The organism is Streptomyces ipomoeae 91-03 (assembly GCF_000317595.1).
Lineage (GTDB): Bacteria > Actinomycetota > Actinomycetes > Streptomycetales > Streptomycetaceae > Streptomyces > Streptomyces ipomoeae.
Window position 1 is genome coordinate 1 of sequence record NZ_AEJC01000638.1, and the last position, 57,671, is coordinate 57,671.

Annotated in this window: 45 protein-coding genes and 6 pseudogenes (1 of these 51 running past the window's edge); 31 read left to right on the plus strand and 20 right to left on the minus strand. The window is 67.9% G+C overall.

The features are described 5' to 3' along the window. Positions 1-117: 117 nt before the first annotated feature. Positions 118-2,274 (minus strand): helix-turn-helix transcriptional regulator, encoded by a 2,157-nt coding sequence (locus STRIP9103_RS41925; protein WP_009339691.1) that lies wholly within the window; start codon positions 2,272-2,274, stop codon positions 118-120. Positions 2,275-2,443: 169 nt separating this feature from the next. Between STRIP9103_RS41925 and STRIP9103_RS41930 the strand changes: the two genes are divergently transcribed. Next, a complete protein-coding gene (locus STRIP9103_RS41930) occupies positions 2,444-3,130 on the plus strand; it encodes an esterase/lipase family protein (RefSeq protein WP_009339700.1) in 687 nt (228 codons plus the stop codon). A gap of 126 nt (positions 3,131-3,256) precedes the next feature. Continuing rightward, positions 3,257-3,916: a class I SAM-dependent methyltransferase gene (locus STRIP9103_RS41935; protein WP_009339740.1), complete on the plus strand. Its 660-nt coding sequence runs from the start codon at positions 3,257-3,259 to the stop codon at positions 3,914-3,916. A 37-nt stretch (positions 3,917-3,953) separates the two neighbouring features. Here the strand turns inward: STRIP9103_RS41935 and STRIP9103_RS41940 are convergent, their stop codons facing one another. Both STRIP9103_RS41940 and STRIP9103_RS41945 read right to left on the minus strand, forming a co-directional pair. After that, a complete protein-coding gene (locus STRIP9103_RS41940) occupies positions 3,954-4,328 on the minus strand; it encodes a hypothetical protein (RefSeq protein WP_009339693.1) in 375 nt (124 codons plus the stop codon). 4 nt (positions 4,329-4,332) lie between these two features. Beyond that, entirely contained in the window at positions 4,333-4,572 is a 240-nt protein-coding gene (locus tag STRIP9103_RS41945) for a toxin-antitoxin system HicB family antitoxin (protein ID WP_009339648.1), read from the minus strand. Positions 4,573-4,790: 218 nt separating this feature from the next. Between STRIP9103_RS41945 and STRIP9103_RS41950 the strand changes: the two genes are divergently transcribed. The 3 genes from STRIP9103_RS41950 (at position 4,791) to STRIP9103_RS41960 (ending at position 9,949) form a co-directional block, all read left to right on the plus strand. Continuing rightward, positions 4,791-5,750, plus strand: a complete 960-nt coding sequence (locus STRIP9103_RS41950; RefSeq protein ID WP_009339680.1) for an ABC transporter ATP-binding protein — start codon at positions 4,791-4,793, stop codon at positions 5,748-5,750. A gap of 4 nt (positions 5,751-5,754) precedes the next feature. Then, positions 5,755-8,325, plus strand: a complete 2,571-nt coding sequence (locus STRIP9103_RS41955; protein WP_009339696.1) for an ABC transporter permease — start codon at positions 5,755-5,757, stop codon at positions 8,323-8,325. Between the two features lie 706 nt (positions 8,326-9,031). Beyond that, positions 9,032-9,949, plus strand: a complete 918-nt coding sequence (locus tag STRIP9103_RS41960; protein WP_009339695.1) for an LLM class F420-dependent oxidoreductase — start codon at positions 9,032-9,034, stop codon at positions 9,947-9,949. Between the two features lie 37 nt (positions 9,950-9,986). On the opposite strand, the pseudogene STRIP9103_RS41965 reads toward STRIP9103_RS41960, so the two are convergent. The 6 genes and pseudogenes from STRIP9103_RS41965 to pabB form a co-directional block, all read right to left on the minus strand. Next, positions 9,987-10,787: pseudogene (locus tag STRIP9103_RS41965) on the minus strand (transposase). A gap of 122 nt (positions 10,788-10,909) precedes the next feature. Continuing rightward, a complete protein-coding gene (locus STRIP9103_RS51000) occupies positions 10,910-11,347 on the minus strand; it encodes a hypothetical protein (RefSeq protein WP_009339726.1) in 438 nt (145 codons plus the stop codon). A 177-nt stretch (positions 11,348-11,524) separates the two neighbouring features. Continuing rightward, positions 11,525-12,949: a class II 3-deoxy-7-phosphoheptulonate synthase gene (locus STRIP9103_RS41975; protein WP_009339728.1), complete on the minus strand. Its 1,425-nt coding sequence runs from the start codon at positions 12,947-12,949 to the stop codon at positions 11,525-11,527. Between the two features lie 37 nt (positions 12,950-12,986). Continuing rightward, a complete protein-coding gene (locus STRIP9103_RS41980; protein WP_009339688.1) occupies positions 12,987-13,916 on the minus strand; it encodes an AurF N-oxygenase family protein in 930 nt (309 codons plus the stop codon). A gap of 13 nt (positions 13,917-13,929) precedes the next feature. After that, entirely contained in the window at positions 13,930-14,745 is an 816-nt protein-coding gene (locus tag STRIP9103_RS41985) for an aminotransferase class IV (protein ID WP_009339692.1), read from the minus strand. An 8-nt stretch (positions 14,746-14,753) separates the two neighbouring features. Beyond that, entirely contained in the window at positions 14,754-16,892 is a 2,139-nt protein-coding gene (pabB, locus tag STRIP9103_RS41990; RefSeq protein ID WP_009339687.1) for an aminodeoxychorismate synthase component I, read from the minus strand. Here pabB and STRIP9103_RS41995 point away from each other — a divergent pair. Then, on the plus strand, positions 16,891-18,126 hold the full coding sequence (locus tag STRIP9103_RS41995; RefSeq protein ID WP_009339639.1) for an IS701 family transposase: 1,236 nt from the start codon (positions 16,891-16,893) through the stop codon (positions 18,124-18,126). The two genes, pabB and STRIP9103_RS41995, sit on opposite strands and share 2 nt — an antisense overlap. Before the next feature lie 146 nt (positions 18,127-18,272). On the opposite strand, the gene STRIP9103_RS42000 is transcribed toward STRIP9103_RS41995, so the two are convergent. The 4 genes and pseudogenes from STRIP9103_RS42000 to STRIP9103_RS53695 all read right to left on the minus strand — a co-directional run bounded on the left by STRIP9103_RS42000 (position 18,273) and on the right by STRIP9103_RS53695 (position 22,326). Beyond that, a complete protein-coding gene (locus STRIP9103_RS42000) occupies positions 18,273-19,103 on the minus strand; it encodes an arylamine N-acetyltransferase family protein (protein WP_009339754.1) in 831 nt (276 codons plus the stop codon). A gap of 14 nt (positions 19,104-19,117) precedes the next feature. Continuing rightward, positions 19,118-20,014 carry a UbiA family prenyltransferase gene (locus STRIP9103_RS42005; RefSeq protein WP_009339652.1) on the minus strand — a complete coding sequence of 299 codons (897 nt, stop codon included), beginning with the start codon at positions 20,012-20,014 and terminating at the stop codon, positions 19,118-19,120. A 10-nt stretch (positions 20,015-20,024) separates the two neighbouring features. Then, positions 20,025-21,179, minus strand: a complete 1,155-nt coding sequence (locus STRIP9103_RS42010) for a cytochrome P450 (protein WP_234022430.1) — start codon at positions 21,177-21,179, stop codon at positions 20,025-20,027. A gap of 317 nt (positions 21,180-21,496) precedes the next feature. After that, positions 21,497-22,326 (minus strand): annotated as a pseudogene (locus STRIP9103_RS53695) (polyprenyl synthetase family protein). 908 nt (positions 22,327-23,234) lie between these two features. Between STRIP9103_RS53695 and STRIP9103_RS42020 the strand changes: the two are divergent. The 5 genes and pseudogenes from STRIP9103_RS42020 (at position 23,235) to ispG (ending at position 28,023) form a co-directional block, all read left to right on the plus strand. After that, positions 23,235-23,984 (plus strand): IS5/IS1182 family transposase, encoded by a 750-nt coding sequence (locus STRIP9103_RS42020; RefSeq protein WP_048822023.1) that lies wholly within the window; start codon positions 23,235-23,237, stop codon positions 23,982-23,984. A gap of 177 nt (positions 23,985-24,161) precedes the next feature. Beyond that, positions 24,162-24,248: pseudogene (locus tag STRIP9103_RS52560) on the plus strand (hypothetical protein); the annotation flags it as partial. A gap of 40 nt (positions 24,249-24,288) precedes the next feature. Further along, complete coding sequence (locus tag STRIP9103_RS52565; protein WP_234022431.1) at positions 24,289-24,798, plus strand: hypothetical protein; 510 nt, start codon at positions 24,289-24,291, stop codon at positions 24,796-24,798. A gap of 262 nt (positions 24,799-25,060) precedes the next feature. After that, the gene (locus STRIP9103_RS42030) at positions 25,061-26,884 is read left to right on the plus strand and encodes a 1-deoxy-D-xylulose-5-phosphate synthase (protein WP_009339756.1); all 1,824 of its coding nucleotides are present in this window, start codon (positions 25,061-25,063) and stop codon (positions 26,882-26,884) included. Next, positions 26,881-28,023: a flavodoxin-dependent (E)-4-hydroxy-3-methylbut-2-enyl-diphosphate synthase gene (ispG, locus tag STRIP9103_RS42035; RefSeq protein WP_009339658.1), complete on the plus strand. Its 1,143-nt coding sequence runs from the start codon at positions 26,881-26,883 to the stop codon at positions 28,021-28,023. The genes STRIP9103_RS42030 and ispG overlap by 4 nt, the downstream gene beginning before the upstream one ends. Positions 28,024-28,288: 265 nt before the next feature. On the opposite strand, the gene STRIP9103_RS53700 is transcribed toward ispG, so the two are convergent. Further along, positions 28,289-28,582, minus strand: coding sequence for a LuxR C-terminal-related transcriptional regulator (locus STRIP9103_RS53700; protein WP_048822026.1), 294 nt, complete (start codon positions 28,580-28,582; stop codon positions 28,289-28,291). 705 nt (positions 28,583-29,287) lie between these two features. Between STRIP9103_RS53700 and STRIP9103_RS42045 the strand changes: the two genes are divergently transcribed. Continuing rightward, the gene (locus STRIP9103_RS42045) at positions 29,288-29,458 is read left to right on the plus strand and encodes a hypothetical protein (RefSeq protein WP_234022434.1); all 171 of its coding nucleotides are present in this window, start codon (positions 29,288-29,290) and stop codon (positions 29,456-29,458) included. 727 nt (positions 29,459-30,185) lie between these two features. Here STRIP9103_RS42045 and STRIP9103_RS42050 read toward each other — a convergent pair. After that, positions 30,186-31,106 carry a PucR family transcriptional regulator gene (locus STRIP9103_RS42050; protein ID WP_009339716.1) on the minus strand — a complete coding sequence of 307 codons (921 nt, stop codon included), beginning with the start codon at positions 31,104-31,106 and terminating at the stop codon, positions 30,186-30,188. A 1,502-nt stretch (positions 31,107-32,608) separates the two neighbouring features. Here STRIP9103_RS42050 and STRIP9103_RS42060 point away from each other — a divergent pair. From STRIP9103_RS42060 to mug, 13 genes and pseudogenes are all read left to right on the plus strand, one after another. Continuing rightward, positions 32,609-33,925 carry a hypothetical protein gene (locus STRIP9103_RS42060; RefSeq protein WP_158696956.1) on the plus strand — a complete coding sequence of 439 codons (1,317 nt, stop codon included), beginning with the start codon at positions 32,609-32,611 and terminating at the stop codon, positions 33,923-33,925. Beyond that, entirely contained in the window at positions 33,912-34,502 is a 591-nt protein-coding gene (locus tag STRIP9103_RS42065; protein ID WP_009339736.1) for a hypothetical protein, read from the plus strand. Before STRIP9103_RS42060 ends, STRIP9103_RS42065 begins: the two co-directional genes overlap by 14 nt. Beyond that, on the plus strand, positions 34,495-35,151 hold the full coding sequence (locus tag STRIP9103_RS42070; protein ID WP_009339706.1) for a hypothetical protein: 657 nt from the start codon (positions 34,495-34,497) through the stop codon (positions 35,149-35,151). The genes STRIP9103_RS42065 and STRIP9103_RS42070 overlap by 8 nt, the downstream gene beginning before the upstream one ends. Before the next feature lie 47 nt (positions 35,152-35,198). Further along, entirely contained in the window at positions 35,199-38,261 is a 3,063-nt protein-coding gene (locus tag STRIP9103_RS42075; RefSeq protein ID WP_009339668.1) for a coiled-coil domain-containing protein, read from the plus strand. A gap of 276 nt (positions 38,262-38,537) precedes the next feature. Further along, positions 38,538-39,071, plus strand: a complete 534-nt coding sequence (locus STRIP9103_RS42080) for a nucleoside-triphosphatase (protein ID WP_063747371.1) — start codon at positions 38,538-38,540, stop codon at positions 39,069-39,071. Positions 39,072-39,257: 186 nt separating this feature from the next. Then, positions 39,258-39,677, plus strand: a complete 420-nt coding sequence (locus STRIP9103_RS42085; protein WP_009339694.1) for a GNAT family N-acetyltransferase — start codon at positions 39,258-39,260, stop codon at positions 39,675-39,677. 57 nt (positions 39,678-39,734) lie between these two features. Further along, positions 39,735-39,893: pseudogene (locus tag STRIP9103_RS52570) on the plus strand (GNAT family N-acetyltransferase); the annotation flags it as partial. Between the two features lie 218 nt (positions 39,894-40,111). Further along, positions 40,112-41,443, plus strand: coding sequence for a hemolysin family protein (locus STRIP9103_RS42090; protein ID WP_009339698.1), 1,332 nt, complete (start codon positions 40,112-40,114; stop codon positions 41,441-41,443). Continuing rightward, positions 41,440-42,465, plus strand: coding sequence for a hemolysin family protein (locus STRIP9103_RS42095; RefSeq protein ID WP_009339720.1), 1,026 nt, complete (start codon positions 41,440-41,442; stop codon positions 42,463-42,465). Before STRIP9103_RS42090 ends, STRIP9103_RS42095 begins: the two co-directional genes overlap by 4 nt. 81 nt (positions 42,466-42,546) lie before the next feature. Continuing rightward, positions 42,547-43,359, plus strand: a complete 813-nt coding sequence (locus STRIP9103_RS42100; protein WP_009339742.1) for an SGNH/GDSL hydrolase family protein — start codon at positions 42,547-42,549, stop codon at positions 43,357-43,359. A 43-nt stretch (positions 43,360-43,402) separates the two neighbouring features. After that, complete coding sequence (locus STRIP9103_RS42105; RefSeq protein ID WP_009339672.1) at positions 43,403-43,753, plus strand: DUF4326 domain-containing protein; 351 nt, start codon at positions 43,403-43,405, stop codon at positions 43,751-43,753. Between the two features lie 59 nt (positions 43,754-43,812). Beyond that, a complete protein-coding gene (gene purB / locus STRIP9103_RS42110) occupies positions 43,813-45,255 on the plus strand; it encodes an adenylosuccinate lyase (RefSeq protein ID WP_009339641.1) in 1,443 nt (480 codons plus the stop codon). A 44-nt stretch (positions 45,256-45,299) separates the two neighbouring features. Continuing rightward, positions 45,300-45,758 carry a G/U mismatch-specific DNA glycosylase gene (gene mug / locus STRIP9103_RS42115; protein WP_009339708.1) on the plus strand — a complete coding sequence of 153 codons (459 nt, stop codon included), beginning with the start codon at positions 45,300-45,302 and terminating at the stop codon, positions 45,756-45,758. 336 nt (positions 45,759-46,094) lie between these two features. Here the strand turns inward: mug and STRIP9103_RS50420 are convergent, their stop codons facing one another. Both STRIP9103_RS50420 and STRIP9103_RS47940 read right to left on the minus strand, forming a co-directional pair. Continuing rightward, the gene (locus STRIP9103_RS50420) at positions 46,095-50,033 is read right to left on the minus strand and encodes an NACHT domain-containing protein (RefSeq protein ID WP_408995617.1); all 3,939 of its coding nucleotides are present in this window, start codon (positions 50,031-50,033) and stop codon (positions 46,095-46,097) included. A gap of 436 nt (positions 50,034-50,469) precedes the next feature. Next, positions 50,470-50,866, minus strand: a pseudogene (locus tag STRIP9103_RS47940) (transposase); the annotation flags it as partial. Positions 50,867-51,264: 398 nt separating this feature from the next. Here STRIP9103_RS47940 and STRIP9103_RS42125 point away from each other — a divergent pair. Then, on the plus strand, positions 51,265-52,500 hold the full coding sequence (locus STRIP9103_RS42125; RefSeq protein WP_009313242.1) for an IS110 family RNA-guided transposase: 1,236 nt from the start codon (positions 51,265-51,267) through the stop codon (positions 52,498-52,500). A gap of 33 nt (positions 52,501-52,533) precedes the next feature. Here the strand turns inward: STRIP9103_RS42125 and STRIP9103_RS42130 are convergent. The 3 genes and pseudogenes from STRIP9103_RS42130 to STRIP9103_RS42140 all read right to left on the minus strand — a co-directional run. Continuing rightward, a pseudogene (locus STRIP9103_RS42130) lies at positions 52,534-52,905 on the minus strand (helix-turn-helix domain-containing protein); the annotation flags it as partial. A 311-nt stretch (positions 52,906-53,216) separates the two neighbouring features. Beyond that, a complete protein-coding gene (locus tag STRIP9103_RS42135) occupies positions 53,217-53,945 on the minus strand; it encodes a 5-formyltetrahydrofolate cyclo-ligase (protein ID WP_009339664.1) in 729 nt (242 codons plus the stop codon). 17 nt (positions 53,946-53,962) lie between these two features. Further along, complete coding sequence (locus tag STRIP9103_RS42140; RefSeq protein WP_048822043.1) at positions 53,963-55,129, minus strand: helix-turn-helix transcriptional regulator; 1,167 nt, start codon at positions 55,127-55,129, stop codon at positions 53,963-53,965. Positions 55,130-55,347: 218 nt separating this feature from the next. On the opposite strand from STRIP9103_RS42140, the gene STRIP9103_RS42145 reads away from it, so the two are divergent. The 5 genes from STRIP9103_RS42145 to STRIP9103_RS42165 form a co-directional block, all read left to right on the plus strand. Further along, on the plus strand, positions 55,348-55,677 hold the full coding sequence (locus STRIP9103_RS42145) for a recombinase family protein (protein WP_009339689.1): 330 nt from the start codon (positions 55,348-55,350) through the stop codon (positions 55,675-55,677). Further along, positions 55,674-56,048 (plus strand): hypothetical protein, encoded by a 375-nt coding sequence (locus STRIP9103_RS42150; protein ID WP_048822029.1) that lies wholly within the window; start codon positions 55,674-55,676, stop codon positions 56,046-56,048. The genes STRIP9103_RS42145 and STRIP9103_RS42150 overlap by 4 nt, the downstream gene beginning before the upstream one ends. Beyond that, positions 56,045-56,632, plus strand: a complete 588-nt coding sequence (locus STRIP9103_RS42155; RefSeq protein WP_048822030.1) for an ATP-binding protein — start codon at positions 56,045-56,047, stop codon at positions 56,630-56,632. Before STRIP9103_RS42150 ends, STRIP9103_RS42155 begins: the two co-directional genes overlap by 4 nt. A 48-nt stretch (positions 56,633-56,680) precedes the next feature. Further along, positions 56,681-57,016 carry a hypothetical protein gene (locus STRIP9103_RS42160; protein WP_009339646.1) on the plus strand — a complete coding sequence of 112 codons (336 nt, stop codon included), beginning with the start codon at positions 56,681-56,683 and terminating at the stop codon, positions 57,014-57,016. Positions 57,017-57,546: 530 nt separating this feature from the next. Continuing rightward, positions 57,547-57,671 carry the 5' end (the start) of a hypothetical protein gene (locus STRIP9103_RS42165; protein WP_048822032.1) on the plus strand. 937 nt of this gene lie beyond the right edge of the window, so the window shows 125 of its 1,062 coding nt (coding positions 1-125); its start codon is at positions 57,547-57,549; its stop codon lies off the right edge, out of view.

Below are 57,671 nucleotides of genomic sequence, written 5' to 3' on the forward strand. Positions count from 1 at the left end.
CCACCCACCCCGCGACACCCGAGCGTGATCGGGCGCAGCGGCACCTCGCACGCGCCGGTGAGCGACAGCCCACCCCCGCCCGGCCCCACCCACCGGGCGTCCATGACCCCGGCCCGCTCAGCCGGCCCCGCCCTCCCCCAGCAACCGCACCAACTCGATCCGCGACCTGATCCCCAACCGAGCGAAAACCCCCCGCAAATGGTGATCGATCGTGCGCGGGCTGAGCAGCAGCCGGGCGGCGATCTCCCGGTTCGTGGCGCCCTCGGCCGCCATGCGGGCTACCATCAGCTGCTGGGCCGTGAGCCGGTTGGCGAGATCCGCCACGTCGCGTGCCGCTGGGGCCCGCTCCCCCAACGCGCGTAGCTCCCCCCGAGCCTGAGCCGCACAGTGCGGCGACCCGAAGTGCTCGAAAGCCTCCAGCGCACTGTGCAACCGGTCACGCGCCTCGGTGCGGTTGCGGAGCCGACGCAACGCGCTGCCGAACAGCAGCTCCGTGCGGGCCCGTTCGAAGTCACGGGTGCCGCCGGCGTGGAGGTCGAGGGCGGCACGGTAGTGCTCGACGGCCCCCTCCCCGGTGGCGAGCAGCGCCCGGCAGCGGGCGCTGAGGGCGAGGTCGTCGGCGCTGCGGACGGTACGGGCCCAGCGGTCGTAGTCGGCGTGCGCGGCTCGGGCCACGCGGGTGTCACCGGTGCGGACGGCGGCCTCGACGTAGTGCGGGGTGGCGATGTGACGGATGGCCCGGTGGCCGTGCCCGGGACCGAAACCGGCGAGCGCGCGCAGCCGGGCGGCCGAGGCGGCGTACCGCCCGGTGCTCAGGTCGAGGAAGGCGAGGGCGAACATGGCGAGAGCGGCCGGCAGCCCCAGTCCGCGTCCGAGGGCGTAGGCGCGGGCGGACTCGGCGCGTTCCCGGCAGACCTCCTCGTCGCCGGTGACGGCGGCGAACATCGCGAGGGCGGCCTGGAGATGGCAGGCCCCGTTGTCCTGTCCGGTCGAGTACGCCTGGTGCAGGGCGTCGAGGGCGGCGGCCTCGGCGGTCTTGGGGCGCCCGGTCCAGAACTCGGCGTAGGCCCGGAACTCCATGGCCTGCGGCACGGTGGCCGCCTCGCCCCGGGCCCGGGCGGAGGCGGCGGCCCGGGCGGTGGCGGTGGCGGCGAGGGTGTGGTCGCCGAGGAGGAGGGCGGCGATCCCGGAGTGGATGAGCAGGGTGGGGTCGCCGCCGGGTCCGCAGCGTCCGGCGGCGGCTTCGAGGGCGTCACGGGCGTCGTCGTACCGTCCCTCGAACGCGGCGGTGAGCGCGCCGAGCGTGCTGGGCGGCAGGATGCCGAGCGCGGCGGCGACGGCGGAGGCCTCGCGGCAGCGGCGCAGGTCGCCGGTGTAGATGGCGGCTTCGGTGGCTCGTGCCAGCAGATGGGCGGCGGTGTCGGAGGAGTGCTCGCGGGCGTGGCGAACCGTGGCGGTGAGCAGGGCGTCGAAGGCCTCGGAGGCGTTGCCGGCGCGCAGGGCGAGGAGTCCGCCGAGGGCGTCGTGGTCGGTGGCCGCGACCAGTCGGCGGGCCCGGTCGCCGTCGCCCGACTGCCAGGCCTCGGCCGCCGCCTGGGCGAGCAGGTGCGGGCGTTCGGCCGGTTCGGGGGTGAGGGCGGCGGCGCGTTCGGCGAGGGCGGAGGCCAGCGCGGGTTCGCCGATGGCACGTGCCACCCGCGCCGACAGACGGAGTTCGGCGGCGAGCCGGCGGCTGGGGCCGAGGGCGGCGGCGGCCCGGTGCCAGGAACGCCGGGGTCTCTCGCCCTCGCCGCTCAGCACCCCGGCGAGCAGCCGGTGGGCCGCACGCCGGTCGTCCATGGCGGCGGACTCGTAGACGGCGATGCGTGTCCAGGCGTCCCGGAAGACGATGCCCTGGGCGGTGGCGTGGGCGAGGCCCGCCGCCTCCGCCGCGTCGACGGGACCGGTGTCGAGGCGGGCGGCGGTCACGGCACGCGCGTAGGCGTGGGTCGGGAACGGGTGTTGGTCGGCCGCGGCGAGCAGCAGCAGGAACCGGGTGTCGTCGGGCAGGGCCCGTACGTCGCGCCGGTGGTCCCGCAGCAAGGCGGGGACGAGTGCCAACGGCTCGGCGGGGAGCGGGTCGAGGCCGCAGGCCTGGCGTTCGGTCAGGGCGGCGGCCAGTTCCGCGGCAGCGCGGGGGTCGCCGTGCGCGGCGTGCAGCAGGCGTACGCGTACGCCTTCGGAGAGCGCGGCCTTCGCGGCCGGCTCGGCCTCCGGGCTCGGCCACTCGTTCATGGGGGGCGGTGGCGAGCGATGCGGAAGTTGTGGGGGGTTCACCGGAGTCACCACACTCATCACGTTACTGGCGAGTTAACCGGCCAGTAAAGACCGGCGACTTCACCGATGCGGCGCGCGTAGACCCCACCCGACACTCCTGTCGACCCCACCCGCTTCAGGAGGCACCATGCATCGCCGCATGCGCCGTATCGCCACGGCCCTAGCGACCGTGACCACCACGTTCCTGCTTTCCCTGTCATTCGCCGCCGTCCCCGCTCAGGCCGCGACCCACAACCCGATCGTCTTCGTGCACGGGCTCAGCAGTTCGTCCAGCAGTTGGGACGACTGGGTGGCGTACTTCAAGCAGGACGGCTACACGTCCTCCGAGTTGTACGCCTGGTCCTACGACTGGGGCCAGTCCAACGTCACGACGGCACAGCAGCTGAAGAGCAAGATCCAGAGCGTGCTCGCCGCGACGGGCGCCTCCAAGGTCGACGTGGTCGTCCACTCGATGGGCGCGCTGAGCTCCCGCTACTACCTCAAGAACCTCGGCGGGACGTCGTACGTGGACGACTTCGTCTCCACGGCCGGTGTGAACCACGGGACGACCGTGGCCGGTTGGTGCCGGTGGCTGTACACCTCCTGCGGGGAGATGTACACGGGCAGTTCGTTCCTCACCGCGCTCAACTCCGGTGACGAGACCCCGGGCAGCGTGTCGTACGCCAGCTACTGGTCGAACTGCGACGACGCGCTCACCCCGGACACCACCGCGATCCTCAGCGGCGCCACGAATGTCGAGGTGGGCTGCATCTCGCACAACGAGATGAACAACGACCACGGCGTCTACGAGCAGGTGCGGAACTTCATCGCCTGACGCATCCGGCTCGTCGTACGCCCCCCCTCACCCGTCGCGCAACCACTCCCCAGGGTCGCGCGACGGGTGAGCCGGTGCTTCCCTGGGGACAATCGCGGTATCTGTCGTCCTCTCGGGAGGTACGCCATGGCCCGCACCGCCAAGGACGCCGTGCACCACCCCCTGTTCGCCCGGTTCTACGCCCGGCTGAGCGTGTCGGCGGAGCCGAGGATCGGCCCTCTGCGCGACGAACTGCTCGCCGGGATCTCGGGGCGCGTCATCGAGATCGGCGCCGGGAACGGCCTGAACTTCGCCCACTACCCGCGTACGGTCTCGGAGGTCGTGGCGATCGAACCGGAGCGCTCTCTGCGGCAGTTGGCCCTGGAGTCCGCCCTGCGTGCCGATGTGCCCGTGGACGTGGCGCCGGGCGCGGCGGAGGCGCTGCCGGTCAAGAGCGAGGCGTTCGACGCCGCCGTCGTGTCTCTGGTGCTGTGCAGCGTGCGGGATGTGCGGCGTTCACTGAGCGAGGTGCGGCGGGTACTGCGGCCCGGCGGTGAGCTGCGGTTCTTCGAGCACGGCCGGGGCGGCGGCAGCGTGATGCGGACGGCCCAGCGGGCACTGGACGGCACGGTGTGGCCGCTGCTGTTCGGCGGCTGCCATGTGGCCCGCGACCCGCTCGGCGAGGTCCGGGCCGCCGGGTTCGAGATCGCGTCGCACCGGGAGATGCTCGTCCCCGAGAAGGGGCCGCGCATGCCCACCTCCTACTGCGTGGTCGGCAGGGCGCGGCGGCCCGAACTCGGCGACTAGGACGACCGGTCCGAAGACACAGGCGGCCGGGGGTCGTTCACAGGCCCCACTGGCGCAGCTCCCGGGTGATGTCGTGCACGGTGGCCTCGCCGCTCTTGACCAGCTTGGCCAGTTCGCGCACCTGCTCGGCGGAGGTGACGACCTTGACGCCGCTGGCGACGAGATAGCCGTAGGCGACGGCGCAGGCGAACAGCGCGTTGGAGCGCTCAAGCGCCGGGATGTGCATCAGGAGCTGAAGGAGGGACGCGGCTCGGGCGTGCGGGGTGTCGTAGACGGGGACGTCGAAGATCTCGGCCTCGTGCCGGGCGACGGCCGCGACGAGGGCGCCCCAGTCGGTGATCTGGGGATCTCCGGGCGTCTTCTGTTCGGCGACCATCAGAAGCCAGGCGAGGTCGATGCGGAGCTGACTCAAGGGATCAGTGACGTCCTTCGCGCCGGCCTTCGAGTTCCCTGCCGAACTCCTCGACGAAGACCGTCTCGTACTGCTTCATGAAATCGGCGGCGGACTCCACGAAGGTGTTCCCCACTTCTCCGGTGTCCTGCCGGACCAGTTCCTCGATGTACCGGTTCACACTCATCCCGCGCTCCAGGGCTCGCTCCCGGGCTGCCCGGGCCGTGTCCTCGTCCACCCGTACGTTCAGCTGGGTCTTGGCCATGACTCGACGCTAGCGCCGGAGCGCTAGCGCGGCAAGGGCGCCCTCGCGATGTGCGCCCCTTAAGGGCAGGACATGGGTGCCCCTTACATCGGTACCGGAGACCCGACCTGCGACGGAGACGGCCTCGGACTTCGGGGGGATACCGGATGTGCGGTGGATCACATTAGGCTCGTCCGGGAACGCCCGGAATTCGAACTGGTTCGAGCCTGGAGGCCGTTTTGTCCACTGTTGCCGCTGAGCACCCCTTCGGCCGCGCGGAAGCCGACGGCGTCGCCGCCCGCGCCCGGGGTCTGACGAAGGCGTACGGCTCGGGTGAGACGACGGTGCTCGCCCTCGACTCGGTCGACGTGGACATCGCGCGCGGCCGGTTCACCGCGGTGATGGGTCCCTCGGGTTCGGGGAAATCCACGCTGATGCACTGTCTGGCGGGGCTCGACACCGTGTCGGCGGGGCAGGTGTGGCTCGGGGACACCGAGATCACCCGGCTCAGGGAACGCGATCTGACCCGGCTGCGCCGGGACCGGATCGGCTTCATGTTCCAGTCCTTCAATCTGATCCCGACGCTGAACGCGGCCGAGAACATCACCCTGCCCATGGACATCGCGGGCAAGAAGCCCGACGAGAAGTGGCTGGACCAGGTCATCGACACACTGGGCCTGCGGGACCGGCTGGGGCACCGGCCGTCGCAGCTGTCCGGCGGCCAGCAGCAGCGGGTGGCCTGCGCCCGGGCGCTCGCCTCCCGGCCGGAGCTGATCTTCGCGGACGAGCCGACCGGCAACCTCGACTCCCGGGCCGGCCTCGAAGTGCTGGGCTTCCTGCGCGAGGCCGTCGACGAGCTGGGCCAGACCGTCGTCATGGTCACCCACGACCCCGGGGCCGCCGCCCACTCCGACCTGGTGCTCTTCCTCGCCGACGGACGGATCGTGGACCGCATGGAGCGCCCGACGGCCGAGGCCGTGCTGGAACGGATGCGCCTCTTCACCAGCGGAAACCCGCCGGCCTCCGGCACGGGCCGGGCGGCCTTCGACGCAGCGGGCACCCCCGCCGACGTACGCGCGACCGGGCGCACCGGCCTCGGCAAGGACACGACCGGACCCACCGACCTGGGCAAGCACACGACCGGACCCACCAATCTCGACAAGGACACGACCGGACCCGTCGACCGCGACAAGGACTGAGACCGTGCTCAAGGCGACCCTGCGGAGTTTCCTGGCGCACAAGGGGCGGCTGGTGCTCTCGGCGCTGGCCGTCATCCTGTCGGTGGCGTTCGTCGCGGGCAGTCTGATCTTCTCGGACACGGTCACCCGCACCTTCGACCGGCTCTTCGCCTCGACCTCGGCCGACGTCACCGTGGGCCCGAAGGACGACGACCTGGGGGGACAGATGCCGACCGGGGCGGTGGAGACCGTACCCGCGTCCCTCGCGGAGCGCGTCGCGGGGATCGACGGCGTCGCGGACACGCATGTCGACGCGGCCGTGGAGAACATCACGGTCGTCAACAGCGAGAACGAGTCGGTGGGGCCGACGACCGGCGCCCCCACCATCGCCACCAACTGGTACCTCACCGACCGCAGCCCCGTGGAGCTGACCAGCGGACACGCCCCGGAAGGCCCCGGCCAGGCGCTGCTCGACGCGGACACCGCGAAGCAGAAGGACGTGAAGATCGGCGACACGCTCACCGTGCTCGCCCGGCCCGGCTCCTTCGAGGTGAAGGTCGTCGGCATCGCCACCTTCACCACCACCAACCCCGGAGCCGCCCTCGTCTTCCTCGACACCCCGACCGCGCAGGCCAAGCTCCTGGGCGACCCCGACGCCGCCACCAGCATCTCGGTGACCGCGGCTCCGGGCGTCAGCGACGACCGGCTCAAGCAGCGGATCGCCGACGAGCTGGGGCCGCGCGCGTACGAGTACCAGACCGCCGACGAGCAGGCCGAGTCGGCGGCGGCCTCGCTCGGCGGGTTCCTCGACGTCATCAAGTACGTGATGTTGGGATTCGCCGGGATCGCGACGCTCGTGGGTGTCTTCCTCATCGTCAACACCTTCTCCATGCTGATCGCCCAACGCACTCGTGAGCTGGGACTGTTGCGCGCCCTGGGCGCCGACCGACGGCAGGTGCGCCGGTCCGTGCTCACCGAGGCGGCGCTGCTGGGCCTCGTCGGATCGACGCTCGGCCTCGCGGCCGGCATCGGGCTGGCGTTCGGGCTGATCGAGCTCATGGGTGTCTTCGGGATGAACCTGAAGTCCACCGAGATGGTCATCGGCGTGGGGACCCCGATCGCGGCGTACGTCGTCGGCCTCGGCGTCACCTTCGTCGCGGCCTATCTCCCGGCACGGCGGGCGGCGGCCGTGTCGCCGATGGCGGCGCTCACGGACGCCGAGATCGCCGGGGTCGGCCGGCCGCTACGGGTGCGCGCGGTGGTCGGCGGGATCGTGGGGGCGGCCGGTGCCGCCGCGCTCGTGGGGTGCGCGGTGTCGACGGACACGGGCTCGGCGGCCTCGCTGCTCGGCCTCGGGGTGGTCCTCACCCTGGTCGCGACCGTCGTGGCGGGCCCGCTCCTCGTACGGCCGGTGATCCGGGTGCTCGGCGGCGCGTTCCCCGCGTTGTTCGGCTCGGTCGGGCGGATGAGCCAGCGCAACGCCCTGCGCAACCCGCGCCGGACCGGGGCCACCGCCGCCGCGCTGATGGTGGGGCTCGCGCTGGTCGCCGGGATGTCCGTGGCGAGCGCGTCGATGACCAAGTCGTTCGACGACGAGATCGACCGGACCCTGGGCGCCGACTTCGTCGTCCAGAACCAGAACTTCATGCCGTTCCCGCAGGAGATCACCGACAAGGTCCGCGCCACCGACGGCGCCGGACTCGTCGTACGACAGCGGTTCTCCCCCGTCGCGGTACGGCTGCCGGACGGGAAGCGGATCGAGACGACCGCCGCGGCCTACGACTCACGGCTCGACGAGGTCGCCGACGTCACCTATGCCGAGGGCGACAGCGCCGCCGCGCTGGCGGACGGCGCCATCGCCATGGACGTGGACTTCGCCAAGGACCACGACGTGACGATCGGCAGCACGATCCCGGTACGGTTCCCGGCCGGGAAGAACGCCGAGCTGAAGGTCACCGCGCTCACCGACCAGGACGCCGCCGAGGGCTTCGGGATGCAGGGCGGGCTGTACTTCGGGATGCCGACCATCGAAAAATACGTGCCCGACGGTCAGGACTCGGCGCTGTACGTGAACGCCGGTTCCGGAGTGAGCGCCGACGAGCTGCGCGCGAACCTGGAGCGGACGCTGGAGGAGTATCCGCAGGTGCAGGTCCGTGACCAGGCCGACTACAAGGAGCTGATCCGCGGCCAGATCGCCGTACTGCTGTACCTCGTCTACGCGTTGCTCGGGCTCGCGATCGTCATCGCCGTCCTCGGGGTGGTCAACACCCTCGCCCTGTCGGTGGTCGAGCGCACCCGGGAGATCGGCCTGCTGCGCGCGATCGGACTCGCCCGGCGGCAGCTGCGGCGGATGATCCGGCTGGAGTCCGTGGTCATCGCCGTGTTCGGCGCGGTCCTCGGGCTCGCGCTGGGGCTGGTCTGGGGCGTGTGCGTACAGCAGGTGCTGGCGTTGCAGGGCATGCGGGCGCTGGCGATCCCCTGGGGCACGGTCGTCGCCGTGGTCGTGGGCTCGGCGGTGGTGGGCGTGGTGGCCGCGCTGCTCCCCGCGCTGCGCGCGTCCCGCATGAACGTGCTGGCGGCGATCGCGCACGAGTGAGAACTCGCTTCGGCGGGTGGGGCGTATGAGTGAACGCCTGCTCGGCGGTCGGCACGTATGAGTGAGCCGTGCTCGGCGGTCGGCACGTATGAGTAAGCCGTGCTCGGCGGTCGGCACGTATGAGTGAGCCCTGCTCGGCGGCCGACGCGCGCGAGTCGTGTTCGGCGTCCGGCTGCTGTAAGCGAGTCGCGTTCGCCGGCCGACTGCTGCGAGCGAGTCATGCTCGGCGGTCGGCCGCTGCGAGCGAGTCGTGCTCGGCGGCCCGTGTGTGTGCGAGCAGGCGTTCGATGGCCCGGCACGCACGGTCGAGCTCCGCCGACAGCCTGGCACACGACTGAGCCCCGCCGACGGTCGGCACGCATGAGTGAGCCGTGCTCGCCGGTCGACTGCTGCGAGCGAGTCATGCTCGGCGGTCGGCCGCTGCGAGCGAGTCGTGTTCGGCGGCCCGTGTGTGTGCGAGCGGGTGTTCGGCGGCCCGGCGTGCACGGTTGAAGTACGGCGGCAGCTGGGCATATGGGCTTCGCCGACAGCCTGGGCACGCGGCTGAGCCCCGCCGGCGGTCGGGGCCTCGGATGCGCCCCGGCGGCGACCGGCGCGCACACGCGCGGTTGTGCGTCCGTCGGCGTGAATGTGCTGGCGGCACCCGCGCACGAGTGATGTACTCGCCGGTATCACGGCTCAAGTCCCCTTCAGATGAGGAGAGTTCATGCCGCGCCCGTTCCGCTTCGGAGTCAGTCTGCTCAATCCCACGTCCGCCGAGGAGTGGCGAGCGAAGTGCCGCCGCGCCGAACAGCTCGGTTACGACGTGATCCTCGTCCCGGACCATCTGGGCATGCCGGCGCCCTTCCCGTCCCTGGTGGCCGCGGCGGAGGCGACCGAGCGACCACGGCTCGGCACCTTCGTGCTCAACGCGGGCTTCTGGAACCCCACGCTGCTGGCGCGCGAGGTGGCCACCACGGACGCGCTGACCGGCGGGCGCCTGGAGCTGGGGCTGGGCACCGGCTACGTCCAGGCCGAGCACGACAAGGCCGGGCTGCCCTGGGGGTCGCCCGGTGAGCGCATCGACCACCTTCTGCGCACGATCGAGGAGTTGGACCGTCTCCTCGCCTCCGACGAACTCCCCCACTCTCGACCGCGCTCGAGCGGGGGGACCCCCACGCCGCGCCCCGCGCAACACCGCCGGGTGCCGCTGCTCATCGGCGCCAACGGCGACCGGATGCTGAGGATCACCGCCGAGCACGCGGACATCGCGGCGTTCACGGGCGCCCGCCCGGCGGGGGACGGCCGGCTGGAAGCGCTCACGGCGGAGGAGCTCGACGACCGGGTCGCCCGCTACCAGGAGTTCGCCGCCGACCGCAAGGAACCGGCCGAGCTCAACCTGCTGATCCAGATCGTCGAGATCACCGACGACCGCTCAGCCGCCGTCCAGCCGTGGCTCAGCCACGTGCCGCATCTGACCGAGGAGCAGGTCCTCCAGCTGCCGCTGATCCTCGTGGGCACGCTGGACGAGATCGTCGCCCAGGTGCTGGCACAGCGGGAGCGGTACGGCTTCTCGTATCTGACGGTCCTGGAACCCAACATGGAGGTGTTCGGACGGGTCATGGAGGCCCTGCGCGGCCGATGACCTCTGACCTCCAAGGCCGACTCCAGCATCCGTTCGGTCAGCGGCTGGGGCAGCCAGTCCTCGCCGGCCAGCTGCAGGCCCCCGGGCCGGGCCCGCTCACAACCCGTCGATCAGTTGCTCGTCCACGGCTTCGATTCGGGCTGCATCGGGAGCTGCGGAAGATCCGCCACGCCTTCAGTCGCGCGACGCCGCGCTCGACCGGTGCCCGAGCCGCAGACAGCGCGCGGTTGACGGTGTGCTGGGCCGGCGTGTACTCGCCGCCCGGCGGGGGTCTGAGGGGTGCTGTCACCCACGAGCCGGCTCCCATGTAGGCGCGATCGGCGAGGAGCGGAACGCCCTGGCGTTCGCAGATCCGGATGATCCGGTGCGTGCGGGCCGCGGTGAGATCCGCGCGCGGCCGGGCAGTGCCGGCGAGATCCACAGCAGCCGCCCCCCTCCCCCGCGGGGTCGGTCACCACCTGCACGTTCACTCCGTGTCGGCGGTGCTTGTGGAATAGTCGGCCCGGCTGTCGCCGATCCGGTCGCACTCCGTGAGAGTGCCGTCGAGCAGGACGTGGTCGGGGGCGGCCCCGCGTGGCGCCTTGAGCAGGCCCGGCGCGCGGTCGGCGAGCAGGCCGATCACCGCGCTGGTGCAGGCGTGGGCGGTGCCGACAAAGATGCCGAAACCCGCCGCGATCTGCGCGAAGGTGACGTGCCGGGGCAGGTACACCAGCCCGACCAGGGCACGCTGGTGCGGCGGGAGCTTGCAGCGGCGGTCACCCTCCCTGGTGACGATGAGCATCGTGACCCGCTCGACCAGGACGTGAGGCAGGTCGAGCGCGGCAGAATACGGAACCAACGCGGCTCCTGTGCCTGGGGGTTGAGACGTCGAACACCTCCCCCAACGGCATGGGAGCCTCGTGCGTCGCGCACACCACCAGCGTCACCCGATCAGTGGCCGTACTGAAAACGCTCAGTCATTCAGCTGACCGGCCGCCGCTTCCGGTGATGATGGCGACCCCTGTCAAAGCACGAGGCGGTCCGACTTCGGGCGTCAGCCCCTCGAAAGAACGGCCACGGGCACTGGGAGTCCTCTGGGACTCCGGCCGCGTCAACGGACATGCCCGCGAAACAGCCGCAAGGCCATTTGCGCAGGGCGGCTTCGATGCGGACGAGCCAGTCACGGTAGCCCGCGATCCGCTCGATACCGTGGCCGTCCTCGATGAGCCACTCCACGAACGTGTCGAGTGAGACGCCGTCATCGTGCGGGTTCACCAGGCTGAAGGTCCGGTAGAAGGAATTCGGGGTCACGCCCGTCGCGAGGAGCCTGAACAGCAGTCGGCTGAACATGTCGTGCACGTTCGGCTGCCCGGTGTACCGGCTGTGCGCGAGGATCATATTGGAGCGGAACACCGTCACCGGCAGGTCGCACAGGTCGTGCGCCTCCCGCAGGCAGCACTTCCCCTGCCCACTTGCTCGTCGTGTACCCGCTGGCGTACCCGTCGTAGCGAGTAAGGGTCCTGCCCGAACGCGTCGTCGAGTTCCAGAGGGGTGGAATCCTGCCTCATGGGCGCATCCTCGAAAACGTTGTTGGCTTCACGCGCCGAACGGGGCGGGAGAATTACCGTGACTTGCGCCCCAGGCCGCGGCATTCACCGCTGCGTCCGGCGCCACGCCGCCGGTTGCCCCAGGGTTGAACATCTCGGCGACCAGGAAGGCCAGGTCAAGCGCCTGGCCTCCGTTCAGGCGCGGGTCGCACGCCGACTCGTACCTGCGGTGCAGGTCGTCGAAACCCAGTTCGGCGCCGCCGCCGACGCACTCGGTCACGTCCTCGCCGGTCAGCTCCACGTGCAGTCCGCCGACGTGGGTGCCGAGCGCCTCGTGCACCTCGAAGAAGCCTGCGACCTCGGCGAGGATGTCGTCGAACCGCCTGGTCTTGTGCCCGCTGGGCGCCTCGAAGGTGTTGCCGTGCATCGGATCGCACACCCACACCACCGGCGCGCCGGAAGCCGTGACCTTCTCCACGAGCTCCGGCAGCAGGTACCGCACGCGGTGCGCCCCCATGCGCACGACGAACGTCAGCCGGCCCGGCCGCCGGTCGGGGTCGAGGCGGTCGATCAGGGCCAGCGCCTGCTCGGGCGTGGCGGCAGGGCCCAGCTTCACCGCGATCGGATTGTCGATGCTCGCGAAGTAGGCGACGTGGGCGCCGTCGAGCTGTCTGGTGCGGTCGCCGATCCACAGCATGTGGCCACTGCCCGCATACCTTCGGCCGGAACGCGGGTTGTAGCGGGTCAGCGCGGCCTCGTAGTCGAGCAGCAGTCCCTCGTGGCTGGCGAACAACTCCGTGGTGCTGGGCGGATCGCCGCTGCCGCACGCGTCTTTGCAGGACAGTGCCTGGCCGATTCGACTGGCGAGTCCGCCGTAGCGTTCACCGGCAGGCGAGCGTGAGACGAAGTCCTGGATCTCCCTGTGCAGTTGGCGTAGGTCGGTGCCGCCACGAGCGCATGCGCGCATGACGTCCAGGGTGTAGCGCGAAGCGTCGTACATCCGAAGCAGCCGGGCCGGGTCCGGCCGTCGTTCGGCCTGGCTGAAGCCGATGCCGTTCACCGCGTCGCCCCGGTAGACCGGCAGCGTGCGCCCGTCGACGGTCTCGGTCGGCCGGGATCGGGGCTTCGCGTACTGCCCGGCCATCCGGCCCACCTTGACCACCGGCAGCGCCGACGCGTACGTCAGGATCACGGCCATCTGCTGCAGGAGGCGCAGTTTGCTGTGAATCGCCTGTGCCGAGAGGCGGTCGAAACGTTCGGCGCAGTCGCCACCCTGCAGCAGGAACGCCTTGCCCTCTGCCGCCTGGGCGAGTCGTGCGGTGAGCGTGTCGCACTCCTGTGGCGTGACCAACGGGAGCAGGGCCGCCAGGTGATCCGCCACATCGCCGAGCTCGGCCGGGCTGGGCCACTCCGGCCGCTGGTGGGCGACGAGTGTCCGCCAGTGCGCGGCGGCTTCGCCGGTGGGGCTCAACATGATCTCCGTCCGCTTCTCATGGCTCAACGGTGCGGGGTCAGCGCTGGACCATCTCGACGAGGTCGTGGCTGATGCCCAGGTCGTCGAGCAGCAGCTGCAACGGTCCGGTGTCCCGCGCGGGCACGGGACGGGACGCGGCCCACTCGCTCAGCTGACCGGTGTCGATCTCGAAGCCTCCCTGGGCCGCCACGGTCACCCAGGGTTCCAGGTCCGCGGAGCGGAACGCGGTCAGCCCGGTGACGAGCGCTTCGCGGAACGTCCGCTGCTGTGCGCCGTCCAGGTTCCGGTAGAGCGAGCCGCACAACTCGCGGAACACCACCGCGTGTCCGCTCTCGTCCCGCCGGTGCAGATCGGTGGTGATCCGGTTCATCGGCTGGATCTCCTGGGCGGTGGCGAGTGCGGAGAGGAATCCGCTGATCGTCGTCTCGGCGGCCAGGGAGAACGCGATGTCGACGATGTCGCGGTCGAACCCGGACAGCCCGGCGCGGACCGCGTTCAGTCCCTGGACGACCGACCAGACGCCCGGCGCGAACCGCACGTCCTCCAGGCCGCGCCGCCTGCGGGTGACGCCGACGGCGTTGTGGCACATCAGGATGTGGTAATGCTCATCGATGATCGTCTGGTGCAGCGCGTCGACGGCGACGTCGTCGCGGCGGACGGGGATCCGTTCCTGGAGCATCAACCGGCAGGCCGGCAGGATGATCTCGTTCTCGATGGCCGCGGTCTTGGCGTTGTAGGCGATCCACGCCGCGGACAGGATGCGCTCGCGAGCGTCCCGGTCGAGCCGGTCGGCACCCGGCAGGCCCAGCACCGGGACGAGGTGTTCGGGGAAGTCCGGCAGCGCCGCGTCGAAGTGACCGTCGAGGTCGAGCTCGTCCTTCTTGACGGCCACCCGCTTCCCCCAGCGGAGCGTCAACTGCACCAGCAAGTCACGCTCGTACTCGGGCACTTCACGTGCCGCGGTCATCGGGAAACCTCCTTCATGGGTTCACCACAGGAATCAGGGAGGCGTCGGCCGGAACGGCGAGCGCGGCCAGGCGCGACTGCCAGCGCTCGGCCACTGCGGCGTCCGTGTCCTGGAACCGGCCCAGCGCCTCGGTTACCGGCCGGATGCCGTGCAGGGCGTTCAGCGTCCAGACGGGCACGCCGACGAGATCCGGCGCGGTGGCCTGCTCGGTGACGACCCGGTGCCCTGCCGTACCGGCGAGCTCGCCGAGCAGGGCGCGGGTGATCCCGGGGAGCAGGCCGGGGCCGGGTGGTGGCCCGCACAGCATGTCGCCCCGCCACCAGACGATGCTCGTGGACGCCCCTTCGACCACGTGCCCTTCCGTCGAGACCAGCAGCGCCTCGTCAGCTCCCGCCGTAGCCGCGGCAGCGCGCAGGGAAGCCAGGTGGTCCAGGTCGGCGCCCTTGACGGCCGGCAGCCGACGACGGTCGGGTCCCGCCGCGGTCCACAAGCGGACGGTCGCGGTGCGCGGTGGCGCGGGGCGCAGCCACATCCGCAGCCGCGTTTTCGACCCGATCTCCACGAGTTCGACGCGAGGAAACCATCGGCCTCGCGCGGGCAACGACTCGGCGACCGCCCGCAGGAACCGGTTCGTCTGTTCCGCTCCCGGTTCGGAGAACCGGTCGCAGGCCCGACCGAAGCGTTCGGCGTGCCGGTCGAGTCCCCGCACCCGCCCCTCGTCCACGAGCCAGGAGTCGATGACCCGCACCGTCCCTGCGGCGTCGGCCGGCGACCATCCGCCATCGGCGTCCCACCACCGGCGGACGCCCTGGGCGGTCGCTGTGCTCATCGCTGTGTTCATCGCTGGGAGCCGCCCACGTCCGACGCCGCCGGCGCACGCCAGGCGCGGAGCGACGCTGCCGCCTTGAGCAGCATCTCCTCGTACTCTTCATGCGGGTCGGAGTCGAGCACGATCGCCCCGCCGGCTCCGATGGTCAACCGGTCACCGACGCGAACCGCGGTGCGGATCACGATGTTCAGGTCCGTGCCGCCGGAGAGGCCGAAGTAGCCGAGGGCGCCGGAGTAGACACCCCGGGCCTCCGTCTCCAAGCGGTCGATGATCTCCATGGTGCGCAGCTTCGGCGCCCCGGTCATCGACCCGCCCGGGAAGCACTGCCGGGCGCAGTCCATCGCGCTGACCCCGTCTTTGAGCCGTCCACGAACAGTGGAGACCAGTTGGTGCACGGTCTCGTAGCTCTCGACAGCCAGGTACGGGTCGACCTCGATGCTGCCCACCTCACACACCCGGCCCAGGTCGTTGCGCAACAGGTCGACGATCATCAGGTTCTCGGCCTGCGTCTTGGCGCTCGAAGCGAGGGTGGCAGCCAGTTCGGCGTCGCGCACCGGGTCGGCGTCGCGAGGGGCTGTGCCCTTGATCGGCTTGCTGGTGACCGTGCGGTCTCTCTCGATGCGCAGGAACCGCTCCGGCGAGGAGCTGAAGACCGTGACGTCGCCGAGGCGTAAGAGCGCGGCGTACGGTGCCGGGTTCGCCCGGCGCAGCCTCAGGTAGAAGGAGGTGTCGTCGTCATGGAACGGCATGTGCAACTTGTTGGTCAGGCAGATCTCGTAGCTCTCGCCCAGGTTCAGCTGCCGTTGGCACTCCGTGATGTCCGCCAGGTACTGGCTCCGGCCGCGACCGAGGTACTCCTCGGGATTCGGGGGCTGGTCGGCGGCAGGGTCGCCCGGCGGCTCGGTGTCGGCCGGGTTCAGGCCCATCAGGAGCGCGGACGTTCGTTCCACCCACTCCTGCGCGTCGCGCCGGGTCTTCTCGTCGTGGACGGCCACCAGGTAGGTCAGTCCCTCCTGGTGGTCGACCGCGATGACGCGATCGGCGAACATCCAGACGGCGTCCAGCGTTTCGGCGGTGTGGCGGGCCGTGGCCCCGCATTCGGCCTTGAGTTCGTAGCCGAAGTAGCCGACGTAGCCGCCGGTCAGGTCGAAGGGCAGGTCCGAGTCGGGGATACGCCGTTCGCGCAGCCGCTGCTCAAGGACGTCGAACACGCTGCCGGTGACGAGGCGGACGCCGTTCGCGTCGCGCACTTCCACTGTCCCGCTGCCGGTGCGGTAGGTCAGGACCTCGCTGAGCGGACCTGACGTGTCGCCGAGGAACGAGAACCGGGACAGGCCTTCCTCCACCCGGCTGCTGTCCAGCCAGAAGCAGTACGGGATGTTGTCGAAGAGCTTGAGAAAAATGGCCTCGGAGTCGGCAGCGGTCGACACGACCGTGCTGATGATTCCCAGTCCCTCGACCGCGCTGGGCGTGTCGTCGGACAGTGCGGTGACGGTGTCGGTGACGGTGACGGACGGCCGTTGTCCGTGCTGCGTCCGGCGGGTCAGTTCGGCGAAGTTCTGCAGGATCTCACGCCCGTACTGGGAAGCGATCGACTCTGGGTGGAACTGCACGCCCCACTGCGGCAGTTCGCGGTGACGCAGCGACATGAGCACACCGTCGTCTGCCCACGCGGTGGCGACGAGTTCCTCGGGCAGGGGCTCCTGCACGCACAGCGAGTGGTAGCGAACCGCGACGAATTCACGCGGAATTCCGGCGAACAGCGGATCTCCCTCGTGGGAGACCTTGGCGAGGTGCCCGTGTTTCGGTTCGGGCGCGGCGACCACCGACGCTCCGGCCAGGTGCGCGATCATCTGATGGCCGAAGCAGACGCCCAGCACGGGCAGCGTGGTGCGGCGCAGCAGGTCGCCGAGGAGGCCGACGTCGCGGGGGTTCTGCGGCCGTCCAGGGCCGGGTGAGACCACGATGTTGTCGAAGTTCTCCAGCCGCAGGCTGGACAACATCGGATCGTCGTTGACCATGACGACCGGCTCCTGGCCGTTGATGTCGGCGATCAACTGGTACAGGTTGAAGGTGTACGAGTCATAGTAGGGCTTGGTTATCTTGGATGGGGAATAGCGTGTCGGCCTCGCGGGGGTGAGGGCCATGACCCCGCAGGAGCTGGTGGAGGCCCAGGACCGGCTGGCGGCGTTCGCGGCCGAGGTGTTCGCCCCGCTGGGGCGGGTTGACCAGCGGCGGTGGGGCGAGCGGTATGTGCGGGGGCTGCTCGGCGAGGGGCGGCGCAAGTCGATGGAGCCGATGGCGGCCCGGCTGGGGGTGGACCGGCAGGGGCTGCAGCAGTTCCTGGCCGACTCCCCGTGGTCGCACCAGATGGTGCTGGCCGAGGTGGCCTGGAGGATGGAGCCGGTCATCCGCCCGGATGCCTGGGTGGTCGATGACGTGTCCTTCCCCAAGGACGGGCACGCCTCCCCGGGCGTGGCCGCGCAGTACTGCGGGGCGTTGGGCAAAACCGCGAACTGCCAGGTCGCGCCGAGCGTGCACCTGGTCACCGATGCCGCCTCCTGCCCGGTGAACCGGCGGCTGTTCCTGCCGGCCGCGTGGGATGCGGCCGCCGCGCCCGCCGAGGAGGCCGGCCGGGCGGAGCACAGGCGGCGCCGGGCCCGGATCCCCGCCGGCGTGGGGCATGCCGAGAAGTGGCAGCTGGCCGTCGACATGGTCGACGAGCTGCGCTGCTGGGGCCTGGAGCCGCCGCTGGTGGTGGCCGACGAGGGCTACGGGCAGGACGGGGCCTTCCGCGAGGCGCTGACCGAGCGCGGCATCGCCTACGTGGTCGGGGCGCGCTCGGACACCGCGGTCCTGCCCGAGACCGCCACGCGCACCGCCCCTGCCTGGTCGGGCACCGGCCGCAAGCCCGTTGTGCGCTACCGGGACCAGCCCGTCGCGGTGCGCGAGCTGGTCCTGGGCATCGGGCGCGGCGCCCTGCACCGGGTGACCTGGCGCCAGGGCTCCAAGGGGCCGCTGCGCTCGCGGTTCGCCGCACTGCGGGTGCGCCCGGCCGGGGTCCGCCTGCGCCGGGCGCACCGGGGCGCGGACCTTCCGGTGTGCTGGCTGCTGGCCGAGTGGCCCGCCGGGGAGGAACAGCCGGTGAAGTACTGGCTGTCCACCCTGCCGGCTGACACCCCGCTGCGGCACCTGGTGCGTGCGGCGAAGATCCGCTGGCGGGTGGAGCACGACTACCGGGAACTGAAGACCGCCCTGGGACTGGGCCACTTCGAAGGCCGCACCTTCAACGGCTTCCTGCGGCACGTCACCCTGGCCTCGGTGGCGCAGGCGTTCTGCACCCTGGAGCGGCTGTGCCCGCCAGCAGCGGCCACGGCCTGACGACCTACCAGGTTGTGGCCGAGCTCCAAGTCCTCCTCGTCTGCTGGGCAGGAACATGCCCCACCTGCCGAAGACCCTGGACCCGATACGACACGCCGGTCCCAACCTAACCAAGCCCTAATAGTTGTCCAGCAGCAAAGTACGCATCATGGACCGTCCAAGAATTTCCAGAGCGCCTGGACGTCGCCCGGTTCCAAGGTGATCCCGAAGATCTCCTCGGGAGCGGAAAGCATCTCGTCCACATCGAGTTCCCGGGAGGTCGCCGGCTCTGCGGGACGTATTTCCGTGAGAGTGCTGCCGGCGAGGAGGTGCCTCACTTCGGGCTGTGTGCGCTGGAGGACCATCCGGTGGTTGAACGGCGAGCGCGGATGCGTGAGGCAGAAGTGGTTGAGGAGCTCGAAGTCCGACGGATAGCGCACGTCCGTGGTGAAGCCGTAGAGCTCCGCCGGCCCCTCCGGCCGCAGGAACCGCAGCACGTGTTCACCGGTCGGCTCTCGCACGAGATCGAACGACCAGTCGCCGTCCAGCCGCGCGTTCTCCGCGAGCCGGATCGGCTCGTGCGGCCCGTAGGCACCGAAACTCACGTCGTGGAGCCAGCGTTCGCCGTCGAGCTCCACGCACAGGGCCACGTGCAGGGCCGGCCCGAACTTGCTCCCGGTGCGGATCCGCGTCCTGCCGGCGAACGCCGTGAACGTGAACCCGATACGGTCCAGCACGGCCGCCATCAGCACGACCTGTTCCAGACACCAGCCGCCGCGGCCCTGCCGCACGATCTTCTCCTGGACGCTGTCCAGGTCCAGCGGCACCGTCGTGCGCCCGAGCAGCGCGTCGAGGTTGTCGAAGGCGATCGCGTCGACGTGGGCGGCGTGCAGGCCCCGCAGCGTGGAGAGGTCCGGAGCCACGTCGCCCTGGTAGCCCACGCGGGTCAGGTAGGCGTCCAGGTCGACGCCACTCCCCTGCCACATCGAATCTGTCACACGTAGCTCATCCTTCATGTGAACTGCCCGGCGACCACGGCCGCGAGAATGATCCAACCGAAGTAAGTGTTGGCGACAAAGGCGTCCCAGCACGATTTCGGATCATCCAGGTCCACACGTACGACCAGATAGGAGAAAAAGATTCCCGCGAGCACGACGATCAGATAGAACGCCCACCCCATCGGCGTCTGGGAACCGGCCCACAGCACGCCGCCGACGCTGAGCACGACGAAAATCGCCAGCCACGCCTTGGTGGTCTTGCCGAACAGCAGAGCGGAAGATCTGACACCGATGTTCCGGTCGTACTCCTTGTCCTGATGGGAGTAGATCGCGTCGTGAATCAGGGTCCAGAAGGCCCCGCAGGCGTACAGGCCGTACACCGCAAGCGGGTAGTCGACGCTCCCGGTCACCGCCGTCCAGCCGATCAGCACGTAGACGCTCATCACCAACGCCAGGAACGCCGAGGGCCAGAAGAAGAAGCGCTTCATATAGGGGTACGCGACGATCAACGGGAACGAGGCCCCGACGACCAGGGCTGTCTCCACGTTCGCCACCGCCAGGACCAGCAGTGCGACCACGGCCTGGGCGGCGGCGAACAGGAGTGCGTTCCCGACACTGATCGTCCCCGACGCGACAGGACGCGACGCGGTGCGGGCGACTCGGGCGTCGACGTCCCTGTCGACCACATCGTTGACCGCGCAGGCCGCGCCGCGCACCAGCACCGCGGCGACAGCGAGAACCACCACCGCCAGCAGGTCCGGTCGTTGCCCGGAGGCGAGGACGGCAGCCAACAGCCCTGGAAGCAGGTAAAGCACGTACCCCGTAGGCCTGTCCAGTCGCATCAACAGGAGATATGCGCGGACTGAATCCGGGCTCTTCGTGACTACGCCTGTAGATATCTTGTGCAGCATCAGGATCCAATCACCATGTCACCGGAAGTTGGATCAACCCGCCGATCAACGTGTCGTGGCGCAGCCTCAGCTCCTCTACACCGACAGCCAGACGCATGGTCGGGAATCGTGCGACGAGCTGGGTGAGCACCACCTGCAGCTGCATCCGGGCCAGCATCGCGCCGACGCAGTAGTGCGCACCGTGCCCGAACATGAGGCTGCCCGTGGTGTCGCGAGTGACATCGACCCGGCCGGGGTCGGCGAAGACCGTCTCGTCGTGGTTGGCCGCGATGATGTTCAGCAGCACGAAGTCGCCGGTCCGGATGGTGACCCCGTCGATCTCGAAGTCCGTCAGCGCATAACGGGGCATGCCGCCGTTGTGCGGGTTCGGCATCGACATCCGCAGGGTTTCCTCAACCGCTCCGGGGATGAGACTCGGGTCGTGCAGCAACGCCTGCCACTGCTCGGGGTTGGCCAACAACAGCAACACACAGGTGCCGATCCGGGCCACCGTGGTCTCATAACCACCGAACAGCAACAACGCCGTCAGCCCGATGACCTCGTTGTCGTTGATCCCCTCGGTCGCGCAGATCCTGGAGATCACGTCATCGCCCGGATTTTGCCGTTTATCAGCGACAAGTTGCCTGCAATAGCCGAACAACTCGCCCAGCCCCTGCTTGGACCTGACCGGGTCCCCGACGTTGGCGGCGTCCTGGGTCCAGCTGCCGAACCGGTCCTTGTCCTCCTGGGGCACGCCCAACCACTCGCACATCACCTGAATCGGCAGCGACAGCGCCAACGCCTGGCGCAGGTCCACCGGTGGCTTCTGCCCGGCCAATCCGTCCAGGAGTTGCCCGGTCAGTTTTTCGACGTAGGGCCGCAGCGCCAGCATCCGCTCGGGTGAGAAGTGCGGCTCCAGCAGCGCACGCAACCGAGCATGGTCGGTTGCGAAGCCGCCCAGCAGGCCGGCGAGAAGCGCCGACCCTCTGTCCTTCGCCGCGGCCTCCGGATCGGGATTCGAGCGGCCGAGCCGGTCATCGTCGAGCAACTGCCTCACCCAGGCATGACCGGTGACCAGCCACGCCTCGTCGCCCTCGGCAGTACGAACCCGATGGACCGCGCCCTGGGATTGGAGCGTGCGCAGCCCTGGCGCGAGTTGCAGCACATTCGTCTGCTCGAAAGGCAATTGAGCTGGGGTACTCACTGACGGCCTCCGCCGGAATCGAGGTTCGGACCACCTTGTCGAAGACGATCACGACGTACTGGCGCTCGTCGCCCCGGTGTCCGTCGCGGAACGAGGAAGGCAGACCTGCCGGCCAACCCCCATGCGGTGGGCGGAAAGTCGCCCAGCGGCAGGTTGATCGGGTCCTGGGTCCTGGTCACGTAGTGGGCCTGCTCCCAGCGCTCGAACTCGCCGCGGATGACGGGCGGGGCCGGGTGGTCGTGGGTGCTAGCCATGATCATGTACTCCGATCCGGATGCCGCCCCTGTCGGGAGTACGGGTCATGCCGTGCGATTGACGATGCGGTCGAACAGCGCGGTCAGTTCGGTGGACGCGGCCGGGGACAGCTCGGCTCGTCCGAGGTGCTCCAGAGCCGAGTCCAGATGGCTGCGGGACAGCTGCTCGGCCGTGTGCCGGCTGCCGGATTCCTCGACGAGGTCGGCCATCTCCTGCAGGTGCGCTGCCGTGGTGCCGTCGGCGTGCCACAGCCGACGCAGTCGTTCGCCGGCCGGGCTGTCGGTGGACAAGGCCGCCAGCACCGGAAAAGTCGGGTTGCGCCGCAGGATGTCGCTCCGGACGGGCTTGCCGGTCACTGTGGGGTCGCCCCAGATGTCCTCGACGTCGTTGAAGATCTGAAAAGCGAGGCCCAGATGCCTGCCCGCGCTGCGCAGGGCAGCCAGGACGTGCTCCGGTTTGCCCGCCCGCAGTGCGGGCGTCACCAGTGCGCACTCCAGCAGCGCGGACGTTTTCTCCTCCACGATTCGGTCGTACTCCGCGATGCCGGTGCCCGAACCCAGCCGGACGGTGAGCTCGCGAGCCTGCCCGCGAGAACCAGACCGAGGGCTTCGGCGAACACGCTGGAGATCTCCGCACGGCCGGGGCCGGGGTCGTCGACGACCATCTGCAGCCCGAGAGCCTGCAACGCGTCCCCGGCCAGGATGGCCAGACTGGCGCCGAACACCTTCCACGCGGCTGGGCGCCCGCGACGCAGCTCGTCCGCGTCGATGATGTCGTCGTGGATCAGGGTCGAGTTGTGCAGCAACTCCAGTGCTGCCGCCTGGCACCGCACGTCCTCCGGCCGCAGGCCGACTCCATCAGCCGCCGCCATCATGAGGGCGGCGCGGGTCAGCTTGCCGCCCTCTGCGCTGCTGGGGTCACCGTGTTCGTCGGTGAAGCCGAGGTGGTAAGAGCAGATCCGGGCCAGGGTCGGCTCCAGCACGGAAACCTACTGCCGCATAACGGGCAATACCGTGGACCGCACCATCCCCGGCGACAGGAGGGCTTGGAGCCCGGTCGACGAGGTGTCGAGTGCGCTCATCGGGATTCTCCTCCGGTCGCACGCCTTCCCGATTTCTGGTCAGGCCTACGCACATAGTGTTCACGAATTGAATCACTGAAAACGCATCACTGCGTTGGATATGTTGCGTACATATCTTCTCAGCCCTTGACTTACTTCGCCGTACGGTGAGACCTCAGCGAACCGTCGATGACGAGGGCTTGCGCAAAGCCCATGATCACCCGACATCATCGCAGGTCAACACGTAGGTAACTCCCGATCTACGCGCAATCTGAATCCGGAGTGATGCCTGGGAATTTGCGTGGCAGTTCCGACCACTATCCTGAACGGCCTCTCCTGTCGTGTCAACGACGGGGCGCGAGCATCTTCGACTTTAGGAAAAACCCCAAAGAAGACGGCGTAAGGCCTGGATTAGACTACCCTGCGGATTGGTAGCCGCTGTGCGGCACCAAGGCCGTATTCGAGTCCGGCCACTAAGCCGGCACCCAACGGCAGACAAGACTTCCCGAGAAGGACTCGGTTTCTACCGACCGGCGTGGATGCCCTGTTCGGCAACGCGAAGCCAGGCGTTCCGACGCGGACGTCATGGCACGGAACGGAGTGGAATGAGGGTTTTCAGGGTGGCCCCCGAATGAGTGACAGCGGGACCGGAGGCAACGGACAGGGCTCCCATGCCGTTGAGAGAGGTGTCTAGGTCTCAACTCTCCAGCTCAGGAGCCCTGTTGGTCCCATATCCTGCCGCACTCGACCTGCCGCACGCACTCGTGGAGTGGGTGACGATGCTGATCGTCACCCACGAGGGTGACCGACGCTGCAAACTCCGGCCGTCCGAGCGTGCGGTGATCGCTCTGGCATACCTGCGCCGACACGACCCCCTGGCGCAACTGGCCGCAGGTTTCCGTATTTCCGTCGGCACCGCCCACGCGTACGTCACCGCCGTCGTCGAGTACCTCGCGGACAAGGCGCCGGGCCTGCTGAAGGTCCTGCGCGAGGCAGACTCCGACTACGTTCTCGTGGACGGCACGCTCGCCGAGTGCGACCGGGTCGGCGACGGACGCGCGGACTACTCGACCAAGCGCAAGCGACACGGTGTGAACGTGCAGGTCGTCACGGACCCGGACGGCCGGACGCTGTGGCTCTCGCCTGCCCTGCCCGGACGCACACACGACCTGACCGCCGCCCGCACACACAAGATCATCAGGATCTGTGAGCGCCAGGGCGTCCCCGTCCTTGCCGACACGGCCTACATCGGCGCGGGCGAGTGGGTCACCACCCCCAAGCGCCGGCCGCCCCATGGCGAACTCACCACAACCGAGCAGACGGTCAACCGGGCCCTGGCCGCCACTCGCGCACCCGTCGAACGAGGCATCACCCGCCTGAAGTGCTGGCGAATCTTCCGTCACGCCCGGTGCAGCCCGAACCGCATGACGTCAATCGCCAAGGCCGTCCTCACCCTGGAGCGGCACCACTGAAAAGGCTCAATGAGTGGCGGTAAGCAGGTCCTGTCGGCCGAGCCGCGGAGTTTGTGCGCCGGGCGATAGCCTCGTCGACCTCGCACCGGAACAGCACGGCGTCTCCCCGCAGGTGCGGCAGAACGCGGACGCACGCGGGCCGGACGTGCTCGACGCGACCTGCCCCTGGCGGCCGAGGTGCACCAGGAGGCCCGCCGATTCGCCCGCGACGGGCGGACGTTGCCGCTGGTCGGGCACGCGGACCACGAGGAGGTCGAGGGCACCCGCGGGCACGCTCCCGACCAGACGGTCATCGTCGAGACGGTTGCCGACGCGGAGGCACTGGACCTTCCCCCCCGACGCACCGGTCGCCTACCTCACCCAGACCACGCTCTCGGTGGACGAGACCAGGGACATCATCGCCGTGCTCCAGCGCAGGTTCACCGACCTGCGCGGGCCCGCCACCGACGACATCTGTTACGCCAGCCAGAACCGCCAGGACGGCATCAGGGCCATCATGGACCGGTGCGACCTGGTGCTGGTGGTCGGTTCGACCAACTCCAGCAACTCGATCCGGATGGTCGAGGTGGCGCGCAGGCTCGGCGGCAGGGCCGAACTGGTGCCGGACGTGACCCACTTCGACCCCACGTGGTTGGCCGGCGTGAGCACGGTCGGCGTGAGCGCCGGGGCGAGCGCGCCGGAGATCCTCGTCGACCAGCTGCTCGACCGGCTCGCCGAACTGGGTTACGCGGACACGTCCGTGGAACGGGTGGCGACCGAGGACATCGTGTTCTCCCCGCCCACGCGGCTGACCGGAGTGGCGGACGTGCCGTGACCGATCGAGATCGGGCGACCCCTGTCGCTGATGGCGCCGGCGAGGACTCTGTCGGCAAGAGCGCGTCGGCGGTGAGCCGCGTCGGCCGTCGTTCCGACCTGTCCGGCCAGCCGCGGCCACCACATGCCATGAGGGTCCTTCCAGGCGTCAGCCGGCGTACGAGGCCGTCGGCCGAACCGGCATCGCGCCGAGCAGTCGGCCCGAACTGACCGAGAGAGCGGCCTCGGCCGCCCACCACACCCGGTGAGGAGCACTGTTCGACATGGCGCTGCTGGAAACCGTGCGCGACCCGGCGCGGCTGCGTGAGCTGACCGCCGGGGAGCTCCGCGACCTCGCCGGGGAGATCCGCGCGTTCCTGATCGAGCGGGTCTCCGCGACCGGGGGACACCTCGGGCCCAACCTGGGTGTGGTCGAGCTGACCATCGCGTTGCACACGGTGTTCGAGTCCCCGCGGGACCGGTTGCTGTGGGACACCGGGCACCAGTCCTACGTGCACAAGATCCTCACGGGCCGCCAGGCCGGGTTCGACCGGCTGCGCAAGTCGGGCGGGGTCTCCGGCTACCCGAGCCGGGAGGAGTCCGAGCACGACCTGGTGGAGAACTCGCACGCGTCCACCGCGCTGTCCTATGCGGACGGGCTGGCCAGGGCGGACGCCCACCTCGGCCGACGCGACCGGGCGACCGTCGCGATCATCGGCGACGGCGCGATGACCGGCGGCATGGCCTGGGAGGCGCTCAACAACATCGCGGGCGGGCCGGAGCGGCCGCTCGTCATCGTGCTCAACGACAATCAACGCTCCTACGCGCCGACCGTAGGCGGGCTGGCCGAGCACCTGGCCGACCTGCGCGCCGGGCGCGGGCCGGGCGTGTTCGAACAACTCGGGCTCGGTTACCTCGGCCCCGTCGACGGTCACGACCTCTCCGCCGTCCAGGACTCCCTGCGCCACGCGGTCGCACTGGGCGGGCCGGTGGTGGTGCATGTGATCACCGCCAAGGGCAAGGGATACCGGCACACCGAGATCAACGACCTCGACCTCGGCCACGCCGTCAAACCGATGGACCCGCGCACCGGGCAGGCGCTGAAGGCGTCGCCCCCGTCGTTCACGTCGGTGTTCGGCGAGAAGCTGGTCGAACTGGCCGAGCAGCGCGACGACCTCGTGGCGATCACGGCCGCGATGACCGAGCCGACCGGGCTCCTGCCGCTGCAGCGCAGATTTCCGCACCGGGTGATCGACGTCGGCATCGCCGAGCAGCACGCGGTCACGATGGCCGCCGGGTTGTCCATGGGCGGCGTGCACCCGGTGGTGGCCATCTACTCCACGTTCGTCAACCGCGCGCTCGACCAACTGCTCATGGACGTCGCGCTGCACCGCCGCCCGGTGACGTTCGTCCTCGACCGGTCCGGGGTGACCGGCGACGACGGGCCGAGCCACAACGGCATGTGGGACCTGTCGGTGCTGCAGGTGGTGCCGGGGCTGCGGATCGCGGCGCCGAGGGACGGCACCCGGCTGGCCGAACTGCTGGCTGAGGCGGTGGCATGGCATGAAGGCCCGACACTGCTGCGGTTCCCCAAAGGCCCCGCCGGTGAGGACTTGCCCGCCACCGCCACGTTCAACGGGATTGACGTGCTGCGCCGTTCCGGCCGGCTGGACGTGCTGATCATCGCGGTAGGTGCGCTGGCCGGGCTCGCGCTCACCGTCGCCGACGGTGTGCGGGCACAGGGCATCGGGGTGACGGTGGTGGACCCGAGGTGGGTCACCCCGGTCAACCCCGCGTTGGCCGACCTGGCCCGCCGCCACCGGCTCGCGATCACGGTCGAGGACAACAGTCGCGCGGGTGGTGTCGGTTCCGCGATCGCGCAGGCTCTGCGGGACGCCGACGTGCACACCCCGCTGCGCGAGTTCGGCATCCCGAGGCGGTTCCTCAGCCACGGCTCCAGGGCCGAGGTGCTCGCCGCCTGCGGTCTGACCGCGCAGAACATCACCAGGGTCGTGGTGGAGCCGCTGACCGGCCTCGACGCCGCACCGGCGCCGGCAGGCATCGACGACCCCGGCACCTGGCCGGTTCACTCAGGGGAGGAACATTGACGACCGTCGATTTGGGAATGCCCTTGCCGCGCAAGGACGAGGTCCCGCTCTCGGTGGCCACGCGGCGGACCTCCCGCCAGATCATGGTGGGCACGGTGCCGGTCGGCGGCGACGCGCCGGTGTCGGTGCAGTCGATGACCACCACGTGCACCGCTGACATCGACGCCACGCTGCAGCAGATCGCCGAGCTCACCGCGGCGGGCTGCGAGATCGTGCGGGTCGCCGTGCCGTCGGCGGACGACGCGGCGGCGCTGCCGGCGATCGCCCGCAAGTCGGGCATCCCGGTGATCGCCGACATCCACTTCCAGCCGAAGTACGTGTTCGCCGCGATCGACGCCGGCTGCGCCGCAGTAAGGGTCAATCCCGGCAACATCCGCCAGTTCGACGACCAGGTCGGCGCGATCGCCCGTGCGGCCAAGGACGCGGGCATCCCGATCCGGATCGGCGTGAACGCCGGGTCGCTGGACAAGCGGTTGCTGCACAAGCACGGCGGCGTCACCCCGGAGGCGCTGGTGGAGTCGGCGTTGTGGGAGTGCTCGTTGTTCGAGGAGCACGGCTACACCGACCTGAAGATCTCGGTGAAGCACCACGACCCGGTGGTGATGATCGAGGCGTACCGCAAGCTCGCCGGCCGGTGCGACTACCCGCTGCATCTCGGCGTGACTGAGGCAGGCCCCCGGTTTCAGGGCACTGTCAAGTCCGCGGTCGCGTTCGGCGCGCTGCTCGCGGAGGGCATCGGCGACACCATCCGCGTCTCGCTCTCCGCACCACCGGTCGAGGAGGTCAAGGTCGGCGTGCAGATCCTGGAGTCGCTTGGGTTGCGGCCCCGGGGACTGGACATCGTGTCGTGCCCGTCCTGCGGCCGGGCCCAGGTCGATGTGCACACCCTCGCCGAGCGGGTCACCGCGGCACTCGAGGGGTTCCCGGTGCCGTTGCGGGTGGCGGTGATGGGCTGTGTCGTCAACGGGCCTGGCGAGGCGCGCGAGGCCGACATCGGTGTCGCCGCCGGCAACGGCAAGGGCCAGATCTTCGTCAAGGGCGAGGTGATCCGCACGGTCCCCGAGTCACAGATCGTGGAGACCCTCCTGGCCGAGGCCGTGCGCATCGCCGAGGAGATGGGCGTGGACGTCGAGGCGTGACCGGCCGCAGCCGGTCCGACGACGAGAGAAGAGGTCTTCCATGACGAACCCGACGAGCTTCACGGGGAACGGAACCCGTCTGCCTCCACCGGAACTTGACCTGTCCCCACCACCGCCCGCTGACCCACGCCGCACTCGTGGCCGGTCAGCGCCTGGCCTCCGGCCTGACCAGAAGGAGCGAGATAAAGTAAACGCCCAGGAAACATGACACAAAACGCAGTTCACGCATGAACGTACGGATTACGATCTCGCGAACCACCGAGCGTTAATCCAAAATTTCAGACGTAATGCGCGGGGGCCACGAATCTGTTCGCAGAATCTGGAGGACGAACGCCCTCGAAACCAACGCGACACGATTCGGCGCCTGCAGCTTGTCGGACATGACGCGGACGTGATAGTCGATGGTCTTCGAACTGAGGTGCAACTCTCTCGAAAGTCGCCCACTGGAGAAGCCGGCCGCAACACCTTCCAGGATTCTGGCCTGAACCGAGCTGAGAACCCAGCCACCGACCGGCTGGGACACTTCGCAGCCGTTCTGATCATTATCCATGGCACCCATCCATTCCGTACAGCCGACTAGGCCAGGACCGCAAACGGAGAAATGCAGAGCGAGAAGCACTGGAATAAGATCTTAGGTGGACCACTCACTCTTGTCACTGTCGTGCCGTCGCAACCCATCAATTTCCGGCCACCTCGGAATTCCCTCCAAAATTTGCGGAATTCCGGCCTTGTTCGTCCTGTCGTGTGCCGGGGAATGGCGTTGGCCGACGAGCTACGCCATGAAGATCATCGGTTCCCGCGCATGCGACCCCGGGGAGGAGACTCAGCCTTGCGTCCACAGGGGAGCAGCTTCGAGGAACGGCCGCGGCGAACTTCGCGCGCGACACCAAGACCGCAGCGCCGGCAGAACCGGACGTCCTGATTCAGACCCTGTACGAGGACCTGAGCAGACTGCCGGGCCAACGCACAGCTGGACGCGATGTTGTGCCTGCTGGAGGGGCCACCAGTCGCACCGGCTTCGCGGACGCCTCTTCTCCGGCACAGCGGTCGGCTCGCCAGTCGGATGGCGTCACTCAGGCCGCACCCCCAGGCGGCGAACCTGTCCGACTCGTCGAACCGCGGTCACAGCCCAGGCCTGAGATTGACGGCTCATCGAACTTGACCGGGGTCGAGCCTGGTCGGCTCAGGTTCTGCCCGTGGGGGGCCACCGGGAAGTCGTTCGCCGCGGAAGCGGGATCGTGACGGTCGAGCTCTCATGGCCAGGGTGACCCTCCAAGACGCCCGCGACTACGGCGACGCCGGCACCTGCGGAAGGACGGTATGTGCCTGGCTGGCCCGCTACAACACCCGCCGTCGGCACTCCGCCAACGGCCACCTCAGCCCCAACGAATACGAACGCCGACACCACGCGGCTGAGCTCACGCTCGCCGCGTGATCAACGAAGCGTGTCCACCATCACGGGGGAAGGCCCGGTCGACATTCCGGGAAAAGCGACCGCCTTCTTCGCGAGCGACCGCCTTCTTCGCGCAGGACAAGATGAGGTAGACACCGCCGCGCGGTGCCGCTTCATCGGTGCGACGGGCCGCACGGCGCGAGGAGGTGACCGAAGGAGCCCGCGGCGTGGCTCTGCTGAAGGACGCCGTCGACGGGCTGGGGCCGCCGGACCGTCATTGGTCGAAGGACAGGGAGCATGTGGCAGATCTGAGGCCTTCGGCGCGTTCCGGCGCGTCCGCGTTCGGAGTTCCGGCGTTCACCATCGGTGAACGCCGGGTCGCCGAACTCATCGCGACAGGGAGAACCAGCACTGAGATCGCTGCAACGCTCGAGGTCAGCAGGCGTTTCGTCGAGAAACCTCATCATCTGCTCCAGCAAGCTCGCAGTGGGAGGCAGGGCAGGATTGGTAGAGGTGCTCGAGTCTGCCGCGAGCCGGTCCGCGGCGGAATCCCTGACCGAGCGGTAGTGCTGTCGGGACGGACCTGTCCACGGTGCGTGAGTGTGCGATCCGGTACGGAAACGCCGCTGGGGCCCTGTTACCACTACATCTGCACGCACGCGATCACGCCCAAGTCGCGAGCGTCGTCCGACCGCTGCAGGTCCGCTGCGGAAGCAGCGACGCGCGGTCGGCTACGAGCCGTCCTGCACGGCGATCAGCGCACACCTGGTCATCCCTGCAGGGCCTCGGCGATCATCGCCGCCGTCAGCATCTGCGCGCCCCTGCCACTGGTCGGGTCGCAGCCGGTGACGTCTCCGATCCGCCTCAGGCGGTAGTCCAGCGTGCTGCGGTGGATGAACAGGCTGCGGGCCGCCTTGTTCCTGCTGTAGTCGGAGTCGACGAAGGCAGTCAACGTCTCCCACAGGACCTTGTGCGCCCGAAGCGGCCTGATCACCGCGGCCAGGTCGGTCCGCACCTTCTCGTTCAGCGTGACCGCATACTCGACCAACACGTCCGAGATCGTGTAGGCACCGCTCGGGCGCAGTCCCGCCACCACCAGCCTCAGCACGTAGGACGCCTCGTTGAACCCATCGACGAGGCGTGCTCTGTCCCGTTCCGCAGTCGCGAGCCAGCCCCTGCCGCCAAGACACTGGGTCAGCCTCGTCACCGAGCGTTCGCCGCTGCCTGGACCGGCTGCCGGGATGAAGAGAACGACGTTGCCGTCCCGGTGCGTCAGCAGCGTGTCCTCTCCCGCCACCGCGCGTAACGCGTCCACCTCGCAGCCGGGCTCCGCAAGCCTCACCACGGCGATCAGATATCGAGCAGTAAGCCCTTCGAGCACGTCCGCGGACAGCGGATGACTGTCGGCGAGGTCGCCTGCCAGATCACGCGAAACATCCGCGGTGGTTTTTTGCTGGTATCCGTCGAGGAAGTCCTGCAGCAGGCTACCCCCGGCGCGCACGATGGCGGCCAGCCTCGGATCACCTGCCACCGCCTTGGTCAGCAGCTCAACCAGCTCGTCCGGCTCGTTACCGGTCCACTCCTGCCCTGCGGCCCGCACCTTCGCCCTGAAGTCAGCGACCCTGTCCTCCTCCGGCGTCGAGCGGAGCGCCTCGACCGGAGATAACGACCTGCCCATCATTTCGGTCATTTCTTACCTCATCTTCCCGAATGGCGCGGCTGCCCCATGATCCCGCACCTGACGCTTTCTGGAGATGCCGCTCAGATAGTTCCTGACGGTCTTTTCGGTCAGGCATATATTGAGGGCCGCTTCGCGGGTCACCACGCCGGGGGCGAGCAGCACCATAATTCACTTTCCCGGTGCGACATCCGGACAGTATGCTTTTGCCTTCCCCTCGCCACCGGAGTCGGTTGCGCCGACACCGCTCACGGGGGGCGAGACAACTGCCTCCGCGTGCCGTGCACAGCAACATCTCGTCGAGGGACGCAAATGCATCTTGGTTCTCCAGCATGCAGCCGGCCGCTCCGTACTCCGATGCCGGCCACACGTCGTCCCAGTCAAGCCAATGGGCCACAACCGCGACAGGCGGCAGCTCGCGTCCGACTCGATCGAGAACCGCCTCACTTCCCGGGCCATGCCAGGTCCGTAAAACAAAAGGACGTCATCGCTCGAACGGACCTCGTGGGGTTCGCTTATCAGCCGGGCTTCCGGCCAGGAAAGGCAAATCGATCCGGCACCGTGAGGACCGACCAAAGCCATTGACAATAACGCCGGAGAAAATTCTCCCGCCGGAGCAGTGTGGGTTTTCGGCACGGCATTCTCCGTCCATGTCCACGAGGGCACATCGGAGCCTGCGGCGAGCCCCTCCGATCCTGAAGATCATAACACGGTTACTTGAATCTTGTAACTTATTACCCGCCAGTTGCGTTCCTATATGTCTTATATCCACTTCTTTTCCTTGGACTTTCCATACCCCTTGAACATCGTCAGGCATATTCCAATCGCTTGAGCGAGTACGCCGTCGGCCGACGATGTCGTCGTGGTGGTCGAGCGGGATCAACTCGTGGTGCCCGAGCAGCCCTGCGCACCCAGTTTGATCACACTTCGGCGGGACCCCAGGGCTTGATCAAGTTCCGTAGGTGTCCGGGGTGTTGGTGATGCCCAGGATGCTGAGTGCTCGTTCGGGGCGTCCTCGGCGAAGGTGACGTCCCTGATGTGGTGCGAGGAGTTTCCCCACTCGCCGGTGCCCACGGATCGCGGCGGCCGGATCGGCCGGGCCGGTCGGTGAGCGTCGAGGCCGGTGACGGCGTAGACGCTCTCGCAGGTCTCGCGTTCGCCGGTGGGCTCGCGCCGGCGGTGGACATGGATGGCCAGGCGAGCGTGGGGGAAGGAGATCCCGCCGAGTTGATCCGCGATGACGCGGGTCCTGATCGAGCGGGACTCCCGCCTGCCGTGCACTACTGCACCGGGGAGCGTGCCCTCCGTCCGTGGTGTGCGCGCCGCTCACTGGAGGAGCACTCTGAAAGCAGGAGTTCCGGACGTGATCGTCGAAGGGGCGGTACTCCGCCTCCAGCCCCCTCCGGGTCACCAGCTCCAGCAAGGACGCCACATGCGTATCCGGCCATGGCTGGCAGGCCGGACGTGGTATGGGGATGATGACACGGAGGGCCCTGTACGAAGGGGACACCGGCGTGAGCCCCGTGCACGACGACACACATGTCGACACATATGTCGACGCGAACCGGCGACTGAGCGACGCACAGCAGTCGGACAACCTTCGGACGTTCATGGGAGCGGCTGCCCGGCACAGTGGGGGCACCGTTACCGACCGCATGCACCTGCGGATCACCCGGGACATCGCGGAAGGATTCGCGGCTCACAGCGGTCAGGGCGGAGCGACGAAGACCCAGGTGTGGGAGTGGATCACACAGCACGCCTCTCCGACCTATTCAGTGGAGGCGTTCGAGTCCCGGTGGGAGGTCTTCGAGAGCGAGCGGCTCATCCGTCCCCACCGGTCCAAGAAGCACCAGCAGCGGCACTCCTTCCACCCCCTCGGCACGGTCTTCCTGATGATCTGCGACCGGCTGGAAAGCCGCGGCGGCATCGACGAGCTGATCGACCTGCTGGACCGTACACAGGAGCTCCTCGACCGCGACCACCCCGACCGTGAAGCGGTCGCCCACAACATCGTTTTCTGCCAGTGGGTGTTCCAGACGTTCGCCGTGCAGCTGGCAGCGCTGGTTGTCGACGGCTCGCTGCAGGAGCTGATGGAGGACCAGTGGCAGTACCGCCATCAGGACCTGGACCAGCGGATCCTGCGCCTGAATCACGAGGTGAACCGCCACTTCCCGAAGGACGTCGACCTCGCCCACAAGGCCATCGCCATGGTCGAGGCCGAGCAGCGGTACGCGCACTGGGCGGCACAGGCTGTGCTGCGTGTGCTGGACCGCGCCGGGACGACGCTGGACTTCGATGTCCTGTCGGCGGAGGAGTACCTGGACGCCGCCCGGAACGCCCCGCCGGAGCAGCTCGCCGAGGCCGGCCTCGCGCTGGTGGCGGACGCGCCGCAGGTGTGGCTCGACGCCGGGGCCGTCGTGGACGCCCTGGAAGCGTTCGTGCCTCGTCACCGGGTGCGCTACCGGCCCCCGCTGCCCGAGGGGTCCCCCGACCGGGATCCGTTCGGCGCGGTGGCCGAGCGAGCGGTACGGGAACGGGCACGGCGCGAGCGGGCCGCCGACCGCATGCTCCTGGAGCAGGACCGGGCCGAGATGACGGAGGAGCTGCGTCGCTCGCGGTGGCCGCGGGCCGTCCGGCTCCTGACCGACCTGATCCTGCTGGATGCCGATCCCCACGCCCCGTACCGGGTGGAGATGGGCACCGAGCTGATCATCGACCGCGAGGCGTGGGTGACCCACCTGCACCCGGTCACGGTGCACCGTACAAACACCCCGGCGGTCCTGCCACCGCCGGTTCCGGTGGCAACCGAGCAAGGCGATGAAGAACCCTGACGCGGCGCTGATCCTCGCCGCCGCCCGAGCAGACGGCGCACTCCACCCCGACCGTTTCCCGGCGAGCCTTGTGGCGCAGGCCGACGAGGTGGCTCATGCCGCAGGGCGCAGTCTGGTGGAGTGCGACTGCCCGTGGCCCGCACCGGCCGGTACCGTCGACCGGCCGGGCCCGCCCGGCCGCGCGCTCGTGCTGGGCTGGTCGGAGGCTCCGGTTCCCGAGGAACTGGGCACCTACCCGGTCGCCCGCCTCACCCCGACTCAGACGATCACCTTCGCCCTGTGCCTGGCTCAGGCGTGGCCGGACCCGCGCCTGCCTCCGTATCCGGGCCGTCCTTTCGAACGGGCCCAGATCCTGGACCTGGCCGGTGACATCGGACTGGACGTGAAATTCGCCAAGGCCGCCCTCGACGGCGAACTGCGATGGCTGTTGCTGATCGTCCGCGACGGTCCCCTGCTGCGGCTGGGGCCGGCGGTGGCCGCGCTGCCCGGCACCTTCGCCGAAACCATGCGGCGCTTTCACGACCGGCTCCCGAGCCCGGACGACGCCCCGCCGACGTGGGAGGACGAGGATGAATGAGGCACCGCTCTCCGACGACGACGAGGCACAGGTCCAGGCCGCCGTCGCCGCGGTGGAAACCACTGACGGGCTCGTGCCCCGCGAGGCGTTTCCCGCGCTGCGGAGCGATGCGCTGCGGGCGGTCGTCGCCCGTCGCCTGGCCGCGCTGGGCCGCGTGTTGCTGGTCCGCGAGCACCACGGGATCAAGGGCTTCACCAGCGGTTACGAAGACAGCGTGGCCGAGCGCCTGGCCGCCGAGGGCATCGGGGTCCTGCCCCCGGTGGACCGGGCGGTACTGGTGCTGGTGCTGCTGCGTACCGTGGCGGCCCCCAGAGCCCGCGGCGTGCACGGCTCGGCGACCTGGCTCACGGACGGGCCGGGCACGAGCATCGAGGAGTTGTACGCCAACCCGCACTTCACCTACGAGGACCTCCGTCCGGCGGTACGCCGCCTCAAGGCACGGCGCCTGCTACGGGAAGGCTTCCACCGCACCCTGCTGCCCGGGCCCGCGCTGCTGCGCCTCACCGACACGCAGTCCGCCCGGCTGTGGGAGGACCTGGTCCTGGTCACCCGGCCCGACTCCCCGTACGCACGGGCCATCCGCCGACGCCGTCAAGAGCAACCGCACTCCGGCCGCCGGTCCGGCCCCCAGCCCGAGACAGCACCATGATCACTTTCACCCCGACGCACGAAACGCAGCCTTCGGACGATGCCCCGATGAGCCTGGGGATCATCGGGGACCGGCAACTGCTGTGCGTCCAGACCTTCGACATCGCCCGGCACCCCGCCACCGCGGTCGGGATCGTCCCCGGCTGCTTCGTCGCCGTCTCCGGAAAAGGCCCCAGGGACGCGAACGAGTCCGGGAAGACCAGCTGGCTGGCCTCCGTCGCCCTGCTCCTCGGAGATCCGGAATGGCGCATGCACAGCAGCGGTCCGGCCACCGTCGCGGACCTGCTCTTCGAGCCGCAGACCGCCGGGGTGGCCGCCCAGGGCTACGCACCCGCGACCACCGGCTACATCGCCGGGCTCTTCGCCGCCCCGGACGACGTCTCCGGCACAGCCCACACCGTCTGGATGAAGCTGTCCGCCACTCCGACGTACGTCGAGGTCCGGCACGCTCCCGGCATTCACCTGGCCACCGCCCAGGACGACGACGAACGCCACCGCCAGGCCGCGGAGATCTACCGCGGCCTGCCGTCGGCGTCCTCGCTGGGAGCGACCCGGTACGCGACCGCCCTGTACGGGCCCGTCCCCCGCTGCCTCGCCTTCCTGACCTCCCGGGGGAAACGGCGCGGCGGGCCCTCCCTGCTCAAGCTCGACACCGGCCTGTTCACCCCTGCCGGCATCGGCACCGCACTGATCGGACTCACCGGCCGCGCCTCCCTGCTGGACACCGACGCCTCCCTGCGCCATGACCTGGGCGAAGCGGAGCACGAGCTGCAGACCAGCCGGACCGAGGACGTCGACAGTCACGCGATCGAGGAACGAGCCCTGCGCGCCGTCACCCAGCGTGGCAACGCGCGCGAGGAACTCGCCCGCGCTCAGGAGCTGTGGGCCCTGCACTACGCCCGCGGGCTGCTCGACGCTCTTGAGCGCGCCGAGCAGCTGCATGCCGCGCTGGACGATCAAGCCGAGACGCTCGCACGAGCCCGGGACGAGCGTGCGTCGGCCGAAGCCGTCCAGCGGGCGCTCGAGGACCCTGCGCGCCTGGAACACCGGCGCGACGAGACGGAACTCGCCGAGCAAATGGCCGAGCGGCTGCTGGACCAGGCCCACGACGAGGAGAGCGGTGCACGTCACCGGCTCGCCTCGCACAACAGGGCGCTCCAAGAAGCCGAGGACGCCGCGGCCGGGGCGCGCGGGGACCTCGATGACGCCCGCCACGAGGCTGGGCGAGCCCATCAGCGCACCGTCGCCTGCGGGGTCCGCCTGGCCGAGGCCGACGCGCGGCTTCAGCACGCCCGCGACGACCTCTCCCGGGCAGCAGAAGGACGCTACGGCGCCGTCGGACGGACCATCGGCACCTTGAGCACGGCGGGAATCAGCGCCAGGGGGCTGCTCGACTGGCTCGTCCTGCCCCCCGAGGAGCGCTCCGCATGGGAGCCGCGGCTGGCGCTGTACGGCGACGCCGTGTGCATCGGGGCATCCGAGGTCCCCGCCGCCCGCAGAGCACTCGCCGACCAGCCGGGCGCCGTCCTGATCGCCGTACCCGACGACACGGGCGAACACCCCGACGACCCCGTACGGGACTTCCTGAACGCCCTGGCCAGGCGCATGCGCCTGGAGCGCGGCCCGGACACCGCGGTCGATGACGCCCTCGGCCTGTGCGTGCTGGGCGGGTTCACCGAACCGTTCACCGGCCGAGCCGCCCTTGTCGACCGCCTTCGCACCGAGGTGGCACGGGCAGAGCAGGATCTCGCCGCCGCGCGCCGGTTGTGTGACCGGGCCGAGGAAGCCGAAGCGCAGAGCGAGGAACTGGTCCGCCGCCTGGTGGCCGCGGCTTCGGCCGCTCGACTGCGGTCCCAGCGCCCCGCGCTCGAACGCGAACTCGCCGCTCTCCAGCGCAGGACCGCGGCGCGCAGGCAGGCACGGGACGCTGCCGAGAGCGCCCTGCGGCAAGCGGTCGTCGCCCACGCCACCCGCGCTCTCCAGCACGCCCAGGCCCAGAGCGTGATCGACAAGGCCCGGTCGGTCGAACGGCAGGCCGCCCAACAACACGCGGCCCTCGAGAAGCAGATCGCCGCTCTCGACATCACCTACTGGCAGGAACACGGCGGCAGCCGCGAAGCCGCCCTCCGCGCCCTGCGCCGGCCCACTACCTCACCCGTGGTCGAGGGCCGGCAGACCCCGCAACCCGAACGCCGCAGCGAAAGCACCCTGCGCCTACGGGCCGGCCGTCACCTCGACCACGCCCTCGAAGCGGTCGGTATCGACACCGACACCGGTGCCGGCGCGCCGACCACCGCACTCCAGGACGCCGTCCGGCACCGCAACAATCTCAGCGACGACAGTGCCGGCCGCGCGTTCGCCGATGCCACCGCGTTCGAAACGCCCGCCCACGCTCTGCAGGGCTGGCTCGACCGCTTCACCGACTCCGACGCCTCGGCCGCTCAGCGCATCGCCGCCGAGCGCGCCGGACGGGCCGACCGGATCGCCTTCGGCGAGCAGAAGGCCGCCGACCTTCGGATGAGCCTGCGCACCATGCAGGGCAGCATCGCCCTGCGGCTCGCACAGGCCCTGGACGACATCGAAGACGCCCTCGCCACGCTGAACCGCGACGCCGGTCTGTACGGTGCCGAACTCCACCGTGTGCTCACCCCGCCGCCCTCCCCGCGGGACGTATGGCGCTGCGAAGTGACTCCGTACTGGCGGCGTAGTCCCCACGGCCCCCTGCTGCCCTACGACAACATCACCAACTCGGCGCAGGAGAAGCTGTTCTCCATCCATCTGGTCCTGGCCGCGCTCCTCGCCTCACCACATCCACGCGGCCGCGTGCTCATCCTCGACGAACTGGGCGACTCCCTCGGCACACACCATCGCCAGGAGGTCCTCGGAGCCCTGGCCAAATGCACGCGGGAACACGGCATCACGGTGCTTGGCACCTGCCAGGAGTCGCTCCTCGACGACGCCGCCGAACACTGCGGCGAACTCCTCTACTTCACCTATCCCAGCCACACCGAGGCGCTCAACGCGCCCACCCGCATGTTCGGCTACGACGCCAACGGCGAGCGCGTCGAGCTCACCGCGGACGCCCTGCTGGCCGGGCGCGCCTGGTGGTGAGCCATGCGGCACGCTGGACCGAGGACAAGCCCCCTTGGCCCGACCACGATCTTCAGGAGCCGGTGCCCCGGCCGCGGAACCGCCGATCGCGTCCATGACGCTGACCAGTGGGCGGCGGTTGCGGCATACGCGACCGGTCGCGGGGACCGGGCGATCTTGTGCCGGCCCGAGTACGTACCACTCGCACGGCACGCATGGGCATCGGGTGCACCCCGCCGGCCGCCGGAACAAGACGGAGCCGAGCCGGAACAAGACGGAGCCGATACGGAGCACGACATGCCGACGAGAATTCTGCTCGAGGGACGCCCCGGCGTGGGCAAAACGACCATTGTCCGTCGATTGGCCGCGCTACTGAGCACCCGTAGGGCTGTCGGCTTCACCACGGAGGAGATCCGGCACGGCGGTACCCGGAGCGGTTTCGCGCTGGAAACACTGGAGGGCGACATGCGAGCCGTGCTCGCCCATGTCGACTTCCCGGGTCCACCGCGGGTGGGCCGGTACGGCGTCGACCTGGGCGTCATGGAGCGGCTCGCGCTGCCGCCGCTCAGGTCAGCGGCGGCAGAGCCCGCTCCTGGAGATCTCGTGCTGATCGACGAGCTCGGGCGTATGGAGCTGGCGTGCACCGCGTTCCAGGAGACGGTCCGGATCCTGTTCGCGTCCGACATCGACATCGTGGCCACGGTCCACGCGCACAGTGACCCCTTCACCGACGCCCTCAAACAGCGCCCCGACATCACACTCGTCCAGGTGACCCGGGCCAATCGGGACGCCCTCCCCGAGGATTTGGCGGCCCGGCTCGAAGGGCCATGACGACCGCCCACCATCCCGGGCTGGCCGGGGCAGGCCGGTCCGGGCGGACGCACACAAGTATCGGCGGCGGGCTCACGGCTCACGGCTCACGGCTCGCGGAAAACCGGGACCAAGCCCGCCCCTCCGTCGACTCCCTGGCACGGAAACGGTTCGCCAGACAGGCCGGCGCTCTGCTTGGCTCACCCCATGAGCGATCTCCACATCCGCCACGCCACCCTCTCGGACATCGACACCGTGCTGCGGTTCTGGCGCGACGCCGCGGAAGGAACGAGCATCAGCGACGACCACGACGGAGTGGCCCGACTCATCACACGCGACCCCGAAGCCCTGCTCCTCGCAGAGCGCGACAGCCTCCTCCTCGGAACCGTCATAGCCGGCTTCGACGGATGGCGATGCTCCGCCTACCGACTGGCCGTACACCCCGGCCACCGCCGACAGGGCATCGCCACCGCCTTGCTGGAAGCAGCCGAACAACGCTTCGCCGCCCTGGGCGGACGACGCGTCGACGCCATGGTCCTGGAAGCCAACGAACAGGCCCACCACACCTGGACCGCGACCGGCTACCACCGCGAGGACCGCTGGCGACGCTGGGTCAAGCCCCTATAGAGACGCTGGGTCAAGCCCCTGTAGACACGGGCAGGGGCAGGATGTTGTGAGCAACCAGGATTCGACGGCTGGCGGTGCCATCTGTACCGGCTCTGGGGGTGCCTGGCCGACGCGATGGTGCTCGTACGGAACGAGAGCGCCCCTCATGCGTGGGGAGCGGCTGGGTACGAGCCCCAGGAACAGTGGCGGCGGTGGGTGAAGCCGCTCGAGGACTGACGCGTCGGCGGCCTGACGGGACTGGACGGAAGGCCGCCGCACGTCACTTTGCTGATCCTTTACCATGGGTGGGACCAGTCACCTCCACGGAAAGGTTGTGAGCGTCCGCCCATGGGCGAGCCTCCCAGTACCCGACCCGGCACACCACGTGCCCGAGCCGGTGCACGACATCGCGCGATCCTCCCGCCACTGCCGGACCATGGGACGGAGGTGACCCGATGACCGAAGTGCTCCTCCTTCTGGTGGCAGTGCTGCTGTCGCTGGCCTGTGGTGCCTTCGTCGCGGCCGAGTTCTCACTGACCACGGTCGAGCGCGGCCAGCTGGAGCGCGCGGCGGAGCGCGGTGAGCGGGGTGCCGTCGGCGCCCTCAAGGCCGTACGGAATCTGACGTTCCAGCTCTCCGGCGCCCAGCTCGGCATCACCGTCACCAACCTGGTGGTCGGCATGCTCGCCGAGCCGTCCATCGCCAAGCTGATCTCCGGCCCGCTGGAAGCGGTCGGTGTGCCCGCCTCCGCGTCGAGTTCGGTGGCGCTGGTCATCGGTACGGCCCTGTCGACCGTGGTCCTGATGGTCGTCGGCGAGCTGGTGCCGAAGAACTGGGCGATCTCCTCGCCGCTGCCCGTGGCGAAGACGGTGGCCAATCCGCAGCGCTGGTTCAGCGCCGCGTTCCGGCCCTTCATCGCTCACCTCAACAACACCGCCAACCATCTCGTACGCCTGTTCGGCATCGAGCCCGCCGAGGAGCTGGCCTCCGCGCGCGGCCCCCAGGAACTTGCGGCCCTCGCCCGGCACTCGGCCAAGGAGGGGGCGCTGGAGGCGGACACCGCCGAGCTGTTCGTGCGCACCCTGAACCTGGCCGATCTGACCGCGGAGAACGTGATGACCCCGCGTGTCCAGGTCATCGCCCTGGAGGCCCAGGCGACCTGCGAGGACGTGGCGAACGCGACCCGGGCCACCGGACTGTCCCGCTTCCCCGTCTACCGCGGCAGCCTCGACTCGGTGATCGGCACCGCGCACATCAAGGACGTCCTCGCCGTGCCCGCGGAACACCGCCTGCACACCTCCGTGGCGGAGCTGCTGCGCGAACCGCTCCTCGTCCCCGAGACGCTGACCGTGGACCGGCTCCTGGACCGGCTCTCCGGCAAGCGCACCATGGCCGTCGTCATCGACGAGTACGGTGGGACCGCCGGCGTGGTGACGCTGGAGGACATCGTCGAGGAGGTCGTCGGCGAGGTGCGGGACGAGCACGACCCGCACGAGACGCCCGACCTGGCCTCCGTCGGCACCGACGAGGACGGCCGCGCGCTGTACTCGGCCGACGGCTCGGCCCGCACCGACCAGCTCGCCCGCGTGGGCCTGCGGGTGCCGGAGGGGCCGTACGAGACGCTCGCCGGGCTCGTCGCCACCGAGCTGGGCCGCATACCGACCGTCGGCGACACCGTCGACGTCACCGGCTGGCGGCTCGACGTGGTGGACGCCACCGGGCGCCGGGCCGCGCGGGTGCTGCTGCACGCGCCGACGGTCATGTCCGATGAGGAGGGGGAGCGATGACCGCCGTCCAGCTGCTGATCGGTTTGGCGACGCTCGTCGTCAACGCCTTCTTCGTGGGCGCCGAGTTCGCGCTGATCTCCGTACGCCGCAGCCAGATCGAGCAATACATCGAAGGCAGCGCACAGGGCGACCGGCGGGCGCGCAGTGTGCTGTGGGGCCTGGAGCATGTGTCGGCGCTGATGGCCGCCGCCCAGCTCGGTATCACCCTGTGCACCCTGGTGCTCGGTGTGGTCGCGGAACCGGCGATCGAGCATCTGCTGGAGCCGGTGTTCCACGCGGTCGGCGTGCCGGAGAGCGCCGGGCACGCGGTGTCCTTCGTGATCGCGCTGGCACTGGCCACCTATCTGCACATGCTGCTGGGTGAGATGGTGCCGAAGAACATCGCGCTCGCGGAGCCGGTGCGCAGTGCCCTGCTGCTCGGCCCGCCGCTGGTGACGCTGTCGCGTGCGCTGCGCCCGGTGATCTTCGCCATCAACGCCTTCGCGAACGCTCTCCTGAGGCTGATGCGGATCGAGACCAAGGACGAGGTCACGGCGACCTTCTCGGACACCGAGCTCGCCCGGCTCGTCCGGGACTCCAGCGAGGCGGGGCTCATCGACGACCGCGCGCAGGAGCGACTGCGTGACGCGCTGGAACTGGGCCGCAGGCCCGTGCGTGACGTCGTCCTCCCGCTGGAACGTGTCGTCTACGCGCGCATGGGCGTCACCCCGGAGGAGTTGGAGCGGCTGTCGGCCGAGTCCGGGTTCTCCCGTTTCCCCGTCGTGGACGAGGGACGCCGGATCGTGGGCTACCTCCATGTGAAGGACGCCCTCGACGCGGCCCCGCGCGATGTGCCGTTCGCCGTCCGCGACATGCGGTCCATCGCCCGGGTCCGGGAGACCACACCCCTGGACGACGTCCTCACCGCGATGCGGCGCAGCCGCACGCACCTGGCGGCCGTCCTGGGCGCGGACGGGCGCCTGGCGGGCATCGTGACCATGGAGGACGTGCTGCAGGAGCTGTTCGGACAGCCTGCGGTCTGAGTCCCGCCGGGCGTGCGGGGATCCGGGAGGAAGAGGCCGACCGACCGCTGGGTATGTGCACGGGATAGCATCGCTCTCGCCATGCAGACGAACGCCACGCATCCCAGCACCACCCCTCCCGGCCCCGCGTACTCCAGCCTCGTCGCGGTCGGCGACTCCTTCACCGAGGGCATGTCGGACCGGTTGCCCGACGGTTCGTACCGGGGCTGGGCGGATCTCCTCGCGGGCCGGATGGCCGCGCGGACGCCCGGCTTCCGGTACGCCAATCTGGCGGTGCGCGGAAAGCTGATCGGCCAGATCGTCGCCGAGCAGGTGGACGTGGCCGCCGCGATGGACGCGGACGTGATCACGCTGGTCGGCGGTCTGAACGACACCCTGCGCCCCAAGTGCGACATGGGCCGGGTACGCGGTCTGCTGGAGGAGGCGGTGGAACGGCTGGCCCCCGCCTGCAAGCAGCTCGTCCTGATGCGCAGCCCCGGCCGCCAGGGCCCCGTCCTGGAGCGCTTCCGGCCGCGCATGGAGGAACTGTTCGCGTGCGTCGACGACCTGGCCGCACGGCATGGCGCCCTCGTCGTCGACCTGTACGGCGCGCCCTCGCTGGCCGACCCCCGCATGTGGGACGTGGACCGGCTGCACCTCACCGCCGAGGGACACCGCCGGGTCGCCGAGGCGGTGTGGCAGACGCTCGGCCACCCGGCCGAGGACACCGAGTGGCGTACGCCGATGCCCGCGACGCCGCCGCCCGCGTGGGTCGCGCGCCAGATGGCCCACGCCCGTTTCGCCCGGCAGTACCTGCTGCCGTGGATCGGACGCCGCCTCACGGGCCGCTCGTCGGGCGACGGCCTGCCGGCCAAGCGCCCCGAGTTGCTGCCGTACGAGGGACCGGCGACCTAGAGTCCGTACGGGTCCGTGTGGGCCGTGCCGGAGGGAGCCGCGTGTGACCACCACTGTGATCAACCTCAAGGGCCGCATCCACGACTTCGGCCCACGGCTGGAAAGCGCCCCCGACGACCTCGTCCACGTCGGCCGCCGCTGGACCATGGGCCACTGGGACCTGCCCCAGCACCCGCTCTACAACCCGTTCCGGTACGACACCGCCAGGAAGAAACGCGACGGAACCCGGGCCGAGGTCATGGCCAAGTACCGCGAGTACCTGATGTCCCACCCCGCCCTCCTGGCCCTGGTCCCGCCCCTACGCGGCAAGACCCTGGCCTGCTGGTGCGCCCCGGAGCTGTGCCACGCGGACATCCTGGCGGAGCCGGCCGACGCCCAGGACCGGGCTTCGTAGGTTCCTCCGAAGAGGCCCGCTGCGTCCACCTGCACGAATCGCCAGTAGAATCCGTACACGTGACTTCTGCGCCAGCCAAGCCCCGCATCCCCAACGTCCTCGCCGGACGGTACGCCTCCGCCGAGCTCGCCACGCTCTGGTCGCCCGAGCAGAAGGTGAGGTTGGAGCGGCAGCTCTGGCTGGCCGTGCTGCGGGCTCAGAAGGACCTCGGGATCGAGGTGCCGGACGAGGCGCTCGCCGACTACGAGCGGGTGCTGGACACCGTCGACCTGGCCTCGATCGCCGAGCGCGAGAAGGTCACGCGGCACGATGTGAAGGCGCGGATCGAGGAGTTCAACGACCTCGCCGGGCACGAGCACGTGCACAAGGGCATGACCTCCCGCGACCTCACCGAGAACGTGGAGCAGCTGCAGATCCGGCTCTCGCTGGAGCTGATGCGCGACCGTACGGTGGCCGTCCTCGCACGACTGGGCAAGCTGGCCGGTGAGTACGGGGAACTGGTCATGGCCGGCCGCTCGCACAACGTGGCCGCGCAGGCCACCACCCTCGGCAAGCGGTTCGCGACCGCCGCCGACGAACTCCTCGTGGCATACGGCCGCGTCGAGGAGCTGCTCGGCCGCTACCCGCTGCGCGGCATCAAGGGTCCGGTGGGCACGGCGCAGGACATGCTCGACCTGCTGGGCGGCGACGCGGGCAAGCTGGCGGAGCTGGAGGACCGGATCGCCGGGCACCTCGGTTTCGCGCAGGCGTTCACCTCGGTGGGCCAGGTCTACCCTCGCTCGCTGGACTACGAGGTCGTGACCGCGCTGGTGCAGCTGGCGTCGGCGCCGTCGTCGCTGGCCAAGACGATCCGGTTGATGGCCGGGCACGAGCTGGTGACCGAGGGTTTCAAGCCCGGCCAGGTCGGCTCGTCGGCGATGCCTCACAAGATGAACACGCGGTCGTGCGAGCGCGTCAACGGACTCATGGTCATCCTGCGCGGCTACGCGTCGATGACCGGCGAGCTGGCGGGCGACCAGTGGAACGAGGGCGACGTGTCCTGCTCGGTGGTGCGCCGGGTGGCCCTCCCCGACGCCTTCTTCGCGCTCGACGGTCTGCTGGAGACGTTCCTGACCGTCCTCGACGAGTTCGGTGCCTTCCCCGCCGTCGTGGCGCGTGAGCTGGACCGTTACCTGCCGTTCCTCGCCACGACCAAGGTGCTGATGGGCGCGGTGCGCGCGGGGGTCGGCCGTGAGGTCGCGCACGAGGCGATCAAGGAGAACGCCGTCGCCTCCGCCCTCGCGATGCGCGAGCAGGGTGCCGAGCGCAACGAACTGCTCGACAAGCTCGCCGCCGACGAGCGCATCCCGCTGGACCGCGCCCAGCTCGACGCCCTGATGGCCGACAAGCTCTCCTTCACGGGCGCCGCCGCCGACCAGGTCGCCGCCGTCGTCGGCCGGATCGAGGAGATCGTCAAGCAGCGGCCCGAGGCCGCCGGTTACGCCCCCGGAGCGATCCTCTGACGCGCTTCACCCAGGCCGACCTGGAGGCCGCCCGCGACCGGCTGGTGCCGGATGTCGTCGCGGACGGCCTCCGGGTGCTGTTCTGCGGCATCAACCCGGGGCTGATGACGGCGGCCACCGGCCACCACTTCGCCCGCCCCGGCAACCGCTTCTGGCCCGTACTGCATCTGTCCGGCTTCACGCCTCGGTTGCTGAAGCCGTCCGAGCAGGACGAGCTGCCGTCGTACGGGCTCGGCATCACCAACGTGGTCGCCCGGGCCACGGCACGCGCCGACGAGCTGACGGCGGACGAGTACCTGGAGGGCGGGCGGCTGCTCACCGCCAAGGTCGAACGGCTCCGGCCCCGATGGCTCGCGGTGGTCGGCGTGACCGCGTACCGCGCCGCCTTCGGTGACCGCAAGGCCGCCGTCGGGCCACAGGAGCGCAGCATCGGGGACTCCCGGGTGTGGGTGCTGCCCAATCCCAGCGGTCTCAACTCGGTTACAACTACCCCTCGCTCATGATCAACTTCACCCCAGGCAGAGCAAGCCCGAACGGTCTTCGTTGATCTTGCCGGAGGGGCGTATACGCAGCTCAGAGCCCTTGTCAGCGTCGCGGGTACCAGTCGAATCGCTACGACACTCTCACAGGGCGACCGACTTCACTCCTGATCTTGCACGCAAAGCGCGCCCAACCACGAGGGGGAGTCGGGCGCGCTTTGACTCGGGAGTGTAGCTACGCCTGGTGACGTGCTGCCAGAACCGGGATTGCCGCGATCTTCTCGGGTGTCAGATCTCCCCAGACCAACGTGCTCTGCTGCCCGTAGTTGAAGTGTCTTATCACCCGCAGGGCGGAAGTCGCTAGCGCTCGGCTGTCTCTACTAGGTTCGCAACACCATAGGCGTCGATGAGTAGTAGCTGATCTAGTAGATCAAGAATCTGAGTACGGCTTGAAATCGAAGTGGCTTGCGCATATGCCCGAATCAATAGCTCGCCAACATGCCGGGCATCCGCTGCTGCACGGGTCCGGATGTCTCCGGCATCCTGTCCATGGATTTCGACGAATCGGCGAGCACATTCCAAGGCCAAGTAATCAACGCGATCAGGTGCGTGCTCAAGACTGATTAGCAGCTGCGGCAGAGCGTCTTCAAAAGAGGCAGAACTTATTAGTTGCGTGAGGGGGTCTCTAAGAGGGCGAAGACGTTCACCACGCACAACTGATGCGACCTCAGCAATTGCCTGGCGCACCTCGTGCTCCGGGTCATTAATCAGCTGCTCGAAGGCTCGCAGGGTAACGACTGTATCGGCTGTACTCGATAGCCCTTGCGCGCACGAGTTGGCGGCTCCAGTGCGACTCGCTACGTCGCCCCCCGAGAGCACTGAATCCAGCAAGTCTGGCATGCTCCATTGCATGGCAGCTAGGGCGGCTAGTTGCCCGCCAGATTTTCTTGTCTCAAAGTTATTCGAATGCAACATTCGTTCAATAACAGGTCTTGCAACGTCAGGGCTTCCAAAGCCGATGTGAGCGATGAGTCGCACCACGGTGTGCGTAGCCAAGAGTGAATCATCTGTATTAATGAGTTGGGTGAACGCTCGTAGAGCCTCAGGTCGAGCATGGCGCATGGAAGCATGGATCAGGTGAGCAACGCAGGAGCGCACCGTGATAGCCGGGTCCTCAGCCATCCCGTCTAGTGCCGGAAGAACCAATGCCGTACGAGAACCGTCGGTGTCGTAGATGATGAGGTCACCCAGAACCTCTGCGGCGCTTCCACGCGAAGAGTTAATTCCCGATGTGTAAAGATCTCGCCCCTGGGTGTGCTCCTGATTGGTAGTCTGCACGCTCAAGCTGCCGTCGACCGGATCGCCAGCACTTGTTGCACGATCAAGGATGATTCGAAAAATATCCTCAGGTACCGACCGAAGGTACTTCCGGAGAGCAGAGCCAAGCCAACGGTCGTTTGCGGGCTGCCCGAAGGAAGCAATGTGGCGAACTACTTGAAACACTGCTGTTGGGTCGGCTAGCGCCTCGGCCTCCCCAAGTCCCATGAGAATCGCATCACTGTAAGCGGGATGGATGGTGTCATCAAATCGGAGAGCAAGCCGAGAGAACCTCTCGGGTTCACGCTTCGTTTGTTCGTGCAGTACATGGGACTGCTCGTACGCACCGCCAGTATTGGTCTGCCAGTCGGTTCTTTCAGAGTTGTGTTTTGCCATTGCGCTCAACCACTGCTCATCGTTCATATGAGCGGCGGCAGCTTGACTGATGGGAGCACCGATAAATCCACCCATAATTCCCTGAGGCGCTGCCGGCTGATCGGCACCGATCTTTCGACGCAGTTCCCCGAGCCGACGACGACCCTGTGGTGAAAGGCGATCTTCTTCCAGCGCTGACAGAAGGTTGAACTGGTGCCAATCAGACGGCTTGGAGTTCCACGGAAAACGAACTTCGAGAATCGCACCTTCAAGCCTGGAAAACATCTCATCTGACATGAACTGGCTAGTGCTCTGAATCAGTTCACGTGCTTTCCAGACGGCATTCGCGGCATAATACCCACTGATGAACCGATGATTCCCTTGAAGTAGGAGCTCACCCGCCCACTCGGCATAGTGACTGCCCGCCGCTCGCAGCGTTTCGTAAGCAAGCCATTGCGCAGTGTCGTGAGGGCTAGATGTGAGGCTTTCGAGGATGGGCCGAACTGACGCGGCGTCCCTCTCAACAATGTTACGAATTGCTGTAACAGCACCTGCTAGAAGTGCCCCTTCAAGTTGGCGACTGCTCCTTCCTGGGTGGCGATAGGAGAAATGCCTGTCCCTAATAGGTCGGCCATCGCTCTCCTCGTATGCCGTTGCAGCCATCACTTGCAGCATGTAGGGGATGAGGCGTTCGCAAAAAAGATCGGGGGCACCAGCTGCCGCGAGCTGCACTAGCTGGATTACGGAGTAATCCTGATCAAGGAGCGCCACGACCTTTCCCTCGTCGTCTACGGCCATCGCGCCGGGCCGATCAACAAGGTAGGCAGCCAATAGCTCGACGGTCCAATCTGGCCGCTGCTTACCAAGGTCGTGCGCAGAGAGCCAAAGTGCATCTTCTGAGCCCGCAAATTGACCAATCCTCACGGCTTCGAGGAGCAATTCGAACAATGGACGGCTCTGGTAGATGTCAGAGAAACGAGTCACCCATTGCAGCCATCGCGGGTATGCCACTGAATTCTTGTATCCGTGAAGGATTTCAGCAAGGCGATCGGAACTTACTTTTGCAGCAGCAGCCATCACCCCCAAAGCTTGCTCATGCTCGGCCTTGTTAGTCCCACTAAGCCAGTCATCGATGATGCCTTCCGCATCAAGGCACTCAAACCACGAGGGTGTCTGGAGGGTCCGCCATAGGCGGGCCTCAAAGTCTGGGTGCGTCTCTTGAACGGTTGCCACCATCTCCCATTCACGGGCTGATGGGTTAGGAATAAATCCAAGCAGTTTCAATACCACGTCTTTGATATGATATCGAACCGCGGTGCTCGTGAGTACAGATTCAACTTCAAAAGTGAAGCGCTCAGGTTCAAGCTCTCGCAAGTGGTTCATGATTTGCCGAACCTGCGCGCGGCGGAAAAGTTCTTGCTCCCCGCTCAGCAAGAACTCTACAAGCGACTGATTGCGTTCAATCCAGCCACGGGCAAACGCATAGTCGAAGAACGTCTCGTGGAAGAAAGCGATCTGCTGGCCATCGCGAACCAAAATATGCTCTGAAACAAGGACATCCGCGTCGACGCTCAAATCGTCAGCGTCCAGAGCAGTGATGGGAACAGAGAGCCGCTGTCGCGCGCTTACAGCCTCTGCAAGGGTTGAGATGACCTTGTTAAAGCGAACTGAATTGCGTCGATGAATGCAATCCGTCAGCTTGCGCCTCCAGAACGCATCGAAAAGGTTTTTCGTAGTTTGAAATGTCAACGCTTCTTCATCGCCAGCGATGCCCTTCAGCAGCACGAGATGCAGCGGGGAACGAAGAAGCTTTTTCTGGCGTTCATTTAGAGCAGCTGCATCCAATCCCATCGCGCGGACAGAATCTATGACTTGCTGCTCGGAGAGGTCACTAACCTCAACATGCGCACAACGCTTGGCATCGACCAGTTCGCGAATCCTGTGGTCGTTCTCAACGTCAAATTTGCGACAGGCAAAAACAACGGTCATATTAGGGAAGGCTGACGCTTCGCGTACCAGATCTGCGACGGCCTGAAAGTTATCCGGCATTCGACCTGATGCGAGGCTAACGGCATCCAGCTGGTCCACAATCAGAAGGCTTGGACGTTCACCGGATACCGCAGCAAGCGCAGTGACAGGAGAAACCTCCAGGCCGATCCTGTTTCCCAGCTCAGTTGTAGAAGAGAAGGGATCGAGACGATCAAGGCGGAAAGCAAGAACTGATACCGCAGATGTATCAAGAGTGCTATAGACCTGCTGGAGTGAAGCGCTCTTTCCGCCACCACCATGCCCCATCAGCAACAACAGCTTATCCGGCCCGTTCACCAGATCAACCAGTCGATCTGCCTCGGTTCGAGCAATGGTGGGTTGCAGCAACTCACGCTGGATGCTTGAAGCCCACCCTTCGGTGACTGCATTAACCTGTTCTGCAATACCGATCGCGTTAATCAAATGAGCCCGACTCAGCCCATACGTACCCAGACGAGATTCAATTGCTGGAGCATCGAGCGTGACACCAAGAGCATTTTGAACCAAGTCTCCCAGGCCAACAGCAGAAAGACTTCCGGCAGCGCCCACCAAGAGAAGTTCAGACAAGGCTGCGTTCATACTCACGATGTCCTGCTCATCTGGCCATGAGATCCAGAAACCTCTCAACACTCTCCAGGCCACTTCCGGTGACCCAAAGATTTTTTCGGATGACAGATCCCCGAATGGGTCTTGGAGATCCTTAGTTAGCCAGTCTTTAACAAAGGATTCATGGGTTCCTGAGCGCCTCGCTCGGTCGGCCAGCTCTTGAAGGGAACTAGCTGGAAGGAGCGAAATGAAGCGAAACTGGCGGCCACTCTCGACGTGGCGGCGAACGTTCGCCCAGATTCCCTTGTCATCGAGAGACTTTACCGTCCAACCATTCGCGTTACCGTTCTGCCGCTTTAGTTGATGAACTTCTACAGTGTCGCCATAGCGATAGGTGAACTCGGCTCCTTGACCTAAGGGCTGTCCCGTAAATGATCTACGGCATGCTGGTTGACCTGCTCGTTTCCCGTCACTCGGCGAGGGTGAGGTTGTGCAGGCGGGCGATACCGAGCATGGCGTGGTGGACGCCGTCGCCTTTCAGCGGCAGTCGCGCAGATCTTCCAGCTCTTCATCCGGGCGAATACGTGCTCGACGCGGGCGCGGACCTTGCGGTGGGAGGCGTTGTGCTCTTCCTGCCAGGCCGGGAGTTCGGCCTGGCCGCGTTCGCGGCGGTGCGGGATGACCAGGCCGGTGCCCCGGTAGCCGCCGTCCGCGATCACGGTCGTCTTTCCGACGGCGTCCTTTGCGCCGGACAGTTCCCACGCCTTGCAATCGTTGCGGTTGCCCGGCAGTGGCCGGCCGACGGCGACGACGAGCCGGGTGTCGGCGTCGATGACGACCTGGTGGTTGGTGGAGTACCGGTAGTTCTAATAGGTCATCGGTGAGCCCGAGCGCGTGAGCGCAAGGGCCGCCAGGCGAGGCAGAAGGCTGCCGTTCTGGGACTGGATCCCCGTGCTCAGACCGGCCCTGCCTCGCCCGCGCCCTGCCGGGCGGAGACCTTCGGTAGTTCCGGGACCTTGATCTCTCGTCAAAGACCGGTCCCGCCCGGCAGAAGCCCAGAACCCACCGGTTTCATGTCCCCAGCCCGCCGACAGGGGCCGACCTCTCAGCAGTTCGCGAGCCCCAGAGCTCTCCAGCAGACCGAGGTCCCTGCCGGTCGCTGGAGACACGAACGGCTCATGAGATGGCGTGCCTTGAGCACTTCTATTAGAGCGCCGCGTGCTCCGCACAGGACCGATCTGCAGGTTGAAATGGAGGTACAAGGTTGAGCGCGATCTTCTGCGGCATCGACTGGGCGGAAGGGCACCACGACATAGCCCTGGTCGACCAAAACGGCGCCCAGGTGGCCAAGCTGCGCATCAGTGACGACAGCGCTGGTTTCCATGCGCTGATGGAACTACTGACCCGGCACGGTGACACTGCGGAGGATCCGATCCCGGTCGCCATCGAGACCCCGCGCGGCCTCCTTGTCGCCTCCTTGCGGGCAACCGGCCGCCAGATCTACGCGATCAACCCCCTGGCCGCCGCCCGCTATCGCGATCGCGCCAGCGTCTCCCGAGCCAAGTCCGACGCAGCCGACGCCCGGGTCCTGGCCAACATCCTGCGGACCGACCGGCACGCCCACCGGCCCCTGCCCGATGACAGCGAAGCCGGACAGGCCGTCGCTGTCCTGGCCCGTGCTCACCAGGACGCGATCTGGGACCGGCAGCAGATGATCAATCGGCTCCGCTCGCACCTGCGCGAGTACTATCCGGCCGCCCTCACGGCCTTCCACGGCCCCGGAAAACCCGGACTCGACTCGCCACGCGCCCGCCTGATCCTGGCTGCCGCACCGACGCCAGCCGACGCCGCCAGACTCACCCGCAGCCAGCTGCGCGCACTCCTCAAGCGCGGCGAGCGCCCACGCTGCGGAATCGAAGCCGAGGTCGAGCGGCTTCGGGACATCTTCCGCGCGGACCACCTCCGCCAGTTGCCCCAGGTCGAACAGGCCTTGGGACACCAAGCAACGGCGCTCATCCGGCAGGTCGACGCCGCTTGCATCAGCGTCGCCCAACTCGCAGCAGCAACGGAGAAGGCATTCCTCGCGCATCCGGATGCCGACATCATCACGAGCTTCCCGGGTCTGTCCGTACTGTCCGGAGCACGCGTCCTCGCCGAGATCGGAGATGACCGCGAACGTTTCGCGGACGCCCGAGCCATGAAGGCATACGCCGGCGCGGCCCCCATTACACGGGCCTCGGGCCGCAGCCACGTCGTCGTGGCCCGAACCGTCAAGAACCAACGACTGGCCTCGGCCGGGCACATGTGGGCCTTCGCGGCCCTCCGCACCCAGGCTCCACGCGCCCACTATGACCGACGACGAGCTGGCGGAGAACGCCACACCGCAGCTCTCAGAAACCTGTTCAACAAGCTTCTCGGCTGCCTCTACCACTGCCTACGGCGCCGCACGCTTTACGACCCCGATCGGGCCTTCGCAGCGGCCCTGGACCTTGCTGCCTGAGCCCTTACTTGACCTGCCAGCGACATGAGATGTCTTCGACTGCTCGGCGATGCTGTGGTCGCGGGTCGGCACCAGGGTTCCGTCCGCGATCAGCACGGTGTCCTTGCGGAACCGTTTGCGCTGCTGGAGCGCGAGCGACGGCCCGAGGCGGTCGACGATGCGGTCGGCCGCCGACTTCGATACCCCGAACAACAGGGCGAGCTGGCGCAGGGTGAGGTTCGTGCGCCAGTACGCGGCGACCAGCAGGACCCGGTCCTCCAGCGGCAGGCTCCAGGGCCGGCCCTTACGGACCGGATCCGCGCCCTCCCGCCGCAAGGCGGTGATCAGCTTGCTGAACTGACGCGGACTCAGCCCGGTGAACGGGGCTATCCAAGACGGCTCCGACGCCGTGATCACACCAGCCACACCAAGATCATCTCACCCGTGACCAGCAGTTACGGGACAACCCTTAGCTCATCAATGTCCTCAACAGTTACAGACTGACCCGTGCCGAGAAGTACGTACAGAAGATGCCGAATCGTCCAGGCACCTTCGTAGCGGTTACCGAATTTGTCAGCCTCACCCCCCGGTCGAGGACTCATGAAACTCTCCGTTCCTGCTGTGAGTCGCGCGCAATTTTATTCATTTGCAACTAAGGAGACCGCATCTCGGCCCCCACCTTCCTTGCTACCATTCTACTACTTCTTGCTATCGAGTTGTCGCGCTAAGTGACGCCCCTAGTTGGACCGCCCAGATGCGGCAAGCGCAGCCAGCACAGGAATCGCCGCGATCTTCTCGGCGGTGAGGTCGTTCCACACCAACCCTGACGGCCGGCGTCGATTGGTGCAGGGGATCACCTCGTCGGGTGTGACGATGTAGTCCACGGAAAAATCATGCTCGGTTTCGGGGATGTCGTCGTCGATGACCTGGAGTGTATGGACGGGTGCGACGATCACCGTCTGATCTGTCACGAGACCCGCCTCGATCAACAGCGCAACCTCAAGGTCGGAGTACCCGGCCCCCTTGCCGATGCGCGCCCCGGATCGGTTCACGGCGACACTGCCGCACACCACCACGTCGATAGGTTCCATCGACTCTGGCGCAAGCCGGCGGGCGACTTGAGCCGCACCCTTCTTCTCGGCAGCTTCCTCGGGCGGAAGCCCCAGGTTCTTGGGGTCGAGCAGGTAGAAGGGTTCGAGCGACGCCATACGCGAGACGGCCATGTAAACGCGCTTGCCGTCATGAAGAGCACGAACACGTACCGGAAGCTGCGCCCAGTCAGGGTTGGCCTTCACAGTGGTGGCGCGTCGCCAGAAGTCTTGACCGGCCAGTTGCTCCGCGGTGGCTTCAGCACCGTAGAAGCCAGGAATCTTGCCGTACGAATCGGCGGGTGCGCCGCCGCCGTCGATGAGGCGACGCCACACCTTCTCGCGCAGCTCCTGCTTAGCCTGGTCGATGCCGTTCACGTGCAACCCCGCCCTACTTAGATAGCTGCCATCAGGGCCAGCAGCCGATCGTTGATCTCCTGTGCCCACGGCTCCTGTCGCCACTGCCGAAGCTCGCGCTCAGCAGAGAACGCCAGGTTAAGACCGCCGCCGCCCCGCGTCAGCTCCACGGCATCAATCGTCCGGTGCATGGCCGCCGCTGCCTCGTCGAACTTCCGTTGCCGGATGAGCGCCAAGGTCAGGTTTCCGAGCGCGATGGCCTGAGATTTCTTCTTGGCAGCGAGCGCCCGCGTGGTCATACGGAGGATCGGTTCGGCCCGTTCGGGAAGATCCAGGAACAGGTAACACGAACCAGCGAGCCGGTTGTACTCGTTGATCGTGTAGTACGGCGCGGCCACGTCATCGGGGTGAGCGCGGTCGAACTGATCTTCCGCCTTCTTCAGCGCTGCTTCGCACTCGGTGAGCGCGCCCGTCATGGCGTGTCCCTCGGCAACGTGAAGAAGGCTCAATCCAGTGAGTGAGGGACTGACCAGTGTGGCGACGTCGGCTGCTTGCTGGGCAAGCGTTGCCCCTCTCCGGGGGTTCTTCTCACCGTAGAGCGCGACGTAGGACATCCGCAGCGTTGCGTACGCCTCGATAGATGGATCGCGGACGTGGCGAGCAGCGTCGACTGCTTCTTGAAAGTAGCTGAGGGGTGCATGGTGGTCGCGGCGTTGACTGACGTCCCATACCAACTGCCCCATGAACGTTGCCGAGTCAGCTTCGACTTCGTACAGCGCCCGGCGCACGCGCGGGTTCGCTGCGTTCTCCCGGAGGAACTTCACCTGGCCGTGCAGTTGTCCAGCTCGACCAAGCAGCGCCGTCGATGCTTCTTTGTCATACGACTCATCCAACTGCCGCAGCCGCTCGTGCAGGTAGGCAACCACCATCAGGTCAGCAGACGCTGGATTCTCCAGGGCATACGTCATGCGGTCACTGGGGTGAGTGTCGGTAACCGTCACGTCGTCGAGCAGCGCTTGAAGTTCCTCTGCCGACACCCGGAGCGCACTCGCCAGTTTTGGCCGCAACCATGCTTGTGGTTCGGTGTCGGCACTCTCCCAGCGACCTACCGTGGAACGCTCGACACCGAGGTACTCGGCAAGCCCCTCCTGTGTGAAGCCTGCCGCTTTACGCCGCCTGGCGAGGCGTATCCGCTTCGCTGCCATCGCCATCCCTCCGGGTGTATGGGGCGGGCTATCACCATAGTCACGTTGACCGCATCCGTGCAGGCCAGCCCGAAGAGTGCAACACGGATGCGTCATTGGTGCGGCACCTTTGCTGTGGCGTTTGCGCAGGTCAAACCGCTTGTCTGGCATGCAGGTTGGCGAGCGGTTGAGGACGGTGCCACCGCTCGCCAGCCGTTCCAGTCCGCCAGGAGGAACGGATGCCACCAGCCATGTTCGGCTACATGCGGCTCACCGCAGGCGAAGACAGCAGCGACGAAATCCAGACCATCCAAACGGAGTTGGCAACTCACGCCACCCGCGAAGGCTTCTCCTTGGAGCGGGTGTTCATCGAACGCCTCGGTTCTGACGACGAGTCGGCGTTCTTCACGCTTGTCGACGCCCTCAAGACCACCGAGATCAAGCACGTCATCGTGCCGTCGCTGTGGCACTTCGCCCGGTTGCCCGGACTCCAAGCGGCCATGCGCGACCACATCGAACGTGAAATCGGCGCGCGCCTCTACATCGTGCAGGGGGTGAGGACGCGGTGACCACGCCCGCCCCGCTGTGCGTCGGCTATCTCAGACGGCTCCCCGGTACCGATCCCAAAGAAGAACCGCGCCTCATAGCGGAGCTGTGCGCTTTCGCTAAACGCGAGGGCTTCACCCCTGAGCTGGTGTTCGTTGAGCGCCATTGGGCACGGACGCTCGCCCTACACGCGCTGACTGCCTACTGCACGCAGCACGACATCCGGAACGTAATCGTGCCGACAGCCGAGCACCTGAACACAGTGCTGCCGCTCGCGGACATCTCGAAGGAAGAGCTTGCGAAGGACATCGGCGGTCAGGTCTGGATCGTCGCCCCTGAAGAAGAGGAGCAGTCGTGCCCGCCCCGAAGTGTGAGGAACGGCGGGAGCACATGACCGCCACGCCTTCTGTCGCAAGGACGTTTCACTTGTCCCGCCTCCACTTGGCCGCCGTTCCCGCTGCTGTGTCGGTGTCACGGGCGTTCGTCCGGCAGGTGCTCATGCACTGGAAGCTGGAAGACCAGGCCGCCGACGTTGCCCTGATGACCTCTGAACTCGTCAGCAACGCGGTCAAGGAAACCGGCTTCGGTGACCGGCAACCGAAGCCGTGGGAAGTCACCGCCCGGCACGTCATCGCCTTGCAGCTCCGCGTTCTCGATGGGTCGCTGTTCATCGAGGTGTGGGACCGCAGCGTGCAGGTTCCGGTGAAACAAACGGTCACCGACGAGACGGAGGGTGGGCGCGGACTTCACCTCGTCGAAGCGCTCGCGAAGGACTGGGGCATCTACCGACCGCCGGCCGGGGGCAAGATCGTGTGGGCGAGGGTTCTGCTGACTTTGCCGCCGCGTCCCGACCTGGATGGTTCGACGCTTCATCTGCGCGTGCCCGACGAGGCCGCCCCCGTTTCCGGTGCGGTGAAGGACCAAGCGTCCACCGGCCTCATGCAGCGCGTTCTTGATGGCCTCCATCGCCTCCTCTAATCCCCCCCACGCCGCTCCGCGCGACACCCTCCCCAAGCAGGTGACCCCGTGAAGGAAAAACCCATCGCGTACGGCTACATGCGCGTTCGCAAGGAAGCCAGCGACCAAGAGCTCAAGCTGATCGATGACCGGATGCACGCCTGCGCCGACGCACACGGCTTGTGGCTGACGTACACCCACTACGAGTGGGGGTCGGGGATCGAGCCGCACCGCTTGATCCGTCGGCTTATCAAGGACGACGTACGCCACGTGATCGTGCCGAGTCTCGTGCAGATCACGGAGCATCCCCTGATGCAGTTCATCGTGTCCGAGTCGATCACCTTGGACGCCGGGGCGCTGCTGTACGAAGCCAGCGGCCTCTACGGTCGGGCCAGCGTCTCGTGAAGCCGCAGCAGCTATGGGACCTGTTCGACTGGTACCGGGGAGCGTGCTTCCGCTGCGAAGCGTCGGGCGTTCCCGTGGCGCACGTCGGAGACATAACCGTGAAGGACTCAGCACTCCCCCTGTTCGCCTGTCATCGCTGCATCTTCCGTATGCAGCAGTCGCATTGGTTCCGGACGACCACGCGAGCCTGGCCGCTGTATCGGTTGCAGCTTCCGGGACCGAGGGAACCGCGTGCTTCGCGTCCGCAGCTTGGTCGGTGGCTGTTGTTCGGTACGCGGCGAAAAGGCAGGCATCGCTACGCAAGTTGATGGTGCTAACGAGACTGCTCAACTCGGCTGATAGGCCACTTTCAGTCATTTGGTAGACAGCTAGGCGCAAACCTCCATACTCCGCATACTTGGTCCGTCCTTGACCTTTCGCCATGAGATGACCTTGGGGGACAAGTGAGCTCAGGCGCGCACGAGGCAAGCACCATCGGCTTAGACACGGCTGCTCGGTATCTGGACCGTGTGGGTATTACGGAAGCCCCCTTGATCGACCTGTACTGGCGTCAAGGGGGCTCCTGCTTGGGACTGGCCATTTTGAAGCGCGTCGCCGACCGCTTCACCCTGGTCGTTCCCGACGACCTGATCCTGCGTCTGGAAGATGCCGCGAG

Coding starts and splice junctions, on each gene's coding strand:
- STRIP9103_RS42095 (WP_009339720.1), top strand. CDS start 41,440: ATGACCGCCGTCCAGCTGCTGATCGGTTTGGCGACGCTCGTCGTCAAC.
- STRIP9103_RS42005 (WP_009339652.1), bottom strand. CDS start 20,014: ATGCTGCACAAGATATCTACAGGCGTAGTCACGAAGAGCCCGGATTCA.
- STRIP9103_RS42050 (WP_009339716.1), bottom strand. CDS start 31,106: ATGACCGAAATGATGGGCAGGTCGTTATCTCCGGTCGAGGCGCTCCGC.
- STRIP9103_RS41975 (WP_009339728.1), bottom strand. CDS start 12,949: ATGTTGAGCCCCACCGGCGAAGCCGCCGCGCACTGGCGGACACTCGTC.
- STRIP9103_RS41945 (WP_009339648.1), bottom strand. CDS start 4,572: ATGGCCAAGACCCAGCTGAACGTACGGGTGGACGAGGACACGGCCCGG.
- STRIP9103_RS41925 (WP_009339691.1), bottom strand. CDS start 2,274: ATGAACGAGTGGCCGAGCCCGGAGGCCGAGCCGGCCGCGAAGGCCGCG.
- STRIP9103_RS42075 (WP_009339668.1), top strand. CDS start 35,199: ATGAGCCTGGGGATCATCGGGGACCGGCAACTGCTGTGCGTCCAGACC.
- STRIP9103_RS42085 (WP_009339694.1), top strand. CDS start 39,258: ATGAGCGATCTCCACATCCGCCACGCCACCCTCTCGGACATCGACACC.
- STRIP9103_RS42145 (WP_009339689.1), top strand. CDS start 55,348: ATGCCACCAGCCATGTTCGGCTACATGCGGCTCACCGCAGGCGAAGAC.
- STRIP9103_RS42140 (WP_048822043.1), bottom strand. CDS start 55,129: ATGGCAGCGAAGCGGATACGCCTCGCCAGGCGGCGTAAAGCGGCAGGC.
- STRIP9103_RS53700 (WP_048822026.1), bottom strand. CDS start 28,582: ATGGGTGCCATGGATAATGATCAGAACGGCTGCGAAGTGTCCCAGCCG.
- STRIP9103_RS42090 (WP_009339698.1), top strand. CDS start 40,112: ATGACCGAAGTGCTCCTCCTTCTGGTGGCAGTGCTGCTGTCGCTGGCC.
- STRIP9103_RS41985 (WP_009339692.1), bottom strand. CDS start 14,745: ATGAGCACAGCGACCGCCCAGGGCGTCCGCCGGTGGTGGGACGCCGAT.
- STRIP9103_RS50420 (WP_408995617.1), bottom strand. CDS start 50,033: ATGAACGCAGCCTTGTCTGAACTTCTCTTGGTGGGCGCTGCCGGAAGT.
- STRIP9103_RS41935 (WP_009339740.1), top strand. CDS start 3,257: ATGGCCCGCACCGCCAAGGACGCCGTGCACCACCCCCTGTTCGCCCGG.
- STRIP9103_RS42030 (WP_009339756.1), top strand. CDS start 25,061: ATGGCGCTGCTGGAAACCGTGCGCGACCCGGCGCGGCTGCGTGAGCTG.
- STRIP9103_RS41960 (WP_009339695.1), top strand. CDS start 9,032: ATGCCGCGCCCGTTCCGCTTCGGAGTCAGTCTGCTCAATCCCACGTCC.
- STRIP9103_RS42065 (WP_009339736.1), top strand. CDS start 33,912: ATGAAGAACCCTGACGCGGCGCTGATCCTCGCCGCCGCCCGAGCAGAC.
- STRIP9103_RS41930 (WP_009339700.1), top strand. CDS start 2,444: ATGCATCGCCGCATGCGCCGTATCGCCACGGCCCTAGCGACCGTGACC.
- STRIP9103_RS41980 (WP_009339688.1), bottom strand. CDS start 13,916: ATGACCGCGGCACGTGAAGTGCCCGAGTACGAGCGTGACTTGCTGGTG.
- STRIP9103_RS42155 (WP_048822030.1), top strand. CDS start 56,045: ATGACCGCCACGCCTTCTGTCGCAAGGACGTTTCACTTGTCCCGCCTC.
- STRIP9103_RS41995 (WP_009339639.1), top strand. CDS start 16,891: ATGACCCCGCAGGAGCTGGTGGAGGCCCAGGACCGGCTGGCGGCGTTC.
- STRIP9103_RS42080 (WP_063747371.1), top strand. CDS start 38,538: ATGCCGACGAGAATTCTGCTCGAGGGACGCCCCGGCGTGGGCAAAACG.
- STRIP9103_RS42070 (WP_009339706.1), top strand. CDS start 34,495: ATGAATGAGGCACCGCTCTCCGACGACGACGAGGCACAGGTCCAGGCC.
- STRIP9103_RS42100 (WP_009339742.1), top strand. CDS start 42,547: ATGCAGACGAACGCCACGCATCCCAGCACCACCCCTCCCGGCCCCGCG.
- pabB (WP_009339687.1), bottom strand. CDS start 16,892: ATGGCCCTCACCCCCGCGAGGCCGACACGCTATTCCCCATCCAAGATA.